This is a genomic window from Streptomyces sp. NPDC021212 (genome assembly GCF_044332925.1).
GTDB lineage: Bacteria > Actinomycetota > Actinomycetes > Streptomycetales > Streptomycetaceae > Streptomyces.
Genome location: NZ_JBIRPZ010000002.1, coordinates 576,402 through 634,072 on the forward strand (window position 1 = coordinate 576,402; position 57,671 = coordinate 634,072).

The 57,671-nt window shown below is 72.0% G+C and carries 38 protein-coding genes and 1 pseudogene (1 of these 39 only partly in view); 27 read left to right on the top strand and 12 right to left on the bottom strand.

From position 1 onward, the window contains the following. Positions 1–895 precede the first annotated feature (895 nt). The 3 genes from ACH4SI_RS06825 to ACH4SI_RS06835 are packed head-to-tail and all read left to right on the top strand — an operon-like array spanning position 896 to position 5,487. A complete protein-coding gene (locus tag ACH4SI_RS06825; protein ID WP_398293374.1) occupies positions 896–2,365 on the top strand; it encodes an aldehyde dehydrogenase family protein in 1,470 nt (489 codons plus the stop codon). Then, the gene (locus ACH4SI_RS06830) at positions 2,362–3,918 is read left to right on the top strand and encodes an APC family permease (RefSeq protein WP_398293376.1); all 1,557 of its coding nucleotides are present in this window, start codon (positions 2,362–2,364) and stop codon (positions 3,916–3,918) included. The genes ACH4SI_RS06825 and ACH4SI_RS06830 overlap by 4 nt, the downstream gene beginning before the upstream one ends. A gap of 18 nt (positions 3,919–3,936) precedes the next feature. Beyond that, positions 3,937–5,487, top strand: coding sequence for a GMC family oxidoreductase (locus ACH4SI_RS06835; RefSeq protein ID WP_398293378.1), 1,551 nt, complete (start codon positions 3,937–3,939; stop codon positions 5,485–5,487). Between the two features lie 117 nt (positions 5,488–5,604). Here ACH4SI_RS06835 and ACH4SI_RS06840 read toward each other — a convergent pair whose 3' ends face one another. After that, the gene (locus ACH4SI_RS06840; protein ID WP_398293380.1) at positions 5,605–6,396 is read right to left on the bottom strand and encodes an IclR family transcriptional regulator; all 792 of its coding nucleotides are present in this window, start codon (positions 6,394–6,396) and stop codon (positions 5,605–5,607) included. A gap of 114 nt (positions 6,397–6,510) precedes the next feature. Here ACH4SI_RS06840 and ACH4SI_RS06845 point away from each other — a divergent pair, with 114 nt between their 5' ends. The 5 genes from ACH4SI_RS06845 (at position 6,511) to ACH4SI_RS06865 (ending at position 11,184) form a co-directional block, all read left to right on the top strand. After that, the gene (locus ACH4SI_RS06845; RefSeq protein WP_398293382.1) at positions 6,511–6,645 is read left to right on the top strand and encodes a hypothetical protein; all 135 of its coding nucleotides are present in this window, start codon (positions 6,511–6,513) and stop codon (positions 6,643–6,645) included. Then, a complete protein-coding gene (locus ACH4SI_RS06850) occupies positions 6,642–7,955 on the top strand; it encodes a glucarate dehydratase family protein (protein ID WP_398293384.1) in 1,314 nt (437 codons plus the stop codon). The genes ACH4SI_RS06845 and ACH4SI_RS06850 overlap by 4 nt, the downstream gene beginning before the upstream one ends. Before the next feature lie 179 nt (positions 7,956–8,134). Further along, on the top strand, positions 8,135–10,066 hold the full coding sequence (locus tag ACH4SI_RS06855) for a GDSL-type esterase/lipase family protein (protein ID WP_398293386.1): 1,932 nt from the start codon (positions 8,135–8,137) through the stop codon (positions 10,064–10,066). Positions 10,067–10,135: 69 nt separating this feature from the next. Next, a complete protein-coding gene (locus ACH4SI_RS06860; RefSeq protein ID WP_398293388.1) occupies positions 10,136–10,936 on the top strand; it encodes an alpha/beta fold hydrolase in 801 nt (266 codons plus the stop codon). Positions 10,937–10,980: 44 nt separating this feature from the next. Beyond that, a complete protein-coding gene (locus ACH4SI_RS06865; RefSeq protein WP_398293390.1) occupies positions 10,981–11,184 on the top strand; it encodes a hypothetical protein in 204 nt (67 codons plus the stop codon). A gap of 15 nt (positions 11,185–11,199) precedes the next feature. Here ACH4SI_RS06865 and ACH4SI_RS06870 read toward each other — a convergent pair. Beyond that, positions 11,200–11,295: pseudogene (locus ACH4SI_RS06870) on the bottom strand (DinB family protein); the annotation flags it as partial. Between ACH4SI_RS06870 and ACH4SI_RS06875 the strand changes: the two are divergent. Continuing rightward, positions 11,293–11,733: a polysaccharide lyase family 7 protein gene (locus ACH4SI_RS06875; RefSeq protein ID WP_398293392.1), complete on the top strand. Its 441-nt coding sequence runs from the start codon at positions 11,293–11,295 to the stop codon at positions 11,731–11,733. The pseudogene ACH4SI_RS06870 and the gene ACH4SI_RS06875 overlap by 3 nt on opposite strands. A gap of 74 nt (positions 11,734–11,807) precedes the next feature. Continuing rightward, positions 11,808–12,770, top strand: a complete 963-nt coding sequence (locus ACH4SI_RS06880; RefSeq protein ID WP_398293394.1) for an LLM class F420-dependent oxidoreductase — start codon at positions 11,808–11,810, stop codon at positions 12,768–12,770. Here ACH4SI_RS06880 and ACH4SI_RS06885 read toward each other — a convergent pair. After that, positions 12,757–13,665, bottom strand: coding sequence for a LysR family transcriptional regulator (locus ACH4SI_RS06885; RefSeq protein ID WP_398293396.1), 909 nt, complete (start codon positions 13,663–13,665; stop codon positions 12,757–12,759). The two genes, ACH4SI_RS06880 and ACH4SI_RS06885, sit on opposite strands and share 14 nt — an antisense overlap. 477 nt (positions 13,666–14,142) lie before the next feature. Here ACH4SI_RS06885 and sfnG point away from each other — a divergent pair, with 477 nt between their 5' ends. The 6 genes from sfnG (at position 14,143) to ACH4SI_RS06915 (ending at position 20,317) form a co-directional block, all read left to right on the top strand. Continuing rightward, complete coding sequence (gene sfnG, locus ACH4SI_RS06890) at positions 14,143–15,276, top strand: dimethylsulfone monooxygenase SfnG (protein WP_398293398.1); 1,134 nt, start codon at positions 14,143–14,145, stop codon at positions 15,274–15,276. A gap of 31 nt (positions 15,277–15,307) precedes the next feature. Next, entirely contained in the window at positions 15,308–16,525 is a 1,218-nt protein-coding gene (locus ACH4SI_RS06895; protein WP_398293400.1) for an acyl-CoA dehydrogenase family protein, read from the top strand. Between the two features lie 53 nt (positions 16,526–16,578). Next, complete coding sequence (gene ssuE, locus ACH4SI_RS06900) at positions 16,579–17,133, top strand: NADPH-dependent FMN reductase (RefSeq protein ID WP_398293402.1); 555 nt, start codon at positions 16,579–16,581, stop codon at positions 17,131–17,133. Positions 17,134–17,141: 8 nt separating this feature from the next. After that, positions 17,142–18,353, top strand: a complete 1,212-nt coding sequence (locus tag ACH4SI_RS06905; RefSeq protein ID WP_398293404.1) for an SfnB family sulfur acquisition oxidoreductase — start codon at positions 17,142–17,144, stop codon at positions 18,351–18,353. A 33-nt stretch (positions 18,354–18,386) separates the two neighbouring features. After that, entirely contained in the window at positions 18,387–19,547 is a 1,161-nt protein-coding gene (locus tag ACH4SI_RS06910; RefSeq protein WP_398293406.1) for an LLM class flavin-dependent oxidoreductase, read from the top strand. Between the two features lie 122 nt (positions 19,548–19,669). Then, a complete protein-coding gene (locus tag ACH4SI_RS06915) occupies positions 19,670–20,317 on the top strand; it encodes a hypothetical protein (RefSeq protein WP_398293408.1) in 648 nt (215 codons plus the stop codon). A 57-nt stretch (positions 20,318–20,374) separates the two neighbouring features. On the opposite strand, the gene ACH4SI_RS06920 is transcribed toward ACH4SI_RS06915, so the two are convergent. From ACH4SI_RS06920 to fabD, 6 genes are all read right to left on the bottom strand, one after another. Next, complete coding sequence (locus ACH4SI_RS06920; protein ID WP_398293410.1) at positions 20,375–21,856, bottom strand: UbiD family decarboxylase; 1,482 nt, start codon at positions 21,854–21,856, stop codon at positions 20,375–20,377. Next, complete coding sequence (locus ACH4SI_RS06925) at positions 21,853–22,494, bottom strand: non-oxidative hydroxyarylic acid decarboxylases subunit B (protein ID WP_398293412.1); 642 nt, start codon at positions 22,492–22,494, stop codon at positions 21,853–21,855. The genes ACH4SI_RS06920 and ACH4SI_RS06925 overlap by 4 nt, the downstream gene beginning before the upstream one ends. After that, positions 22,494–41,234, bottom strand: a complete 18,741-nt coding sequence (locus ACH4SI_RS06930; RefSeq protein ID WP_398293414.1) for an SDR family NAD(P)-dependent oxidoreductase — start codon at positions 41,232–41,234, stop codon at positions 22,494–22,496. The genes ACH4SI_RS06925 and ACH4SI_RS06930 overlap by 1 nt, the downstream gene beginning before the upstream one ends. After that, positions 41,231–43,222: an asparagine synthase (glutamine-hydrolyzing) gene (gene asnB, locus ACH4SI_RS06935; RefSeq protein ID WP_398293417.1), complete on the bottom strand. Its 1,992-nt coding sequence runs from the start codon at positions 43,220–43,222 to the stop codon at positions 41,231–41,233. Before asnB ends, ACH4SI_RS06930 begins: the two co-directional genes overlap by 4 nt. A gap of 64 nt (positions 43,223–43,286) precedes the next feature. Continuing rightward, positions 43,287–43,544 (bottom strand): phosphopantetheine-binding protein, encoded by a 258-nt coding sequence (locus ACH4SI_RS06940; RefSeq protein WP_398293419.1) that lies wholly within the window; start codon positions 43,542–43,544, stop codon positions 43,287–43,289. Between the two features lie 16 nt (positions 43,545–43,560). Then, the gene (gene fabD, locus ACH4SI_RS06945) at positions 43,561–44,442 is read right to left on the bottom strand and encodes an ACP S-malonyltransferase (RefSeq protein ID WP_398293421.1); all 882 of its coding nucleotides are present in this window, start codon (positions 44,440–44,442) and stop codon (positions 43,561–43,563) included. A gap of 315 nt (positions 44,443–44,757) precedes the next feature. Here fabD and ACH4SI_RS06950 point away from each other — a divergent pair, with 315 nt between their 5' ends. From ACH4SI_RS06950 to ACH4SI_RS06965, 4 genes are all read left to right on the top strand, one after another. Then, the gene (locus tag ACH4SI_RS06950) at positions 44,758–45,543 is read left to right on the top strand and encodes a thioesterase II family protein (protein ID WP_398293424.1); all 786 of its coding nucleotides are present in this window, start codon (positions 44,758–44,760) and stop codon (positions 45,541–45,543) included. A gap of 94 nt (positions 45,544–45,637) precedes the next feature. Further along, positions 45,638–46,402 carry a hypothetical protein gene (locus ACH4SI_RS06955; protein WP_398293426.1) on the top strand — a complete coding sequence of 255 codons (765 nt, stop codon included), beginning with the start codon at positions 45,638–45,640 and terminating at the stop codon, positions 46,400–46,402. Positions 46,403–46,470: 68 nt separating this feature from the next. Continuing rightward, positions 46,471–47,172, top strand: coding sequence for a response regulator transcription factor (locus tag ACH4SI_RS06960; protein WP_398293428.1), 702 nt, complete (start codon positions 46,471–46,473; stop codon positions 47,170–47,172). Continuing rightward, positions 47,169–48,509: a sensor histidine kinase gene (locus tag ACH4SI_RS06965; RefSeq protein ID WP_398293430.1), complete on the top strand. Its 1,341-nt coding sequence runs from the start codon at positions 47,169–47,171 to the stop codon at positions 48,507–48,509. Before ACH4SI_RS06960 ends, ACH4SI_RS06965 begins: the two co-directional genes overlap by 4 nt. A gap of 367 nt (positions 48,510–48,876) precedes the next feature. Here ACH4SI_RS06965 and ACH4SI_RS06970 read toward each other — a convergent pair whose 3' ends face one another. From ACH4SI_RS06970 to ACH4SI_RS06980, 3 genes are read right to left on the bottom strand one after another with little or no spacing between them, the layout of a single operon-like run. Continuing rightward, a complete protein-coding gene (locus tag ACH4SI_RS06970; RefSeq protein WP_398293941.1) occupies positions 48,877–49,779 on the bottom strand; it encodes a LysR family transcriptional regulator in 903 nt (300 codons plus the stop codon). Then, positions 49,739–51,289: an MFS transporter gene (locus tag ACH4SI_RS06975; protein ID WP_398293432.1), complete on the bottom strand. Its 1,551-nt coding sequence runs from the start codon at positions 51,287–51,289 to the stop codon at positions 49,739–49,741. Before ACH4SI_RS06975 ends, ACH4SI_RS06970 begins: the two co-directional genes overlap by 41 nt. After that, complete coding sequence (locus tag ACH4SI_RS06980) at positions 51,286–51,891, bottom strand: flavodoxin family protein (RefSeq protein ID WP_398293434.1); 606 nt, start codon at positions 51,889–51,891, stop codon at positions 51,286–51,288. The genes ACH4SI_RS06975 and ACH4SI_RS06980 overlap by 4 nt, the downstream gene beginning before the upstream one ends. A 218-nt stretch (positions 51,892–52,109) precedes the next feature. Between ACH4SI_RS06980 and ACH4SI_RS06985 the strand changes: the two genes are divergently transcribed. The 7 genes in view from ACH4SI_RS06985 to ACH4SI_RS07015 are tightly spaced (at most 39 nt apart) and all read left to right on the top strand, a layout consistent with a single transcriptional unit that may run on beyond the window. Next, positions 52,110–52,940: a 2-amino-3,7-dideoxy-D-threo-hept-6-ulosonate synthase gene (locus ACH4SI_RS06985; RefSeq protein ID WP_398293436.1), complete on the top strand. Its 831-nt coding sequence runs from the start codon at positions 52,110–52,112 to the stop codon at positions 52,938–52,940. Continuing rightward, a complete protein-coding gene (locus ACH4SI_RS06990) occupies positions 52,937–53,977 on the top strand; it encodes a 3-dehydroquinate synthase II (RefSeq protein ID WP_398293438.1) in 1,041 nt (346 codons plus the stop codon). The genes ACH4SI_RS06985 and ACH4SI_RS06990 overlap by 4 nt, the downstream gene beginning before the upstream one ends. Further along, on the top strand, positions 53,977–55,368 hold the full coding sequence (locus tag ACH4SI_RS06995) for a class I adenylate-forming enzyme family protein (protein WP_398293440.1): 1,392 nt from the start codon (positions 53,977–53,979) through the stop codon (positions 55,366–55,368). The genes ACH4SI_RS06990 and ACH4SI_RS06995 overlap by 1 nt, the downstream gene beginning before the upstream one ends. A 39-nt stretch (positions 55,369–55,407) precedes the next feature. Then, entirely contained in the window at positions 55,408–55,680 is a 273-nt protein-coding gene (locus tag ACH4SI_RS07000) for an acyl carrier protein (protein WP_398293442.1), read from the top strand. Continuing rightward, positions 55,677–55,931 carry a phosphopantetheine-binding protein gene (locus ACH4SI_RS07005; protein WP_398293444.1) on the top strand — a complete coding sequence of 85 codons (255 nt, stop codon included), beginning with the start codon at positions 55,677–55,679 and terminating at the stop codon, positions 55,929–55,931. Before ACH4SI_RS07000 ends, ACH4SI_RS07005 begins: the two co-directional genes overlap by 4 nt. Beyond that, positions 55,928–57,655 carry a beta-ketoacyl synthase N-terminal-like domain-containing protein gene (locus ACH4SI_RS07010; RefSeq protein ID WP_398293446.1) on the top strand — a complete coding sequence of 576 codons (1,728 nt, stop codon included), beginning with the start codon at positions 55,928–55,930 and terminating at the stop codon, positions 57,653–57,655. Before ACH4SI_RS07005 ends, ACH4SI_RS07010 begins: the two co-directional genes overlap by 4 nt. A gap of 8 nt (positions 57,656–57,663) precedes the next feature. Then, on the top strand, positions 57,664–57,671 hold the 5' end (the start) of the coding sequence (locus ACH4SI_RS07015; protein WP_398293448.1) for a hypothetical protein. Its footprint extends 556 nt past the window's final position; 8 of the gene's 564 nt are visible here — the first part of the coding sequence; it begins with the start codon at positions 57,664–57,666; its stop codon lies off the right edge, out of view.

Here is a 57,671-nt window from a genome sequence, read left to right on the forward strand (position 1 = left end):
CGCAGGTGGCCGACCGCCGGGCGCAGGTGGCCGGGGCAGCGGGTGGATGGGCTCGTACCCCCGGGCGGAGCACCGAACACGTCCCCGCGCCGACCGACGGCGTGGGTGGCCGGGCTCAGGCCGCCGGGCGCGGGTAGCCGGGCATCCCCACCGGGCACGGGTGGCCGGGCGCAGGCCGCCGAGCGCAGGTGGCCGGGCACAAGCCACCGGGCGCAGGTGGCCGACCGCCGGGCGCAGGTGGCCGGGGCAGCGGGTGGATGGGCTCGTACCCCCGGGCGGAGCACCGAACACGTCCCCGCGCCGACCGCCGACGTGGGTGGCCGGGCACAGGCCGCCGGGCCCAGGTGGCCGGGCACAAGCCACCGGGCTCAGGTGGCCAAGCACAAGCCACCAGGCACGGGCCGCCGGGCACAAGCCACCGGGCTCAGGTGGCCGACCACAGGCCGCCGGGCACAAGCCACCCGGCACGAGCCACCGGGGGCAGGTGGCCGGGCACAAGCCACCGGGCACGGGTAGCCGGGTGCCGGGCGGTCCGGCGTTGCCCCGTCGGGCGCCGGGCGGTCCGGTACGCCCCGGGGGCGCAGGGCGGGATGACCACTGGCGGGGGTCGGACTCGGGCTGGTCGATGACCTCCCAGGGGTCCGCTGCCAGGGGCGGTCCTGGTTCATCGCGTCCACCAGCCGCCGCACGGCTCGCGCCACGACCTCGCGCAGCAGCCGCCACGCGGTGGGCTCGGGCGATCTCCCAGGCCGGCGGCGGGCCGATGGGCGCCCGGCGAGGATCGCCGCGAGCGAGGCCATCCACCGCCGGTGGGAGGTCACCGTGCGGGGCCGACCGGCGGCGCTTACGCTCGGTGTGTGGGTCGGCCGGGCAACCCCGAAACAAGGGGGGAAACATGCCGGAACTGTTCATCGGCGGACAGTGGACCGCCGCCCTCGACGGACAGACGCGGGAGATCCGCTGCCCGGCGGACGGGTCCCTGGTGGCCGCGGTGGACGAGGCCGGGCCGAAGGACGTGGCCGTGGCGGTCGCGGCGGCGCGGGACGCGTTCGACCGCGGGCCGTGGCCGGGCACTCCGGCCGCGGAGCGGGGGCGGCTGCTGCTGCGCGTCGCGGACCTGCTGGAGCGCGACAAGACCGACCTCGCCCGCGCCGAGTCCCTGGACACGGGGAAGCGGCTGGTGGAGAGCGAATACGACCTCGACGACATCGCGGGGTGTTTCCGCTACTTCGGCCATCTGGCCGCCGCCGGTGGCGCGGACCGGGTGCTGGACACGGGCAGTCCGGAGATCGACAGCAGGGTGGTGCACGAACCGGTCGGGGTGTGCGCCCTGATCACACCGTGGAACTATCCGCTGTTGCAGACGGCCTGGAAGGTGGCGCCCGCGCTGGCCGCCGGGAACACGTTCGTCCTCAAGCCCAGCGAGCTGACCCCGCACACCGCGATCGGGCTGCTGCGGCTGCTCTCCGAGGCGGGGGTGCCGCCGGGCGCGGCGAATCTCGTCCTGGGGGCCGGGTCGACGACGGGCGCGCCGCTGGTCACGGACGAGCGGGTGGACATGGTGTCCTTCACGGGCGGCGTGGTGACCGGGCGGTGGATCATGGCGGCGGCCGCGCCCACGGTCAAGAAGCTCGCCTTGGAGCTGGGCGGCAAGAACCCCAACATCGTCTTCACCGACTCCGATTTCGACACGGCGGTGGACTACGCGCTGACGGCCGTGTTCCTGCACTCCGGGCAGGTGTGTTCGGCGGGCGCCCGGCTGCTGGTCCAGGAGCAGTTGCACGACGCGTTCGTGGACGAGGTGGTGGCCCGCGCCCGGGCGATCCGGCTCGGTGGCCCGTTCGACGAGAACGCCCGTACCGGCCCGCTCATCTCGGCCGCGCACCGCGACAAGGTGGCCAGTTACGTGGCGGCGGGGATCGACGAGGGCGCGGTGCTGCGCTGTGGCGGGGCGCCGCCCGACGAGCCGTCTCTCGCGGGTGGTCACTACTACCTGCCGACGGTGCTGGACGACTGCACCCCGGACATGAGGGTGGTGCAGGAGGAGTCGTTCGGCCCGGTGCTCACGGTGGAGCGGTTCCGGGACGAGGAGGAGGCGCTGGCGCTCGCCAATGACACGGTGTACGGGCTGGCGGGGGCGGTGTGGACGCAGGACGCGGAGAAGGCGCACCGGGTGGCGTCGCGGCTGCGCGCCGGAACGGTCTGGATCAACGACTTCCATCCGTACGTCCCGCAGGCCGAGTGGGGCGGGATGAAGCAGTCGGGCATCGGCCGTGAGCTGGGCCCCGCGGGGCTGCGCGAGTATCAGGAGGCCAAGCACATCTGGCGCAACACCGCGCCCCGCGCCCAGCGGTGGTTCGGATGACGGCTGCGGGTCCCACCGAACCACCGGGTCCCCACCCCGGCCCCCGGAGGGACACGTCACACGACGACGATTCGCTCGCGGAACTCGGCTACCGGCCGGAACTCAAGCGCACGCTCGGCAACTTCCACACCTTCGCCGCCGGGATCAGCTACATCTCCATCCTCACCGGCACGTTCCAGCTGTTCTACTTCGGTGTGACCCACGGCGGCCCGGCGTACTGGTGGTCGTGGCCGATGGTGTTCCTCGGCCAGCTGATGGTGGCGCTGTGTTTCTGCGAGCTGGCGGGGCGCTATCCGGTGGCGGGGTCGGTCTACAACTGGTCCAAACTGCTGGGCGGTCCGCACGTCGGCTGGCTGGGCGGCTGGATGATGATGACCGCCTCGATGGTGTCGCTGGCGGCGGTCGCGCTCGCGTACCAGGTCACGCTGCCGCAGATCTCCTCGTTGTTCCAGCTCGTCGGCGACGGCAGCAGCGGCACCGAGCGGGCGGCCAACGCGGTCGTGCTCGGCTCGATCCTGGTCCTGTTCACCACCCTGGTGAACGGGTTCGGGGTGAAGCTGATGGCCCGTATCAACTCGGCCGGTGTGGCCATCGAGCTGATCGCCGCCATCGTCCTGATCCTGCTGCTGGCCGCGCACCTCACCCGCGGCCCGTCCGTCGTGCTGGACACCTTCGGCCGGGGCGAGGGCCGGCCGCTGGGCTACTTCGGCGCGTTTCTGACCGCCTCGCTGGCCTCCGCGTACGTCATGTACGGCTTCGACACGGCGTCGTCGCTCGGCGAGGAGTCCGTGGATCCGGGCCGCAACGCGCCGCGCGCGATTCTGCGGGCGCTCGTCGCCTCGTTCCTCATCGGCGGGTTCATCCTGCTGTTCGCCCTGATGGCGGTGACGAATCTGCACGCGAAACAGCTGGCGGAGGACGGCCTGCAGTACGTGGTGCTGTCCACCCTCGGGCACACCATGGGCCTGATCATGCTGTGGTGCGTGGTGGTCGCCATCACGGTGTGCGCGCTGGCCGTGCACACCGCCAGCATCCGGCTGATGTTCGCCATGGCGCGGGACAACAACCTGCCCGGCGGCTCCCACCTCGCCCATGTCCATCCGCGCTTCCAGACCCCGGTGCTCCCGGCGATCCTCATCGGTCTGGTGGCGGTGGCGATCCTGGTCATCAACATCAACCAGCCGCAGATCTTCTCCATCGTCACCAGCATCGCGATCATCATGATCTACATGGCGTATCTGCTGGTCACCATGCCCATGCTGGTGCGGCGGCTGAGGGGGCGGTGGCGGCCCGCCACGGGCCGTTTCTCGCTGGGGCGCTTCGGTCTGCCGGTCAATGTGGTGGCGGTGCTGTGGGGCCTCGCGATGTCCGTCAACCTCGCCTGGCCGCGCGCCGAGGTCTACAACGCGACCGGCCCGCAGCACTGGTATCTGCGCTGGGGCGCGGTCCTGTTCATCGGCGTGGTCGCGCTCGGCGGCTTCGCCTACTACTGGTTCGTGCAGCGCAGACACACCGGCGTACTCGCCGAGCACGCCGCCGCCACCGCGCCGTGATCCCGTGAGGAGAGGCCCGTGGACGAGTTCGACTACGTGGTGGTGGGTGGCGGCACGGCCGGGTCGGTCGTCGCGGCGCGGCTGAGCGAGGACCCGTCGGTGACGGTGTGCCTCCTGGAGGCGGGCCCCTCGGATGTCGGCGACGACAACGTGCTGCGGCTGGACCGGTGGATGGCGCTGCTGGAGTCCGGATACGACTGGGACTACCCCGTCGAGCCGCAGAAGAAGGGCAACAGCTTCCTCCGGCATGCCCGCGCCCGGGTGCTCGGCGGCTGCTCCTCCCACAACTCCTGCATCGCGTTCTGGGCGCCCACCGAGGATCTGGACGAGTGGGCCGCGGGCGGCTGTACGGGGTGGAGCGCCGAGGAGACGTTCCCGCTGTTCCGGCGGCTGGAGAACAACGACGCGCCCGGGGACCACCACGGCCGCGGCGGCCCGGTCACCCTGCGCACCGTACCGCCCCACGACCCGTGCGGCCGGGCGCTGCTGGCGGCGTGCGAGGAGGCGGGCATACCCCTCACGCCGTTCAACACCGGTGAGACGGTGGTGCGCGGCGCCCACTGGTTCCAGATCAACGCCCGCGAGGACGGCACCCGTTGCTCCGCCTCCGTCGCCTACCTCCACCCGGTCATGTCCGGCCGGCCCAATCTGTCCGTACGCACCGGGCTCCAGGCCAAGCGGCTCCTGCTGGACGCGGACCGGCGCTGCATCGGCGTCGACTACCTCGCCCCCGACCTCATCCACACCCACACCGTGCACGCGCGGCGCGAGGTCATCGTCTCCTGCGGCGCCATCGACACCCCGAAGCTGCTGATGCTGTCGGGCATCGGGCCCGCGGACCATCTGCGCGGGACGGGCGTAGAGGTGATCGTGGACTCCCCCGGCGTCGGCGAGAACCTCCAGGACCACCCCGAGGGCGTCATCATGTGGAACGCCGAACAGCCCATGGTCCGCAGCTCCACCCAGTGGTGGGAGATCGGCATCTTCGCCGCCACCGAGCCCGATCTCGACCGGCCCGACCTGATGTTCCACTACGGCTCGGTGCCGTTCGACATGAACACCTACCGCCACGGCTATCCGACGTCCGAGAACGCCTTCTGCCTCACCCCCAACGTCACCCGCGCCCGCTCCACCGGCACCGTACGGCTGCGCACCCGCGACTTCCGCGACAAGCCGAGGGTCGACCCCCGCTACTTCACCCACGACCACGACATCCGCGTGATGATCCACGGCCTCCGACTGGCCCGCAACATCGTCGCCCGCCCCGCCCTGGCCCTCTGGGCAGGCGCCGAGCTCGCCCCCGGCCCCGACGCGGACACCGACGACGAGCTGTTCGCCTACATCCGCGACACGCACAACACCGTCTACCACCCGTCCTGCACGGTGAAGATGGGCGCCCCCGACGACCGGTCCGCCCCGCTCGACCCGCGGCTGCGGGTCAAGGGAGTGGCCGGGCTGCGGGTGGCCGACGGCTCGGCGATGCCGCACCTGGTGGCCGTCAATCCGTGCATCACGACGATGATGATCGGCGAGAAATGCGCCGACATGATCAAGCACCCCCACCCCTGAAGCCCCGCGCCACGGCCCGGGGCCGGAAGGGCCCGGGAGTCGAGGCCCCGACGGCCGGGGGTCCGGGGGCCTGCCCCCGGGTTCGGGAAGGGGCGGGGTGGGGAACAACACCCCCCGCTACCGCCACTGCGTGGCCGACCCTCCCGCCCGCGGCGCCACCGCTTCGATCTTCGCCCGAATCTCCCGCATCACCGCCACAATCCGCTCCTCCCGGCCCTCCCTCAGCCGCGCCGTCGGCACCGAGCAGCTGATCGCGTCCACCGCCGGGGCGTCGTACCGGAGGGCGAAGCCGAAACCCACGATGCCGGTGACGCCCTCCTCGCGGTCCACCGCGTAGCCGCGCTCCCGGGTGCGGACCAGGTCCGCGACCAGGGACGCCCGGTCCCGGTGGGTACGCGGGGTCAGCGGCTCCAAAGGCCCATCCGGAAGCGGGAGTTCGCTGTCGAGACGCTCCGCGAGGAGCGCCTTGCCGAGGGCTCCGGCGTACGAGGGGAGGCGGCGGCCCACCCGGCTGAAGGGCCGGAGGTATTCGTGCGACTCCCGAGTGGCGAGGTAGACGACGTCGCCGCCGTCCAGCCGGGCCAAGTGGATGGTCTCGCCGAGCGCGTCGGACGCCTCGTCCAGGTAGGGCCGCGCCGCCCGCACCCGCGGATCGCTGTCGAGATAGCTGGTCCCCGTCAGCAGGGCCCGGATGCCGATGCCGTACAGCGAGCCGGTGACGTCGGTGCGCACCCACCCACGGTCGATCAGGGTCTGCAGCAGCGCGTACATGCTGCTGCGCGGCACCTCCAGCTCCTCGGCCAGCTCCCGGAGCCGGGCGGGCTGGTCGCCGCGGGCCGCGAGCACTTCGAGGAGCTGCACGGTGCGGCCCGCCGATTTCACTTCGCGTACGCCACCGGTTTCCGTCATGGGCCGCATCGTAATCCGGGCCACGGGACCGGAGCCCCGGCTATTGACGCCCCGCGTGCACATTCCTAATCTCTATCTTCCTACGTAGACGCCATCTACATAGAGAGACGAGCAATGGCGGCCCCCACGGGTCGATGCGGCGACGACGGCCCGGTGCGCGCGCCGCTCACCGACCCCGGCCCGGACGACCTGGCCGACCTCGAAGCCCTTCTGACCACCGGACTCGACCTCGTGGGAGCCGCACAATGACGCAGACGACGCCGCAAGCCGAAGCCCTCGCCATCGCCGAGGTGCGGCTGACGCCCATCCTCGTCGCCGACCCGCCGCTGCTGAACACCCAGGGCGTCCACCAGCCGTACACCCCCCGGCTGATCATCGAGGTGGTCACCGAGGGCGGGACGACCGGCATCGGCGAGACGTACGGCGACACCAAGTACCTCGACCTGGCCCGCCCGCTGGCCGAGAAGCTGCCCGGCCTCGGCGTCACCGACCTGAACGGGCTCTTCACCCTGGCGGGCGAGGTCGCGGTGGACTCCTCCCGGGTCGAGAACGCCGTGGACGTCGGCGGCCTGCGCGGCGTCCAGACGGCGGACAAGCTGCGCCTGTCGATCGTCTCCGGCTTCGAGGTGGCCTGCCTGGACGCCTGGGGCAAGGCGACCGGGCTGCCGGTGTACGCGCTGCTCGGCGGCAAGGTCCGCGACCGCGTCGAGTACAGCGCGTACCTCTTCTACCGCTGGGCCGAGCACCCGGACGGCGTCGCCCGTGAGCCCGACGACTGGGACGCGGCCACAGGCCCGGCCGGGGTCGTCGCGCAGGCCGAGCGCTTCGCCCGCGACTACGGCTTCACCTCCTTCAAGCTCAAGGGCGGCGTCTTCGAACCCGACCAGGAGATCGCCGCGATCCGCGCCCTGGCCGAGCGCTTCCCCGGCCGGCCGATGCGCCTGGACCCCAACGGCGCATGGTCCGTGCCCACGTCCCTGCACGTGGCGGAGGAGCTGCGGGACGTCCTGGAGTACCTGGAGGACCCGACCAGCGGTACGCCCGGGATGGCCGAGGTCGCCGGGGCCGCCGGTGTCCCGCTGGCCACCAACATGTGCGTGACCACCTTCGCGGAGATCCGGGAGGCGTTCACCAAGGGCGCGGTGCAGGTCGTCCTCTCCGACCACCACTACTGGGGCGGGCTGCGCAACACCCGCGAGCTGGCCGCCATCTGCCGCACCTTCGGCGTCGGCCTGTCCATGCACTCCAACACCCATCTGGGCATCAGCCTGGCCGCCATGACGCATGTCGCGGCCACCGTGCCCAACCTGGACTACGCCTGCGACAGCCACTACCCGTGGCAGACCGAGGACGTGATCACCGAGCGCCTCACCTTCCGCGACGGCCGGCTCGACGTCAGCGACGCCCCCGGGCTCGGCGTCGAACTCGACCGTGACCGGCTCGCCGTACTGCACCAGCGCTGGCTGGACGACGACGGCACGATGCGGGACCGCGACGATGCCGCCGCGATGCGTGTCGCCGACCCCGAGTGGGTGACCCCGGCCATTCCGCGCTGGTAGTCCGCCCGCTCAGTTGTCAGCCCGGTCCGGGCCGGCGAGGGGGCGACCCGCACCCTTGACGTTGAACCGATTCATCGCTTCCATCGTGACCGCACGCCACACCTGGGAGCGCTCCCAGGCCACCCCCGCCCTCCCCCCGCGAGAGGACCCCTCGGATGCGCAGATTCCTCGCATTTGTCATGACCACATCGTTATTCCTGCTGGGGCTGAGCCTGAGCACCGCCCACGCCACCCCCACCAAGGCCCTGGGGGACGGCTCGGTGACCGACCCGAACATCGTCTACACCGGCCGCTGGGACATCAGCTCCGCCACCGCCGCCGTCCCCAACTGGACCGGCGGCTACCTCCAGACCGCGTTCACCGGCACGACGGTGAAGGTCAAGGCCCGGGACGCGGTGAACTTCTACGCCGGCGTGGACGGCGGCGCCGACGTCTTCTACGCGGGCGTCAAGGGCACCGTCAACCTCACCCCGACGCCACTCCCCCAGGGCACGCACACCCTCCGCGTCTCCTACCGCTCCGGCGACACCGTCTTCCAGGACCTGGTCCTCGATTCGGGCGCGGGCACCACCACCCCGCGCGTGCCGGGCAAGCTCATCGAGTTCGTCGGCGACTCCATCACCGCCGGCGCCCTCACCGACCGGCTCGCGCTCGACTCGTACGGCTGGAAGACCGGCGAACAACTCGGCATGCGCCACACCCAGATCGCCCGCTCGGGCTACTGCCTGGTCGGCAAGAGCGGCTGCGTGGGCCTGGCCGGCCAGTTCTTCAAGACGGCCTCCACCGGTGACCAGAGCTGGGACTTCTCCCGCTACCAGGCGAACGCCGTCGTCATCAACCTCGGCACCAACGACATCGGGCACGGCGTCACCGGGCCCGAGTTCCAGTCGGCGTACACCACCCTCCTCCGCGACATCCGCGCGAAGTACCCGCACGCGGCCCTCTTCGCCGTCCAGACCCTCAAGAAGCGCTACGTGACGGAGACCAAGGCCGCCGTGAGCGCGCGCAACGCCGCGGGCGACGCCAAGGTGAGTTACGTCGACACCAGCGGCTGGCTGACCGACGGCATCGACTACGAGGACGGCAACGGCCACCCCAACGAGGCGGGCCACACCAAGTTCGCGAACCGCCTGGCCCCGATCATCTCCGCGAAACTCGGCTCCGCGACGCTGAAGGCCGCCGCCCCCGGCCGGCCTGGCGACCCCAACATCAAGTTCAGCGGCCGCTGGGACACCACGACGTCCACCACCGCGTACACCCCGTACTGGGCGGGTGCCTACTTCCGCACCGGCTTCACAGGCCGCACCGTCAAGCTCGAGCAACGCAACGCGATCGACCTGTGGGCCAGCATCGACGGCGGCCCCGCCACCTTCTACGACGAGGCCAAGGGCACGGTGAACCTCACCCCCACCCCGCTGGCCGCCGGAAACCACACCCTCCAGGTCAACTACCAGGTCATCGCGGGCAGTTACCACGGTGACGCGGTCTTCCAGGGCCTGACCCTCGACAGCGGCGCCACCACCTTCGCCCCGGCCACCCCGAAGAAGCTGATCGAGTTCGTCGGCGACTCCATCACCGTCGGCACCACCACCTCCCAGAACGCCCGCACCGCCTACGGCTGGCTCATCGGCGAACGCCTCGGCGCCGACCACACCCAGATCGCCCAGGGCGGCGCCGCGCTGGTCGACACCGCCGACGACCGGATGAGCCTGGAGCAGCAGTTCACCAAGCTCAACCCCAACGCCGCCACGCCCGCCTGGGACTTCTCCCGCTACCAGGCGAACGCCGTCGTCATCAACCTCGGCACCAACGACGTGGGGCGCGGCGTGAGTTCGGCGCAGTTCCAGGCGTCGTACACCAGCCTCCTCCGCAAGGTCCGCACCGCCTACCCGAATGCCTGGATCTTCGCCCTGCGCACCTTCAGCGGCCGCTTCGGCACCGAGACCAAGGCCGCCGTCACCGCCTCCGGCGACGCCAGGGCCTCCTACATCGACACCACCGGCTGGCTGGCCGCCGGCGACCTCTCCGACTCCGTCCACCCCAACGACCAGGGCCACCGCACCATCACCGACCGCCTGGCGCCCCTCATCTCCGCCAAGCTCGGCGCCTGACCGATGAGTTTCCCGCGTCCCCATGGTCTATCTTCTCGACATCGAGTGAACTTCCGGAAAGGTACGGTTATGGGCTACGCGGATCTGGGCAGGCTGTCCCTGTACGTCGAGGAACACGGGTCGGGACCGGGTGAACCGCTGGTGCTGCTCCACGGCGGCTTCGGGGCGGGCGAGATGTTCGCCCCGGTCCTGCCCGCCCTGTCCGAGCGGCGGCGCGTGTTCGCGGTGGACCTCCAGGGACACGGGCGCACGGCGGACATCGACCGTCCGCTGCGCCCGGAGCTGATGGCGGACGACATCGCCGCCCTGATCCGGCACCTCGGCCTGGCCCGGGCGGATGTCCTGGGCTACTCGGTCGGGGCGGATGTCGCCCTGCGCACGGCGATCCAGCACCCGGACCAGGTGCGCCGCCTGGTCGTGGTCTCCACCGCGGCCCGCCGGGAGGGCTGGTTCCCCGAGGTCGTGGCGCAGATGGACCAGATGAGCGCGGCCGCCGCCGAGCCGATGATGCAGTCCCCCGTCTACGAGCTGTACGCGCGGCTCGCGCCCCGGGCGCAGGACTGGCCGACGCTCGTGGCCAAGGTCGCCGAGCTGAAGCGGCAGGACTACGACTGGACGTCCGAGATCGCGAAGATCACCGCCCCGGTTCTGCTGGTCTTCGGCGACGCCGACGCCGTCCAGCCCGCGCACATGGTGGAGTTCTTCGCGCTGCTCGGCGGCGCCCGGCAGGACCCCGGCTGGGACGGCTCCGCCCGCCCCGCATCCCGCCTCGCCATCCTCCCGGGCGCCACGCACTACGACATCCTCACCTCGCCCCTGCTGCCCGCCGCGGTCCTCCCGTTCCTCGACACGCCCGACACCACGGCCTGAGGGCGGGCTGAGAAGATGGCGCGGACTACAACAGAAAGAGGGTGATGAGCATGATCGTGCTCGCCCTGGCGGTCGTTCTGGTCCTCGTCGCCGGAGGGTGTGTCTGCGTCGCGTGGGCAGCGCGTGGCGGGCCGCGTTGGGCACGGGCGGTGTCCACCGTGACCTTGGCGCTGGGTGAGGCGGTGCGCAGCGGGTCGGGGCGCAGCGGCCGGAGTTCGGGCAGCAGCACCACGGGGGACGACGGCTGAGCGCGCGCTACCGGCTCACGATACGGCCCGCAGCAGGCGGAGTTGGCCGATCTCGGCGGCATTCTTCATGAGTTCGGCGTTCACCCAGGCGACCATGTGGGCGACGGTGTGCCGCCCTATCCCGGGCGCGACTCGGGCCCCCGCAGTGAGCCGCGGTTCAAGAACGACTACACCTCCGGACAGGCGCAGTTCGAGTGCGACATGACGGTGAAGTCGTCCGCGCACCGGGTCTGCGTCATGCAGGTCTTCGGCGCGGCCACGCAGGCGACGGCGTTCATGGCCCTGGCCATGAACAACAACAGCCTCACCTACTACGACAAGACCGACCAGGTCATCTACCGCCCGATCTACGACACCACGCTGCGGCTGAACGTCGTGCACGACACCACCGCGGGCTCGGTGCACGTCTACGTCAACCGGGAGTTCCAGGCGACCTTCAAGGACCACGGCGCGGGGACGCACTACTTCAAGTGCGGTCTGTACGGCCGTGAGGGGATGTCCGCGCGTTCCGACTGCTATCTGCGGAACATCCACATTTACCGCAAGTAACACCAGGTGGCGCGGGCGGCAACGAGGTCCCGGAGAGCCAGTTTGAAAGCAGGGCAAACCGGTACTCGGGAGCCATGCGATGGGGTTACACGATGATGACCGAGCAAGCCGGACCGCGTCAGCTCGTGGAGGACGTGGTCCGGGCCGAGCAGGTCGGTTTCGACTTCTCGGTGACGTCCGACCACTACTTTCCGTGGCTCGATTCCCAGGGGCACTCCCCCTACGCCTGGAGTGTGCTCGGGGCGGCCGCGCAGGCCACGTCGCGGATCCCGCTGACGACGTTCGTGACCTGCCCGAGTGTCCGCTACCACCCGGCGGTGGTCGCGCAGAAGGCCGCGACGATGCAGCTGCTGTCCGAGGGGCGGTTCCGGCTGGGGCTGGGGTCCGGCGAGAATCTGAACGAACACGTGGTGGGCACCCGCTGGCCGTCGGCCGACATCCGGCAGGAGATGCTGGAGGAGGCCGTGGAGATCATCCGCGCGCTGTTCCGGGGCGGCTACGTCAACCACCGGGGCACCCACTTCGACGTCGAGTCCGCCAAGCTGTGGGATCTGCCCGACGAGGCGCCGCCCATAGGGCTGGCCGCGTCCGGCGAGGCGTCCTGCAGGCTTGCCGGGCACCTGGCGGACATGCTGATCGCCACCGAGCCGAAGCCCGACCTGGTGGATGCGTTCGAGCGGCACGGTGGCGGCGGGAAGCCGCGCATAGGCCAGTTGCCGATCGCGTACGACCCCGACCGGGACGCGGCGATCACCCGGGCCCATGACCAGTTCCGCTGGTTCGGCGGCGGCTGGAAGGTCAACTCCGAGCTGCCGGGTCCGGCCTCCTTCGAGGGCGCCACGCAGTACGTGCGGCCCGAGGACGTGGCCGCGTCCCTCCCCTGCGGCAATGACGTCGGGGAGTTCGTCGAGAAGCTCCGTCCGTTCGCCGACGCGGGCTTCACGGACGTGGCCCTGGTCCAGATCGGCGGGGACCATCAGGGGCCCTTCTTCGACTGGGCCGAGAAGCGGTTGCTGCCCGCGCTCAGAGAGCTGTAGCCCGGGCACCCCGCACGAAGAGACGGTGGAGGTCCCGGACGGCGCGCGGGACGGAGGCGGCGCGGCGGCGCTGGAGGACCAGCAGGACGTCGGTGTCGGCGCCCACGAGCGGGCGGTGGGTGATGAGCCCGCCGCGCTCCAGCGGATCGCCGACGACGCTGAAGTCGGGCAGCACGGTGGCGCCGAGCCCCTCGGCGACCATCAGCTTGCCCATCTCGGCGCCGTCCGTGGAGTACGAGAAGGAGGGGCTGCGGCCGTCGAGCAGACGGTGGATGTAGCGGTGCATGACGTAGCCGGACCGCATGACGATCAGCGGCTCGGACTCGTCCAGCAGGTCCGTCGCACTGACCTCCGACCGGGCCGCGAGCCCGCTGTCGGGGCGTACGCAGACGACGGGGCGGCCGCGCAGCAGCTCGGTGGTCTGGAAGTCCGGCGGCAGGTCGTCGCCCTCGAGGTAGTTGACCAGGCCCAGGTCGAGGCTGCCCTCCAGCAGCGCCCGGTGGATGTCGGTCTGCTGGGCGCCGACCACCTCCACCTGGGTCACCGGATGGCTCGCGCGGAACGCGCGGATGACCGGGATCAGCAGCGGGACCGTCGCGGTGTTGACCGTGCCGAGCCGGATCATGCGGCTCACCCGGTGCTGGTCGCCGGCCGCGTCCCGCAGCCGGTCCACCGCCTCGATGACGCCGACGATGTGCGGCAGCAGCTCCCGTCCCTCGTCACTGATCTTCGCCCCGGAGCGCTTGCGCTCCAGTAGTTCCACACCGAGTTCCCGCTCGAGATTGCGGACGGTCTCGCTGAGCGCGGGCTGGGACAGATGCAGTTCCTCGGCCGCCCGGCGCAGGGAGCCGAGCCGGGTGACCGCGGCGAGGTATTCCAGCTGTTCGATCCGCACGGCAGCCACAATGGCCGCTTCCGGGAGACGGGTGCAAGGGATTCCCTATGACGGCCTCATGAATACCGACTGACGCTCCACCCCGCATCCCGGGTAGCCTGAGAGCAATGTGCTGGGATTTTCCGCAGACAGAGATTCCCGCAGGACAGCACATGTCCGATATATGGAATCCGGCCCCGGTCTTCTTGACCGGGTGTACGCCCCACTGGTTGGATCGGTGACATGAAGCGACAGGACCTCACGCGGCGACGCCACGTCGACCTTGCGCGTGTCTCCAGCGCGTCCTGTTGCTGTCGGGCCTGAGCGAACACGCCGCCCCCTCCCCTTCTTCAGCACCCCTGACCTGACCACGCACGGTCCAGGGCTGTTTCCTTCCGGCCGCTGCCGCCATTCCGCGTAGCTCCTCTCCGCGCCCGTCGCGCGGCGGCCGTATTCACGTGCGCCTGAAAGCGCGTATTCACGTTCCGGGAGTTCCCCATGCCCGTACATCCCCCTGCCGAATTCCGTAACGACCCGCTGCGTTTCGCCTATTGGGTGCCCAATGTCAGCGGCGGTCTGGTCACCAGCAAGATCGATCAGCGCACCGACTGGGGCTACGACTACAACCGCGAGCTGGCCGTCCTCGCGGAGAACAACGGCTTCGACTACGCCCTCAGCCAGGTGCGGTACATGGCCAGCTACGGCGCCGAGTACCAGCACGAGTCGACCAGCTTCAGCCTCGCGCTGCTGCTCGCCACCGAGCGGCTGAAGGTCATCGCCGCCGTCCATCCCGGGCTGTGGCACCCGGGCGTCCTGGCCAAGCTGGGCGCCACCGCCGATCAGCTGTCGGGCGGGCGGTTCGCGGTGAACGTCGTCAGCGGCTGGTTCAAGGGCGAGTTCACCGCGCTCGGCGAACCGTGGCTGGAGCACGACGAGCGCTACCGCCGCGCCGAGGAGTTCATCAGCGCGCTGCGCACGATCTGGACCGAGGACCACGCCGAGCTGGCCGGCGACTTCTACCGGATCCGCGACTTCTCGCTCAAGCCGAAGCCGGTCAACACCCCCGTCCGCCCGCATCCGGAGATCTTCCAGGGCGGCAACTCCACCGCGGCCCGCGCCATGGCCGGGCGGGTCTCCGACTGGTACTTCAGCAACGGCAAGGACTTCGACGGCGTCACCGAGCAGATCCGGGACGTGCGCGCCTCCGCCGCCACCGTGGGCCGCCCGGCTCCGCGCTTCGGCCTCAACGCGTTCCTCATCGCCCGCGACACCGAGGCGGAGGCCCGCGACACGCTGCGCGAGATCGTCGCCAAGGCCGACTCCGACGCGGTGCACGGCTTCCGCGACGCGGTGCAGCAGGCGGGGCAGTCCACCGCCGACGGCAAGGGCATGTGGCAGGACTCCTCGTTCGAGGACCTGGTGCAGTACAACGACGGCTTCCGTACGGGGCTGATCGGCACCCCCGAGCAGATCGCCGAGCGCATCGTCGCGTACAAGCGGCTCGGCGTCGACCTGCTCCTCCTCGGCTTCCTGCACTACCACGAGGAGGTCGAGTACTTCGGCAAGCGCGTGCTGCCGCTGGTGCGCGAGCTGGAGGCACAGCTGCCGGACACCGAGCCCGCGCTCGCCTGACCCCCGTACGCACGCCCGGAAGGGAACACCCATGAGCACCGCCACCCGCACCGACTGGCAGACCCTCCCCCGCCCCGCCGACGCCGACGGCTGGATCCGGCGCGCCGCCGAGGTCGCCGGTGTCCTGGCCACCGACGCGGCCGCCCGAGACAAGGCCGGCGCCACCCCGTACGCCGAGGTCCAGCTGCTGAAGGACGCGGGCCTGGTCACCCTCCTCGGCCCCGCCGCGCACGGGGGCGGCGGCCAGGACTGGACGACCGCGTACCGCGTGGTCCGCGAGATCTCCAAGGCCGACGGCTCGATCGGCCAGCTGCTCGGCTACCACTATCTGTGGAACTGGGCCGCCCGGCTGGTCGGCACCCGCGAACAGTGGGAGCAGGTCGAGGCCGACGCCGCCCGCAACCAGTGGTTCTTCGGCGGCGCCGTCAACCCGCGCGACAACGACGTGGTCGTCCGGGACCAGGGCGACACCCTCACCTTCACCGGCCACAAGTCCTTCTCCACCGGCAGCAAGGTCTCCGACGTCACCGTGCTGGAGGGCGTCTTCGAGGGCACCGACCGCCATGTGTTCGCCATCGTCCCGTCCGACAGCGAGGGGCTGACCTTCCACGACGACTGGGACAACATCGGCCAGCGGCTCACCGAGAGCGGCAGCGTCACGCTCGACGGCGTGACGGTCCCCTGGGCGGCCGCCGCGGGCTATGTGGACAAGGAGTTCCAGCCCCGCGTCTACAACACGCTCAACGTGCCGACAATCCAGCTGGTCTTTGTCAGCTTCTACCTGGGCATCGCGGCCGGTGCCCTGGAGACCGCCGCCGTCTACACCCGCGAAAAGTCCCGCTCCTGGCTGCACGGCGGATTCGACGCGGCGGTCGACGAACCCCATGTCATCGACACCTACGGCGATCTCACCGCCAAGCTGTGGGCGGCCGAGGCGCTCGCGGACACGGTGGCGGCCGAAGGGCAGCGGCTGCACGAGGACCCGGACGCGGTCACCGAGCAGGCCCGCGGCGAGTTCGAGGTCAGGGTGGCCGCGGTGAAGGCGCGGGCCACCGATGTCGCCCTGGAGGTGACCAGCCGCATCTTCGAGGTCACCGGGGCCCGCTCGACCGCCTCCGCCGAGGGCCTGGACCGCTTCTGGCGCAACGTACGCACCCACACCCTGCACGACCCGGTGGCCTACAAGCGCCGCGAGGTGGGCCGCCACGTACTGACCGCCGAACTCCCCCAGCCCACCTGGTACTCCTGACGGCCCGCCGCGCCCGCGCCACACCGCCCGCCACCTTCTTGAAAGGGACCACCATGGCCACCATCCTGTCCATCTCCGGCTCCCCCTCCGCCACCTCCCGCACCGGCCGGCTGCTGCGCCACCTCGACGCCCGGCTCACCGACCAGGGCCATGAGGTGACCCCGCTCGACGTCCGCACCATCCCCGCCACCGCGCTGCTCGGCGCCGACTTCGCGCATCCGGACATCGTCCGGGCCAGGACGCTGGTCGAGCAGGCGGACGGGATCGTCGTCGGCACCCCCGTCTACAAGGCCGCCTACTCCGGGCTGCTGAAGTCCCTGCTGGATCTGCTGCCGCAGTACGCGCTGGCGGGCAAGACGGTGCTGCCGCTGGCCACCGGCGGCACCACGGCGCACGTGCTGGCAATCGACTACGCGCTGCGGCCGGTGCTGTCCTCGATGGGCGCCGCGCACATCGTGCAGGGCTGGTTCACGCTCGACAAGGACATCACCGCCACCCCGGACGGCGGGGTGACCGTGGCGCCGGGCGCGGCCGAGGCGCTGGAGCAGGTCGTGGACCAGTTCTCCGTGGCACTGGGTCATCGGCCCGTGCTCGCGGCGGCGAGCTGAAGGCCGCCATGACGTCCCATCCGGAAGCCTCTTCCGAGTCCGCCCACCGCATCGCCGACGACGCGGAGGCGCTGGAGGTGGCCGCGAAGCTCGCCGAGGAGTTCCGTACGGGCGCGGCGGGGCGCGACGCGGATCGCGCCCTGCCCCGCGCCGAGCTGGACCGGCTGTCCGCGTCCGGGCTGCTGGCGATCACCGTCCCGGCAGGGCACGGTGGCGCGGACGTCTCGGCGGTCACCCTCGCCGAGGTGTTCCGGCTGCTGGCCGCCGCCGACGCCAGCCTCGCCCAGATTCCGCAGAGTCACTTCGTCTACATCAATGTGCTGCGCCGTCAGGGCACGCAGGAGCAGCAGGCGTTCTTCTTCGCGGAGGTGCTGGCGGGCAGGCGGTTCGGCAACGCCCAGTCGGAGGCGGGGACGAAGCACATCCAGGACATCCGCACCCGCCTGGAGCCACGTCCCGACGGCTCGTACGAGCTGACGGGCGTCAAGCACTACTCCACCGGCGCCCTGTTCGCCGACTGGATCCCGGTGCTGGCGCGCGGCGACAACGAGGAGCTGTACGTGGCGTACGTGCCACGGCAGGCGCCGGGCGTGACGGTCGTGGACGACTGGGACGGCATGGGTCAGCGTACGACCGCCAGCGGCACGGTACGGCTGGACGGCGTGGCCGTGCCCGCCGACCGGGTGGTGCCGCATCACCTTACCTTCCGCGGTCCTCAACTGCACGGCGCCGTCGCCCAGTTGCTGCACGCTGCCATCGACGTGGGGATCGCCTCGGGCGCGCTCGCGGAGGCGGTGGCGTTCGTCCGCACCAAGAGCCGTCCGTGGTTCGAGAGCGGCTTCGAGACGGCCGCCGAGGATCCGCTGCTCATCCAGCGCTTCGGCGAGCTGGCCGTCCAGGTGCGGGCGGCCGAGGCGCTGCTGTCCGCCGCCGCGCGGGCGGTGGACGCCGCCCGCGCGGATCTCACCGACGACACCGCGGCCGAGGCGTCGATCGCGGTGGCCACCGCGAAGGTGTCGGCGGCCGCCGCGGCGGTGGAGGCGGGGAGCGCGCTCTTCGAGGTGTCCGGCACCCGCTCGGCGCTGAACTCCCTCAACCTCCACCGCCACTGGCGGGACGCCCGTACCCACACCCTGCACGACCCGCCCCGCTGGAAGGTCCAGCACATCGGCCGCTACGTGCTGAACGGCACCCGGCCGCCCCGGCACGGCCTTCTGTAACACCCCGGAACACTCCCGATCGGAGCCGCATCCATGTCCCTCACCTTTCACTGGTTCCTGCCCACCAACGGCGACAGCCGCCATGTCGTCGGCGGTGGCCACGGCACGCCCGTCACCGCGGCCGGTGGCGACCGTCCGCCGTCCGTCGGCTACCTCACCCAGATCGCCCGCGCCGCCGAGGACCTGGGCTTCGTCGGGGCGCTGACGCCGACCGGGGCCTGGTGCGAGGACGCGTGGCTGACGACCGCGATGGTCAGCCAGAACACCGAGCGGCTGAAGTTCCTGGTGGCGTTCCGGCCGGGGTTCGTGTCCCCCACCCTCGCCGCGCAGATGGCCTCGACGTACCAGCGGCAGACCGGCGGGCGGCTGCTGCTGAACGTGGTCACCGGCGGCGAGAGCCATGAGCAGCGGGCGTACGGCGACTTCCTCGACAAGCAGGCGCGCTACGAGCGCACGGGTGAGTTCCTGGAGATCGTGCGCGGCCTGTGGGACGGAAAGACGGTGGATCTGGCGGGCGAACACCTCCAGGTGGCGGACGCCTCCCTGGCCCGGCTGCCCGACCCGGTGCCGGAGGTGTACTTCGGCGGCTCCTCCCCCATCGCCGGTGAGGTGGCGGCCCGCTACGTGGATGTGTACCTCACCTGGGGCGAGCCGCCCGCCCAGGTCGCGGAGAAGATCGCCTGGATCCGGGGGCTCGCGGCCAAGGAGGGCCGCACGATCCGCTTCGGCATCCGGCTGCACGTCATCACCCGCGACACCAGCGAGCAGGCGTGGGCGGAGGCGCGGCGGCTGCTGGACGGCTTCGACCCGGAGACGGTGAGGTCCGTCCAGGAGGGGCTGGCGCGCAGCGAGTCCGAGGGGCAGAAGCGCATGCTCGCGCTGCACGGCGGTGGCCGGGACGGGCTGGAGATCCACCCCAATCTGTGGGCGGGCATCGGTCTGGTGCGCGGCGGCGCCGGTACGGCCCTGGTCGGCAGCCACGAGGAGGTGGCGGAGCGGATCGCCGAGTACCACCGGATCGGGATCGACGAGTTCGTGCTCTCGGGGTATCCGCATCTGGAGGAGGCGTACTGGTTCGGCGAGGGCGTGCTGCCCCGTCTCCAGCAGCAGGGGCTGTGGACCCATCCGTCGCGCCCCGCCACGGCTCCGCAGCCCGCCGCGCAGGTGCCCTTCGCATCGTCCGGGAGCCGATGACGGCTCCTCGCCTCGCTGCCCGGACCACGGTCCGGGCAGCCCCGCGTCGCCGGGGCCACCGGAAGGCCCCGTCTCACGCCTTCGCGGTGGCCTTGTCCGCGCCCGCTGCCATCATGAGGCCCATGAGCCACATCATCACCATGACCACCGCCGAACAGAGCCGCGTCGTGTCCTATCTGCGCGGCGAACTCGACGCGAACCAGCAGCGCATGCTCCGCGATCACATACGCGAGGCCGCCCACCACAACCAGCTCAATATCGAACGCCAAGGCATCGATTGGGGCCTCACCATTCCGGAGGCGCTGGACCACCTCCTCGCGGGCCACGCCAAGGCGGACGGCGAGCACGTGGGCATCGCGTACTACACGGCGCTCCAGCACATCATCGACTGGAGCGGGTCCGACCCCATCGACTTCGGCGTGTACTCCAAGCCCTCCACGTTCTTCGGGCGCATGAGCGACGAACTGCGGCGCCTGGGCGTCCCCGCCGACCTGCTGCCGCTGGACTTCCTGTTCGCCGGACCGCCCGACGAGATCCCCTTCCACATTCCGTCGCCCACGGACGGATACCCGGCGATCGGCCGCCTGCCACTGGCCAAGGCCAAGCCGCTCGCCGACGCCTACGCCGCAGTCCTGGACCGCATGGACGACGCCTTCACCTACGAGGCCCAAAGGCTCATCGACAAGATGTCGAACGAGCACGACGAATGGCAGACCTCCCTGAAGTACGGGCACACCATGGACACGCTGTTCTTCGCCCTTCAGGGCTGAGCGGCCCCCGCCACCGACGGGGGCCGCTCCCTGCTCACCGGCCGCACGGACAGCCGCTCAGCCGAGGTCCCCCAACGGGCGGGCGGCCGCGAGGAGTTCGCGGGTGCGCTGCTGTACCGCCTGCGGGTAGTTCTCGGCGAACGAGGCGATGTTCAGATCGTCCTCGCGGAGGCAGTCGAACAGGACGGTCGGGCCGCGTCCGGTCTCCCGTTCCTCGTCGGTGTAGCACACCATCAGATGCATGATGGCGGTGTCGGGGAGGACATGGATGCCGGTGGTGGGGTGGGAGCGGGTGGCGAAGCCCCACAGGACGTCGCGCAGGTCGGTCGGGTCGATGTCGTGGTCGAGGACCATGATCCGGGTGACCCACCAGCCGCCGTGCGGAAAGGCGTCACACGCCTCGCCGATGGCCCGGCACAGCTGCTCGGAGGAGGTGAAGCCGGTGCGCTCGCGCCAGTCGCGGTCGACGGTGACGGCCAGGACGTGGACGGCGGTCTCCGGGATCATCCAGGCCGCGGCGACCGGCAGACCGGCCTCGCGCAGATAGTGGGTCCAGCGGGCGGAGTGGGTCAGCCCGATGAGGGTGTGGTCCTCGTCGACCGGCTTGCCCGCGCACACCACCGGCATGATCGGGTCGTCGCGGTGGGTGATGGCGGTGACGGTGTACGCGGGCAGTTCCACCTGCCAGTCGGGGATGTAGCCCGCGAACTCGCCCATCGGGCCTTCCGGTATCAGCTCGTCGTGGTTGATGTACCCCTCGATGACGATCTCGGCGGTGGCGGGCACCTCCAGGTCGACGGTCCGGCAGCGGACCAGCTCCACCGGCCGGCCGTAGTAGGCGCCCAGATAGGCGGCCTCGTCGACCTCCTCCGGCAGGGACATGGTGGACACGAACGGGACGGCGGGCTCGGCGCCGAGGACCAGCGCGAACGGGGTGCGCTCGCCGCGCTCGCGCCACATGTCGTCGATGACGCCGATGTGCTGCGGCGAACCGGTGAAGGTGGCCATGCGGTGCGCGTCGTGCAGCATGGCCCGCGCGACACCCCAGTTGGTCCAGCGGCGGTCGGGGCTGCGCAGCACGAAGGTGCCGATGGTGTTCACGTACCGTCCGCCGTCGCCGCGGTGCAGCAGCGGGAACGGGAAGCGGGTCAGGTCGGCGTCCGCGCCGAGGAGGACGTTCTCCTGGCAGGGCCCCGACGCCACCGTGACGGGCGGTACGGGGGTGGCGGCCTGGGCGGCGACCAGCCCGTCCAGCAGTTCCAGCGGCCGGGTGGCCGGGTCGAGCCCGAGGGAGAGCGCGACCCGGGCGTACGGGGAACTGGGGACGCTGCTGTACGCGGCGGGCGCCGTGAGCACCCGGAAGCCGGGCGTGAAACCCCGGATGCGGGACAGCAGATGGGCCGGGGCGCGGTGCTCGGTGGCGTAGCGGGCGATCGCGCCGATTTCCAGCTCGGCGTCCACCTCGTCGTCGACGACCCGCAGATCGTCGAGCTTGGCCAGGGCGCCCAGATAGTCACGCAGACTCGACAGGGGGTTCATGTCCGTTCCTCACCTCGGGGTCGGGGGCGGGCGTGTTGCCGGGCGTCGCGCATCCCGTTCCAGCGCACGGCCTTGGGCGTGTCGATGCCGAACTGGTCGAGCACACGGGTCACGGTGTGGTCGACGATGTCGTCGGCCGTTTCCGGATGCTGGTAGAAGGCGGGCATCGGCGGAAGGATCACCGAGCCCATGCGGGACAGCGCGAGCATGTTCTCCAGGTGGATGTCGCTCAGCGGCGTTTCCCTGGGCACCAGCACCAGCTTGCGGCGCTCCTTCAGGGTGACGTCGGCGGCGCGGGCCACCAGGCCGTCGGCGAAGCCCATGCGGATCGCCGCGAGGGTCTTCATGCTGCACGGGACGATGACCATGCCGTCCGTGCGGAAGGAGCCCGAGGAGATGGCCGCGCCCTGGTCCTCCGGGTTGTGGGTGACGTCGGCGAGCGCGCCCACCTCGCGAACGCTCATCGAGGTCTCGTACTCGATGGTGGAGCGCGCCCAGCGGCTGATCACCAGATGGGTTTCCACCCCGCCGTGCTCGCGCAGCCGCTCCAGCAGCCGCACCCCCAGCACGGCCCCGGTGGCGCCGGTGATGCCCACCACGATCCTGGCGGGTGCGGGGTCGTCCATCGGCAGCGCCATCACGCCTCCTGGCCGCGTCGGTCGCCTCGGAGCACGAGGGCGTCCACGCGGTCGCGGTAGGTGTCGAGGAAGTGGGCGGACAGCTCGTCCACCGATTCGGCGTCGAAGAGGAGGGTCGGCGAGACGTCGTCGAAGTCCTCGCGCAGCGCGTTGGCGAGTTGCAGGACGAGGATCGAGTCCATGCCGTACTGGATGAGCGACACCGACGGATCGATCTTCTCCGCCGGGATCTTGAGCGTGGCCGCGGCCTTCTCCTTCAGGTACGCCACCATCGTCGCGGCGCGGGCCTCGTCGGAGGGGCCGGCGGTCTCCTGAAGTGGCGCGGGCTCATCGGACACGGGCTCGTTGGGCACGGGAGCGGGGGCGGGGCGGGCGTCGCGCACGGGCACCGGCCTGCGGGCGATGCCGTCGCTCTCGGCGACGATGATCTGCTGCCCGAGCGCCCGGGCCTGCGGCAGTACGCGGACCACCGACGGGAACCCCTCGCCGTGGAGGACGTCCCGCCAGGTCTCGGGCGTCAGCGCGGGCGAGCCGGGGATGCGCAGCGACGCGTCCTCGAACAGCCACCAGCCCTCCAGCAGCCCGAAGGTGAGGTGGCTGAACACATCGAACGAGCACAGCTCGTTGAGCAGCAGCCAACCGCCGTCCCGCAGCGCGGACTTGGCGTTGCGCAGGGTGGTGCGGGTGTCCCGGGTGGCGTGCAGGACGTTGGCGGCGACGACGAGGTCGTACGTGCCGACCTCGATGCCCTGCCCGGCGAGCGGCTGTTCGGCGTCGAGGCGCGCGGTGTCCAGATACGGGACGTCCGGCCCGTACTCGCTCTGCGCGTGGTTCAGGAACGCCTTCGACAGGTCGGTGTAGGTGTACGTCTCGATGTGGTCCTGGTACGGGCGCAGCGCCGCGAACAGCCCCACGCTCGTACCGCCGGTACCGGCGCCGATCTCCAGGATGCGCAGGCGCGCGCCGGGGTCGCGGCGCAGCCGCTCGGACACGACGCCGACGGCGGCGTCCGCCATGGCGCGGTTGAAGGTGTCCGCGACGCGGTTGTTCTTGTAGCAGCCCTCGACGAGTTCGAGGGAGCCGCGCGGGAACATGATGTCGGTCGGCCGGGTGCGGCCGGTCAGGATGTCGGGCAGGGCGCCGAGCGTGGCGTCGACGAGCCGCATCTCGGCCCGCTTGTCGGGGTCGGCGGACCACTCGGCGCAGCGCTCCTTCCACTCCTGGTTGAGCGCGTCGAGCGGCGGGGCCACGTCGGGCATCGTCCGCAGCGCGTGGTCCAGCCAGGTGGTGTAGCGGTCGAGGATGCCACCGCGTTCGCGGAGCGCGGTGAGGTCGGCGGGGTCGGTGGCGTTGTCGTACGTCTCGCCGTTCCGTACGACGCCCATGGCCTCCAGGTGGCCGCGGGTCATGCGGCCGAGGAGGGCGTCGCGCTCGGCGCGCCAGTCGGCCACCGTGCGCAGGATCTCCTGGCTGTCGGCGAGGCCGGAGCGGGCCATCAGGGCGTCGGCGGGGATGCGGGTGGCCGGGTCGCGTTCGTAGACGGTGAGGCGGGTGGCCGGGTCGACGGGCCGGAGCGCGGCCGGTTCGGTGAGCTTGACGAAGCTGAGCTGCCGCTGCGGGCCGCCGAGCAGGGTGTCGAGCGCGGCCATGCCCTCCGGCGGTTCGATGGACAGCAGCCCCCAGCGGGCCATGCGCTCGCGGTGGAAGTCGGAGGCGACGCTGCCGATGCTGCCCCACCAGCCCCAGTTCATCACCTTCACCGGGCCCGGCCACTGCCCGGACAGGGCGTGGGCGTAGGCGTCGGCGAAGGTGCAGCCGGACGCGTAGTTGCTCTGCCCGGCCGCGGTCGTGAACGACTGGATCGAGGAGAAGAAGAGGGCGAAGTCGAGGCCGTCGTCGGCGAACACCTCCGCCATGGCCGCGCTCGCGTCGACCTTGGCGGCCAGGCTCGCGCGGAACGTGTCCTCGTCCATGTTGGCCAGGCTCTGGTCGCGGAGCACCAGGGCCGCCTGCACGACGCCGTCGATGCGCCCGTACCGGTCGATGACCTCGGCGCGGGCACGGGCCAGGGCCGTGGGGTCCGTGGCGTCGGCGGCGAGGTAATGGACCTCGCCCCGGCCGCGGATGCCACTGAGCTTGGCGTCGATCTCCGCGTCGCGCTCACGGCGTCCGATCCACACCACCCGCGCGCCGTAGCGCTCGACCACATGCTCGGTCCAGGCCGCGCCCAGGCCGCCCGCGCCGCCGATCACGACGTACACGCCGCCGTCGCGGTAGCGCTGCCCGGTGGCGGTGGCCGCCGCGTCGCACGGGGCCAGCCTGCGGCCCAGCCACTGGCCCGCGCGGCGCACCCAGGTGTCGCCGTGGGAATGCGCGGGCAGCGCGGTGAGGTCCGCGGGCCACGCGGTGTCGCCGTCCAGGTCGAGCCGGCGGACGGTCCAGTTCGGGTACTCCTGCCCCAGCGATCCGAAGAGGCCGTGCAGCCCGGCGTGGACGGGCCGGATCTCATCGGTGGCGTGGGTCGGGACGGCGCGCCGGGTGACCAGGGTCAGGCCGAGCGGCCGGGCGTCGTGCCGCGTCCGCAGCAGCGCCTTGACCATGCGGAAGGCCGCGAGGACACCGTCCCGTTGGGCGGCGACGAGACCGGCCGCGTCGGTGGCTTCCAGCGCGGTGTCGGGCGCGATCCACACGAGGTGGCCGAGCGGACCCGCGGCCTGGAGCGCGCTGCCGACCTCGTCGATCGACGCGTCCGGCGCGAGGCTCCACACGGTGGTGTGCGGGCTCCGCGCGCTGATCGCCGCCCGCTGCTCGTCGGTGCCGCCGACGACCAGGACGCGGTCCGCGGCGGACGGTACGGGCGTGCCGAAGGCGGTATCCGCGAGCGGCTCCCACACGGGCGCGTACAGCGACGGCACCGGCTCGGGCACGCGGCGCGAGGTGTAGCCGGTCATGGCCACGCACACCGCGCCGGTGTCGTCCACGAGGTCGATGTCGAGCCTGCTGAGGGCCGTCACCGGCTCCGCGTCGTCCGCGACGCGGACGACGGCCCACATCGCCGGGGTGCACGGGGCGAAAAGTTCGAGCCGGTCGAGCGCGAAGGGGATCGCGGTGTCCCGGGGACCCTCGCCGTCGGCCAGATGCAGCGCCATCGACGCCTGGATGGCCGAGTCCATCATGGCCGGGTGCAGCACATACGGCCCGTCGGCCGCCTCCGGGAGAGCGAGCCGGGCGACGACGACCCCGGCGCCGACGTACGCCTCCTCGATGGCGCGCAGCGACGCGCCGTGCACGATGCCCATGCCCCGCAGCGCGTCGGCCACACGTACCGGGGACACCGTGGTCGGGCAGTCCGCGCGCAGGGAGGCGAGGTCGAGGGGCGCCGGGCGCGGTGTGTCCGACCGCGCGATGCGGCCTTCGCTGTGCACGGGTGATGCGGGGGTCCGGGAAGTGACTTCGAAGGAGACACCGCCGTCCCGGACCGGCTTCACCCGGACCTCGACGTCCAGCGGCTCGCCCTCGACGGCGAGCGCCTGCACCCAGGTGACGTTGCGCATCCGCAGCGGGGTGGTGGCGGTCGCGCCGAGCGCGTGGGCCGCGGTCTCCCGCGCCATTTCGAGGTGGGCCACCCCGGGCAGGATCCGGCGGCCGTGGACCGTGTGGTCGCGCAGATAGGACTCGTCACCGGTCAGCGTGGCGGTGGCGCGGTGGCCGCCGTCCGCGTCGCCCGCCGGCCGGGGGATCATCGGGTGGCGTACGTCGGGGACTTCGGGCGCGACACGTACGGAAGCCGTCGGCCAGTGGCGCTCGCGGGCGAACGGGTATGTCGGCAGCGGCACCCGGCGCCGCGCGGCCTCGGGGATCACCGCGGCGTAGTCGAGCGCCACGCCCTGGACGAACAACTCGGCGAGCAGTTCGAGATCCGTGCGGTACGCGAGCGGTGCGTCGGTGTGCGCCGTACCGCCGGAGCAGCGCCGCAGGGTCTCCTCGCCGAGGCGTGTGCCATCCGCCTTGCTGCCCGGCGCCACCGCCTCTCCGGTGAACGCGCGCGGCCCGCCGAGCCCTTCGTCCAGCACCCGGACCAGCTCCTCGCGGTCGCGGACGACGCAGGCGAAGCGGTGCGCGAAGTGTTCGCGCCCGGCGATGAGCGTGTGCGCGATGTCGCCGCAGTCGAGCCCGGGTTCGCGGCGGAGGTGGGCGGCCAGCCGGGTCAGCTGCTGGGCGAGCTGGTCGCGGGAGTGTGCCGAGAGGACGACGAGATGCGCCGGTCGTGGTGCCGGGACGCGCGCGGGGGCGGGCCCTTCGTCGATGACGAGGTGCGCGTTGGTGCCGCTCGCGCCGAACGAGCTGACGACGGCGCGCCGCGGCACTCCCGGTGCCGTCTCCCAGCGGTGGGTGCGCGTGCTCACGTAGAACGGGCTGCTGTCGAGCGCCACCGCCTCGTTGGCGGTCTCGAAGTGCAGCGACGCGGGGATCTGCCGGTGCTTCAGCGCCAGCAGCACCTTGAACACGCCCGCGACACCCGCCGCGTGCTGGGTGTGGCCGAGGTTGGTCTTCACCGAACCCAGGGCGCAGTAGCCCGACTTGTCGGTGCCCTCGCGGAACGCCCGGGTGAGGGCCTGGAACTCGATCGGATCGCCCAGCTTGGTGCCCGTGCCGTGCGCCTCGACCAGCTGGATGTGCTCCACGTCGATGCCGTACGCGTCGTATACCTCGCGCAGCAGGCTCTCCTGGGACGCGGAGCTGGGCGCCGTGATGCCGTTGGTCGCGCCGTCGTGGTTGACGCCCGACGCGCGGATCACGCCGTGGACGTGGTCCCCGTCGGCGAGGGCGTCGTCCAGCCGCTTGAGCACCAGCGCGCCGACCGCCTCGCCCGGTACGAAACCGTCGGCGCGCTGGTCGAAGGTGTGGCAGCGGCCGGTCGGCGAGAGCATCCCGGCACGCCCGGCAAGGTCGTACAGCCGCGGTGTCGACTGCACGTACACCCCGCCCGCGAGCGCCATCGTGGTCTCGCCCGACGCCAGGTCCTTGCAGGCCAGGTCGATGGCGACGAGGGAGCTGGAGCAGGAGGTGTCCACCGCGATGGCGGGGCCCTTGAGGTTGAGGAAGTAGGAGATCCGGCTGGGGGTGAACGAGGCGGTGTTGCCCCAGAACGCCTGGGCGGGCGCGTCCTTGCCCAGCAGCTCCTGGTAGTCGCCGTCCCAGCAGCCGACGTAGACGCCGCAGCGGACGTCGCTCATCCGGTGGCCCGGGTATCCCGCGTCCTCCAGGGCCTTCCAGGACTCCTCCAGCAGCAGCCGCTGCTGCGGATCCATGAGGGCGGCCTCGACGCCGGAGATGTTGAAGAACAGCGGGTCGAACGCGTCGATCTGGTCGAGGAAACCGCCGCGTGTGCAGCGCTTCGCCCCGCCGTCGTCCGTGCTCCGCAGATCCCAGCGGGTGGCCTCGCCGACGAGGTCATCGCCCGCCGCGAGGTGTTCCCACAGGTCAGCCGGGGAGTCGGAGCCGGCGAACCGGCCGCTCATGCCGACGATGGCGATCGGCGGCCGCGGTGTGGCAGGCGGTGTCACGGGCGCGGCGGAGTGGTGTTCCGCGCGAGTGGTGACGACGGGACGGTGGGCGCCCAGGATGTGGGCGGTGAGGCGGTCCGCCGTGCTGTGGTCGTAGATGACGCTCGTCGGGAGGTCGAGACCCAGGGTTTCGTTGAGTTCATGGACGAGGCGGACGCCGAGGATGGAGTCGAGCCCGTAGTCGGCGAAGGCATGGCCGCCCTCGACCTCGCTCTCCCGCATCGCGAGCGCCTTGCCGAGCTTGTCGCGCACCACGCGGGCCACATGGGCGTCCAGCGGCTCCCGCCGGACGGGTGCGGTGGGTTGCTCGGCGATCCGTGGGGCCTGGCGTACGGCCAGGCGTGCCGTGTCCTCCACCGGATCGAGGTCCCCGATCCAGTACCGGTCCTTGGCGAACGGATACGTGGGCAGCGCGATCCGCCGCGGCGCCGCCGGTGCGTGCAGCGCGTGCCAGTCGGGCTCCACGCCCTCGACCCACAGGGCCGCGAGCTTGGCCGCCTTCCCGGATCGGGCCCAGCGCTGGACCAGGAGTTCCCGGAGGTCGTCGTCGGCGGCGATCTCGGCGAGGGCGCCTTGCGCACGGCCTGCGGTGGCCCGGTACACGCCCGGTATCCGGTCGGCGTCGCCGTCCGCGTCGCCGCCGTCCACGTACGCACGCAAGGCGTCGCGCAGCTCGGGCAGCGTGGCCGCGACCACCGCGAGCCGTTCCTTCATGGCCTCGCGCCCGACCTGGAGGGTGAAGGCGAGATCGGCCGGCGGGACGCCCTGGGTGTCGAGGAACGTGGCGAGGCGCGCGGCCGAGGTGTGCAGCTGCTCCGGCGTACGGGCCGAGAGGACGACGATGTGCTCGGCGCCGTCGGCCACACCCGCCGGTGGCGGCTGCTCGGTGGCGTACTCCTCCAGAATCACGTGCGCGTTGGATCCGCCCGCGCCGAACGACGAGACGGACGCGATGCGCGGTCCGTCCGATTCCCACGCGGTCAGCTCGCGCTGGACGAAGAACGGGGTCCGCTCGAACGCGATGTTGGGGTTCGGCTCCTCGGCGTGGAGGCTCGGCACGAGCTGTCCGTGACGCAGCTGGAGGACGGCCTTCGTCAGCCCGGCGATGCCCGCCGCGGCCTCCAGGTGGCCGATCCCCGACTTCACCGAGCCGAGTGCGCAGTACTGCTTGTCCGCCGTGTCCTGTTCGAAGGCGAGCGTCAGGCCCTTCACCTCGATCGGGTCGCCCAGCTCCGTTCCGGTGCCGTGCGCCTCGACGTAGCCCACCTCGCGGGCGGAAACACCGGCGCGGGTCATCGCGTCCCGGATCAGCTCGGCCTGGGCGCCCGGGTTCGGCACGGTGTAGCCGTTGGAGCGGCCACCGTGGTTGATGCTCGTCCCGCGGATCACCGCGAGCACCCGATCGCCGTCGGCGAGAGCGCGCGAGAGCGGCTTCAGCAGGACGCAGCCGACACCCTCGCCCGGTACGAACCCGTCGCCGCCGCTGCCGAAGCTCCGGCACCGCGCGTCGGACGACAGCATGGTGGAGCCGCACAGTTCAATGTAGTCCTGTGGGTGCAGATAGAGATTGACGCCACCGGCGATGGCCAGCTCGCACGCGCCCTGGTGCAGATGCTCGCACGCCTCGTGGATGGCGGTGAGCGACGCGGAGCACATCGTGTCGAGCGTCAGACTCGGCCCGCGCAGATCGAGAACGTACGAGGTACGGGCGCTGAGGGAGGCGAAGGAAACCACCGGGGCCGCAATATCCCCCGACGGCAGCCGGCCCACGCCGTGGCGTGCGTGGCCCGTCTTCGTGACGCCCGCGAACACACCGACCCGGCGCCGGTGGCGGCGCGCCAGCTCCTCCCGTGCGTATCCGGCGTCCTCCAGCACTTCCCACGACGCCTGGAGGAACAGGCGCTCCTGCGGATCCATGGCGTACGCGTCGCGCGGCGCGATCTGGAAGAGGAGCGGATCGAACGCCGCGAAGTCCTCCAGGAAACCGCCCCACTTGCTGTAGCTGCGGCCGGTGGCGACCGCCGTCGCGCGGTCCGGCTCGTAGAAGCCGTCCAGCGACCAGCGGTCGGCCGGAATCTCGCCGACGCAGTCCCGGCCCGCCTTCAGGTTCTCCCAGAAGGCGGCGAGGTTCTCGGCCTGCGGGTAGCGGCCGCTCATGCCGATGATGGCGATGGGCTCCCGCGCCTCGGGCTGCTGAACGGGCGGCTGTGCGGGCTGCGGTACCGGGTCGGGTGTCACGGTGGTCTCCACGGGAGCTGTGTCCACAGGGGCGGGGTCCTTGAGGCCGGTGTCCTTGGGGCCGGTGTCCTCGGGGGCGGTGTCCTCGGGGGCCGGTGACGCATGCTCCGTCGCGAGGTGTGCGGCGACCGCGCGCAGCGTCGGGTGTTCGTAGAAGAGCGTCTTCGAGACGTCGCCGTACCGGGCGGCAAGCTCCTTGTTCAGCTGCACGACCATGATCGAGTCGAGTCCCGTCGCGCCGATCGGCTCATCGGCGTTCACGGTGTCCCTGGGGACCTTGGTGACGTGTGCGAAGAGGTCGAGGAGGCGGTGCAACGTCTCGCGCCCGGTGCGCTCGGAAGGAGCCTGTGGCCGCTGGGCGGGGGCGGTGTCCGGTGTGCTGAACGTGGGCGAGTGCAGCGCCTTCTCCGGGTCGCCATGGTGCACCCACACCCGCTCCGCGCCGAGCCGCCAGGCGCGGAGCAGGGCGGCGAGCCCGTCGGCCGACTCCATGGGGGTCAGGCCACGGCTGTGCCAGAGGTACGCGCGCGTCGCCTCGTCCACCGCCATCCCGCCGTCCTTCCACAGCGGCCACGCGATCGACAGGGTGCGCCCGGAGCGCTCCCCGGCGGCGACGCGGGCGGTGCGGAGCGTGGCGTAGGCGTCCAGGAAGGCGTTGGCGGTGGCGTAGTCCGCCTGGCCGGGATTGCCGGTGAGGGCGGAGCCGGAGGAGAAGGTGAGGACGAAGTCGAGCGGTTCGCCCGCGGTGGCCCGGTCGAGGTGGACGAGGCCGTCGACCTTGGGCGCGAGGACGTCGTCCCACTCCTCCGCCGTCTTGTTCGTGAGCGTCGCGTCGCGGATGACACCGGCGGAGTGCACGATGCCGTGCACCTCGCCGATGTCCTCGCGGACGTGCGCGACCAGGTGGCGGACCTCTTCCCAGCGCGAGATGTCGGCGCGTTCGTAGCGGGCCACGGCTCCGGCGGCGCGCAGTTCGCCGAGGAGCGTGTCGATACGACCGTCCTTGGGCCGCCTGCCGACCAGGACGAGGGTCGGGCGTTCCACACCATGGGCGATGTGGCGGGCGATGATGGCGCCGATGCCGCTCGTGCCACCCGTGATGAGGTACGTGCCGCCCGCGCGCCACGGGATGCCTGCCGGATACGCGGGTCGGTCCGGGGTGCCCCAGGTCTGGACGGTGCGCAGCCCGTCGTCGTAGCGGATGACATCGGCGTCCGCAGCGCCTGCGTTGTCCGCGACGGCGGTGGCCACGGTGTCGTCCGTGGCGGCGCCGTCCAGGCCGATCACCTGGCCCACGAACCGGGGGCCTTCGAGCGCCGCCGTGCGCAGCAGTCCCGCCAGGGCCAGCTGGGTCACGCCGTCGCCGTCCGTCGAGACCACCACCTGCACGAGGGTGGCGTCGCTCGACGGCTCGGCGGCCAGCTCGCGGACGCTCTCGAAGACCTGCCGCGAGATGTCCGTGAAGCGGCTGTCGAGGCGCTGCTTGGCCGTGGTGACGGTGTGGCAGCGGGCGCCCGGGACGCGTTGCTCGACAGCGGCAGCGGCCCGCGCGGTGGCCGCCGCCCCGCACAGGATGACCAGGTGGCGGCCGTAGGTGTGCCCGCCCGGGGGCGCGGGCCGCGGGATCCACCGGGGGACGAGCAGGGTCGTCCCGATGACGGGCAGCAGGCTCTGCGCCTCGGTACTGGCGTGTGTATCGGCGGGGGTGTCGGTGCCGGGGATCCAGTAGCGCTCGCGGGCGAAGGGGTACGTGGGCAGGTGGGCGCGGCGCGGGGTGTCCGCCCCGTACAGCGTGCGCCACTCGACGGTGCCGCCCGTGATCCAGCGGGCGAGCAGCTGCCCGAGGTCACCGTCCGGCGCGCTGCCGCGTTCGCCGGTCTCCACGAACGCCCGCAGCCGGTCGGCGAGTTCCTCCCGCGAGGCCACCACCCAGCCGACGCGCCGCTCCATCGCCTCGCGCCCGGTTTGCAGCGTCCAGGCGATCGAGGGCAGGGCGTCCGACCGGCCCGGGTCGCCGATGTGCGCGAGGAGCCGGCTCGCGACCTGCCGGAGCTGTTCGTCGGTACGCGCCGAGAGCGGGACGATGACGCTCGCGCCCTCCGACGGCCCGCCGTCGCCGCGTTCGACGGCCCGGGGCACGTATTCCTCGACCACCACATGGCAATTGGAGCCGCCGAAGCCGAAGCTGCTGACGCCCGCCCGGCGCGGCGTCACCGCGCCACGCCCGCCGTCGTCGCGGAGGCGCGGCCACGGCTCGTTCTCGCGCACGATGTGGAAGGGGCCCTCGTCGAGCTGGATGAACGGGTTGATCTCCGCGCAGTGGCGGGTTGCCGGGAGCACCCCGTGGCGCAGGGCCAGGATCACCTTCAGCAGCCCGGCGATGCCCGCGGCGGCCTCCAGATGGCCGATGTTCGACTTCACGGACCCCAGTCCGCAGGTGGCCGCATTCCCGCCGCCCAATCGCCGGAACGCGGACTGCAGCGCCCGTACCTCGACGGGATCGCCGAGCGCGGTCCCGGTGCCGTGCGTCTCGATGTAGCCGATGGTGTCCGGGTCGAGGCCGCCCAGCGCGGCCGTCACCAGCTCGGTCTGGGCGTCGGCGTTGGGCGCGGTGAGCGAGTTGGCCCGGCCGCCGTGGTTCTCGGCGCTGCCGCGCAGCACCGCGAGGATCGCGTCACCGTCCCGTTCCGCGGCGGCCAGGGGCTTGAGGACGATGGCTCCGACGCCCTCGCCGCGTACGTAGCCGTCCGCGTCCCGGGCGAAGGTCTTGCACCGGCCGTCCGGGCTGAGCATGCCCGCGCGCTGCGCGCTCACGAACGTGTCGACGCTGAGCAGCAGGTTCACCCCGCCCGCGATCGCCACGTCGCACGCGCCGGTGCGCAGGGCGTCGAGGGCGCGGTGGACGGCGATGAGCGAACTGGAGCAGGCGGTGTCGACCGGCTGGCTCGGACCGCGGATGTCGAGCACGTACGACACGCGGTTGACGAGCATCGAGTGCGCGTTGCCGGTGGAGGTGAAGGCGTCCGGCTCCACGCCGTACGTGGTGAGCAGCGTGGCGTAGTCCGTACCCGACACGCCCAGGAAGAGCCCGGTGTTACGGGGGAGGTCCGCGCGGGTGTACGCGCTGTCCTCCAGCGCGCCCCACACCGTTTCGAGGGCCAGCCGGTGCTGTGGGTCCATCAGCTCGGCCTCGCGCGGATAGATCCGGAAGAAGCCCGCGTCGAACGCGTCCACGTCGTCGAGGACGCCCGCGTGGCGCGGGAAGTCGGCCTCGTCCACGACGCGTGCGTAGGTGGCGTCGTAGCGGTGGACCGGGAACGCCGCGACCGAGTCCTTGCCCTCGAGGAGATTCGCCCAGTACGTGTCGAGGTCGGGCGCGCCGGGGAAGCGTCCCGCCGCGCCGATGACGGCGACGGGCATGGGCGTGTCGTCCTCGCCACGGTCCGGGACGGGGCTCGGGCTCGCCGCCTCGCGTCGGGGCGCCTGTACGGGGACGGCACGCGGGGGGCGCGGCGTCCGCGCTTCGTGCGCCGCGCGGACCGGCTCCTCGTACTCGGCGGCGAGGTGGCGGGCCAGCGCGTCGAAGGTGCGTACGTCGAAGAAGACGGCCGGGCTGACGTCGATGCCGAACCGCTCGTGGATGCGCTTCGAGAAGGTGACCAGCGAGATCGAGTCGAAGCCGAAGGCGTCGAAGCCCGTGTGGACGTCCAGCTCGTCCGCGTCGAACTTGAGGATGCCCGAGGCGATGGCGCGCAGTTCGTCCACCACGAAGGAGGCGATCCCGCCGTCGCGCGGTGCGTCGTCCTGTCGGGGCGACTCGTCCGGGCGCAGGGGTGTTTCACGGTCCCCGTAGCGCACGCCCGTCAGCTCCACCGCGACCTCGCCGCCCGCCCCCAGCAGCGTGATGTTCCCGGCCAGGGATCCGGCGTCGGCGGCCAGGTCGAGCACGGCGTACGCCACCTCCGGGGCACCGGTGCGGAGGCGGACGTCGGCGGCGTGCCGCCAGGTCCGCCGCTCCCAGTGCGGCATCCCCGCGCCCTTCGCCGCGAGGTGCGCGCCCTGGTCGAGGGCGGCGAGCACGTGCGGGGGCAGGGTGACGCCGGGCTTGGTGTGATCCCGCTGAAGCTCGGGGGCGGCGACCGTGAGCACGAGCCGTCCGTCCCCCAGCCAGGCCGCGCTGCCGATCCCGCACAGCTCGGGCTCGTAGCCGAGCCCGCCCTCGGCGAGTTCGGCCAGCGTCTGCGGCTGGTCGAGGGTGCGTACGGCGTCGAAGCTGAGGGATGCGCGGGGCGTCGCCGGGCTGGGCGTACCGTCCGGGACGAGGCCGAACTCGATGACGCGTGTACGCGTCCCCGACGCGTCCTCGGCGAACACCGCGCCCTGGGCCATCTCGGGGCGCGTCGTGTCCAGCGCCGTGTCCAGCGTGGTGATCAGGCGCTCGGTGGCGGTCCACTCGACGGGGCCGATGACGCGGAGGTCGCGTACCCGCGCATCGGTGGCGAATCCGGAGATCCGCGCGGCGGCGAGCGCCACGTCCAGGGCGAACGCCGGGACGATGTCCCGTTCCCTGCCCCGCTGGAAGCCGTAGTCGAGCAGGTCGTCAAGGTGGACGTCCAGGGTGTAGCGCAGCCCGTCGACATCGGATTCGTTGCGGCCCAGGAACGGGTGCAGCTTGTCGCGGAGGGCGAGCGGGGCGAGCACGCTCGGCGCACCGGGTTCCGGGGTCACCCAGCACGACACGCGGTCGAAGGGGTAGGCGGGGAGCGAGACACGCCGCAGCCGGCGCGGGTCGCCGAGCCGCGCCCAGTCGACGCTCTTGCCGCCCGCCCAGACCGTACCGAGGTCGCGCGCGGCCGCCGCTCGCGGGTCGTCGCTGCTCAGCGCGGCGGTGAGGTCGCGGTCGCCCGCCAAGTAGCGGTCGATGGCCTCGATGGCGCCACGCGTGTCGGCCGCGAAGAAGGCCCACCGCCGCGGGAGTTCGTTCTTGCCCACGCGCAGCGTGAAGGCGATCGACGGCAGATCGGACTCGTCCGCCTCGGTCAGATACGCGCGGAAACGGGCGAGGGAGGTGTTGAGAGCGGCGTCGGTCATCGCCGAGAAGACGAACAACTCGTCGCGTCCGTCGCGGACATCGGGCGCGTCGCCGGGCCGTCCCGCGTACTCCTCCAGGATGATGTGCGAGTTCATGCCGCCCGCGCCGATCGAGGTGATTCCGGCGCGCCGGGGCTGGGGGACGACACGCCCGTCGGCCGCCGTGAGCGTCACCGGGTCCCATGGGGCGAGTGCCCGCTGCACGCGGAAGGGTGTCCCGCCGAAGTCGATGTCGGGGTTGAGTTCGTCGCTGTGCAGCGAGGGCACCAGCTTGCCCTTCTGGAGCTGGAGGATCACCTTCGCGAAGCCGATCATCCCGGCCGCGTGCAGCAGATGCCCCAGGTTCGACTTGACCGAGCCGAGGGCGCAGAACTGGGTGTCCTCGGTGTGTTTGCCGAACGCGTCGGTCAGCGCCTTGACCTCGATCGGGTCGCCGAGCGACGTACCCGATCCGTGCCCCTCGACGTAGCTGATCGTCCGCGGGTCCACGCCCGCGTCGTCGATCGCCTTCTCGATCGCCCGCGCCTGCGCGTGGGGGCTGGGCACGGTGAAGCCGTTGCGTACGCCCGCGTTGGTGAGCGCGGTGCCCTTGATGACCGCGTACACATGGTCGCCGTCGCGCTCGGCCTCGACCAGCGGCTTGAGGACGACGGCCCCCACGCCCTCCCCCAGGATCGTCCCGTCCGCGCCGAGCCCGAAGCTGCGGATCACATCGGAGGTCGCGGTGGTGAAGTGCTCCTGAGAGGAGGAGATGAGGTTGTACGGGTGGAGGAGCAGGTTCACCCCGCCGGCCACGACCATCTTGCACTCGCGGGCGCGCAGCATCTGCACGGCCTGGTGGACGCAGGCCGAGGACCCGGAGCACATGGTGTCCAGGAAGATCGACGGCCCGGTGAGCCCGTAGAAGTACGAGAGCATGTTGGGCAGCGTGCCGGTGTAGCTGCCGCTGGCCGCGGAGCCCCGGGTCAGGCTGTTCTGGAAACCGTAGAGGCCGTAGTGGTTGCTCATCGCCCCGACGAGCACGCCGACATCGCCGTCGTACTGCCGCTGGATGGTCTCGCGCGAATACCCCGCGTCCTCCAGGGCCTCGACCCCGGTCTGGAGGAACAGCCGGACCTCCGGCGACATGTGCTCGGCGTCGCGCTTGGAGACACGGAAGTAGCGCGGGTCGAAGGCGTCGATGCCGCGCAGGAACGTACCCGTGCGGATGGAGCTCTTGCCGAGGACGGTTCGGTCGCGGCTGTAGATCGCGTCGTGGTCCCAGCGGTCGCGCGGGACCTCTTCGAAGGCGTGGCGGCCCTCTTCGAGCAGCGACCACAGCTCGTCCATGGTGTCGGCGCCGGGGTAGGTGCCGGAGATGCCGATGACGGCGATGTCGTGGTAGTCGTCGCCTTCGCCTTCCCGGCGCGGGCGGGGCTGCGGGACCGGGGCCGGAGCCTCGGTGACGGCTTGGGTGGGGGCTTGGGCTTCGACGTGAACTTCCTCGCCCAGGATCGCGTCCAGCGTCGCGCGGTGCGATGCCAGGAAGTAGCCCGCGACGCCTTCGATGGTGACGTACTCGAAGAAGATCGTCTTCGGTAACGGTCCGAAGAGTTCTTCGAGGCGCGCGGTGGTCTCCAGGATCGCGAGCGAGTCGATGCCGTACTCGACCAGGTTGACGGTGGTGTCCATCGCGTCGGGATCGTGGTGCAGCACCTCGCCGAGGATCCGCTTCAGCAACTCCTCGGTCGGCGCCGTCAGGTCACCGCCTCTCGTTTCCACGGCCGTTGCGGGCGCGGCGGGCCGCTTCTCATCGCGCCGCGCGAGCGAGAGCGTGGGGTCCGCGCCGTACGCGACGACGACATGCCCGGGCGCGTCGCCCAGCACGCGGCCGAACACGCGCAGCCCGTCCTCCGTCGGCAGGGGTTCCCAGCCGCGCTGCTTGCGCATCGCTTCGCGGGTCACGGCGTCGGCCGTCATCCCGCCGTCCGCCCACAGCGGCCAGCTGACGGCGACGGTCCGCCCGGTCCGCTCCCCGATGTCCACCAGCGCCTGCCGATGGTGTGCGAAGGCGTCCAGGAAGGCGTTCGCCGCCGCGTAGTCGGCCTGTCCGGAGTTGCCGTACACCCCGGCGACGGACGAGAAGACGGCGAAGAAGTCGAGCGCGAGGTCGCGCGTGGCGGCGTCGAGGTTCACCGCGCCGCGCACCTTCGGCTCCAGTACGGCCGGCAGCTCGGCCGCGTCCTTGGTGAGGAGGTACCCGTCGCGCAACACGCCCGCGGCGTGCACGATCCCGTCGAGCGAGCCGTGGTCCCGGGTGATGGCGCGGACGGCCTGCTCCACGTCCTCCCTGCGGCCGACGTCGACGGCCCGGTAGTGCGCGTCCACGCCCGCTGCCCGCAGCTCACGGACAACCGCATCGCTCGCGGCCCCGGCCGCCGACCGGCCGCTCAGCACGACGGTGACCCGGCCGGAGCGCGCGAGGTACCGCGCGAAGTGCCGTCCGAGTCCGCCGAGTCCGCCCGTCAGCCAGTACACCCCGCCGTCCTTGAGCGGCGGGGCCTGCGGCCCCTCGCCCAGATCGACGTCCACGGGCCGCCACTCCTGGCGGGTGCCGTCGTGGGCGTACCGCACCTCGCCGGCGCCCCCGGGCTCCGCCCCTTCGGCGGCCACGATGGCGGCGACACGCTCGGGTGCGGCCGTGTCGAGCCCGGCGATCCGCACGACACGCCCCGAGACCAGAGGGTTCTCGGTGGCGGCGGTCTGGAGGAGACCGGCGAGCGGGGCGTGGAAGTGGCGCGGTACGCCGTCGTCGACGAGGACGAGAACACGCTGCGCGCGCCGGGGCCGCGACCGCATCAGCTCCTGAACGCGGCCGAAGACGAGGCCCACCACGGCGTCGATGCCGTCGGCGAGGCGATCGCGCGCGATGTCGGGCAGACGCGTGAGCGAGCCACCCGCCACGTCTGCGGCCGGGCCGCCCCCGGCGATGAATCCGTGCACGACCGGCCCGTCCACGAGGGCCCCACCCCCGGCCGGGGCATGCCCGGCGGGGCCGCCTTCGCCCGTCCCCGCCGCTGCCGCGAGCGGGGCGTCCACCCATCGGCAGGTGGCCGCGATGACGCGGCCCTCGGTGCCGGGCTCGCCAGACGTGGGGGTACCGGAGGCGCCGGGGGCCACCGTTTGTGCCGTGTCCTCCCCGGCACGCGACGCCGTGTCGCCCGCGGCGGCGGGGGCCCGGCGCTGGACCAGGCCGCGCAGTCGTACGGCCACTGCGCCCTCCGCGTCGCACAGGTCGATGTCGAACGTGTCCAGGGCCCCGCCGCCGGCGCGGCGGCGGACCCAGACCCAGGTTTCGTCCGGGCAGGGGCCGTGGACCTCCAGGGCCTCCAGGGCGAACGGGAGCGCCGGGCCCTGGGGCCGCACGCCGGCGCCGCCCCCCTCGGGCAGCAACAGCACCGAGCCCTGTAGCGCCGCGTCCAGGACGCTCGGCGGCAGGACGACGTCCGTCGACGCGGCCGACCGGGCGATACGGGCGACGAGTTCGTCCGTCCCGACGTAGATCTCGGCCAGCCCGCGCATCGCGGCGCCGTACTCCAGACCCTGGTCATGGAACGCGGCATAGACGTCGTCAGGCGTGCGCCGCGTGGGACACGCCGTACGCCGCGCCGCCAGATCGACCGGCTCCGGCGTGTCGAGTGACGCGCCCACCTCGGCCGTGCCACGGCTGTGGATCACGCACGACGGGTCGTGCACCGACGCGCCCGTGTAGAGCTGGTATCCGAAGGAGCGCCCGTTGCCGGGGGCGAGGCCCATATGGACGTCGAGCGCGGGGCCGTCCGCCACGACGGGGCGCAGGAAGGTGACATCGCGCAGCCGCAGGCCGGTCGCCCCGTGGCCCGCCGCGTGCGCCACCGCCGCTCGGGCCATCTCCAGATGGGCGGCGGCGGGCAGCACTCGGGCTCCCCGCACCTGGTGCGCGGCGAGGAAGGGCTCGTCGCCGGTCAACGTCGAGCTGTAGCGCCGCTCACTCGCATCGGAAGACGGCCGGAGCGAACCGGCACGGCCCCTGAACCAGTGGCGCTCGCGCGCGAACGGGTACGTGGGAAGCCGTACCCGGCGCCGCTCCCCGTATCCGCCGAGCGCGGCCACGTCGACCGTCTCCGTCTCGCCCTCGACCCAACGCGTCGCGGCGCGCAGGAGCTCGGGCGTGTCGCGGGCGTCCCCGTGCACCGCCGACTCGGCGAGCGCGCCGTCCACGAACGCGGCGAGCGACGTACCGAGTTCGGACAGGCTCGCGACGACGAACGCGACACGCGCGGGCATCGGCTCGCGCCCGATCCGCAGCGTGTACGCGATGTCGGCGAGTCGCCGCGCCGCGCCGTCACCGGTGTGCGGAGTGCGCAGATGGTTCAGCAGCTCCCGGGCGACCTCGCGCAGCTGGTCGGGCGTCCCGGCCGAGAGCGGCACGACGTCCGGGCCCGCCGCGTCCTCGACGGAAGCCTCACCGCGTACGTACTCCTCCAGGACCACATGGGCGTTCGTACCGCCGAAGCCGAACGAGCTGACGCCCGCCCGCAGCGGCCCGCCCTGGCCGTCCGGATCGCCCCACGGCTGGGTGTCGCGCACGATGAAGAAGGGGCTGCCTTCCAGCTTGATGAGCTTGTTCTGCGCCTCGAAACCGGCGGTCGCGGGCAGCGTCCGACCCGCCAGGGAGGCGATCACCTTGGCCATTCCGGCGACGCCCGCGGCGCCTTCCAGATGCCCGATGTTGGTCTTGACCGACCCGACACCGCAGGTCGCCGGACTCGCCTCGGTGCCCTGCGCCGCGTGCAGGTTCTGGAACGCCCGCTTGAGCGCGATGATCTCGATCGGGTCGCCGACAGGGGTGCCCGGACCGTGCGCCTCGATGTAGGTGACGGTCTCCGGGCGGATGCCGGCGCGGGTGTAGAGGCCCTCGATGAGCTGAGCCTGGGCAACCGGGTTCGTCACCGTGAGGGAGCTGGTCCGGCCGCCATGGTTGGTCGCGATGCCCTTGATCACGGCGTGGACGGGGTCCCCGTCCTCGACGGCCCGGGCGAGCGGTTTCAGCAGCAGGACGGCGCCGCCCTCGCCGCGCACATAGCCGTCGGCGTGTTGGTCGAAGGCGCGGCTGCGTCCGGTGCGCGAGAGCATCCCGGCCTGGCTGAAGGCGACGAAGTGCTTGGGCGACCAGCACAGGTTGACGCCCCCGGCGAGGGCGAGACCGCATTCGCCGCGCTGGAGCGCGGACACGGCCTCGTACACGGACACCAGCGAGCTGGAGCAGGCGGTGTCGTTGGTGATGCTCGGGCCCTGGAAGTCGAAGAAGTAGGAGACCCGGTTGGAGATGATGGAATAGGCGGTGCCGGTCGGGAAATAGGCATCTGTTTTCGCGCGGTCGCGTTCCATCAGCTCCGCGTAGTCCGCGTGGCACACGCCCATGAAGACGCCGGTGCTGGTCCCGGCGAACTCGCTCGCCCGGTACCCGGCGTCCTCGATGGCCTTCCAGGCGAGTTCGAGCGCGAACCGCTGCTGCGGGTCCATGCTCTCCGCCTCGCGCGGGGAGATGCGGAAGAACGCGGCGTCGAAGCAGTCGGCGTCGTCGATGAAGCCGCCCCAGACGCTGCTGGTCTTTTCGGCACCGCGTCTCGGGTCGCCGAACCAGCGCTCCTTCGACCACCGCTCGGGCGGCACTTCGGAGATGAGCGAGCGGCCCGCGGTCAGATGCCCGAACAGCTCGTCGAGGGTGTCGGCTCCGGGAAGCCGCAGCGCGAGGCCGATAACGGCGATGTCATCGGCGGCAGAAGGCAGCGGGCCGGAAGAAGACATGGCGGCGGGATTCATCGCGTTCCTCCGACGGACAGCCGGGACAGACGGTGGTCGACGGCGGTCCGTATCTCCATGCGCGCCTCGGACGCCGCGCTCATACGGCCCTCCCGGCCCCGCACGTACTGGTGATGGAGGACGGCGGTGGAGAGCAGATAGACGAACGCCTGATCCTCTTTGGTGCTGATCTCGGGATCGGGGGTGGACATGACCTTGTTGACGAGCTTGCGCGCGAAAACCGGGTCGACGCAGTCGAGATGGCCGAGTTCGGTGTCCGAGAGCAGCAGTTCCATGTAGTCGGGGCGCCGGTCCTTGAACGCGGCGGCACCCGGAGCCCGATACGGCTGTTTGGGCCGGGTGAGGCTGGATTGCGGAAGTTCGCCGTGGAACGCCTTCTTGAGGATGGCCTTCTCCTGGAATCCGTCGTCGTAACCGAGGTTCACGGACGCGGCCGCCCGCACCACGGCCGGGTCGAGAAACGGGCAGCGGTTCTCCACGCTGTGCGCGAGGCTCATCCGCTCGCCCTGGGTGGACAGCAGATAGCCGGCGAGGAGCGTCTTGTATTCGAGCCACTGCGCCTTCTGGGTCGGCGACAGCGCGGCATAGCCGGGGGCGGCCCCGACGAGGTCGAGTACATCCCCGAACGGCTCGTCACGGTCCTTGAGCAGCCGCACCGCGAACCGTCCGTTCTGGTAGCGGAGTTCATGCGAGAAGAGCCCCGGCAGCCGCTCGGCGGAGAACTGGCTGAAGAGACCGGTGAGATGCTTCCGGTGAGCGGGTCCGAAATGGCCGAGTTCGGGGTGGAGGCCGCCGAGCCTGGCCGCCTTCTCCTCGTCCGACAGCTCGTTCCACGAGGCACGCAGCAGGGTCTCGCGGAACAGCGAATAGCCGAGGAACGCCTCGTCGGCCCCCTCGCCGCTCAGAATCACCTTGATTCCGGCGTCCCGCACATGCCGCGACAGCAGATACATCGGCACGAACGCGGTGCGGAAGGCGGGGACTTCGGCGTGATAGACCGCCGCGGGAAAGTTCTCCGCGATGTCGGCGCTCGATATGGCCAGCGAGGAGTGGAGCGTGCCGAGGTGCGCGGCGACGCTGCGCTGGCTGCTCGACTCGTCGAAGGTCTTGTCCTCGAACTCGACCGAGAAGGTGCGCACCTGCTGCCCGGAGAGATCGGTGGCGAGCTTGGTGACGATGGACGAGTCGAGCCCGCCGCTCAGATAGACGCCGACCTCGACGTCGCTGCGCAGCCGCAGCTCGACGCTCTTGCGCAGCTCCTCGCGGACGAAGGCGGCCGCGTCCTCCTCGGTTCCGGTGAACGGCGGCGCGTCGACGCGGAGCTGTTCGTACGTGCTCAGGGTGCGCCGCTCCCCGCGCACGGTGAGGAGGCCGCCCATGGGAATCTGCCGGATGTCCCGGAACGGGGTGCGGTCGGGCAGCGGCGTCCAGACGGCGAAGATCGACGCCAGCTCCCGGGGGTCCAGCTCGAAGCGGAAGCCGGGGAACGCGCGGAACGCCTTCATCTCGGAGGCGAAGAGGAACGCGCCGGGGCGGTCGGCGTAGAAGAGCGGGCGCTTGCCGTACCGGTCGCGGGCGAGGAAGAGTTCGCCCGTGGCCGCGTCCCGGATCGCCAGGCCGAAGGCGCCGTTGAAGCGGGTGAGGCAGGCCGGTCCCCACTGGATCCACGCCTGCAGCACGACCTCGGTGTCGGAGTGGGTACGGAACGTCCGGCCGAGTCTGCGTAACTCGTCGCGTAACTCGATGTGGTTGTACAGCTCGCCGTTGAAACAGATCCAGTACCGCCCGGCGCGGTCCGCCATCGGCTGTGAGCCCCCGGCGATGTCGATGATCGACAGACGTACGGCCCCCATCGCGATGCCGTCGTCGAGGTAGTACCCCGCCTCGTCCGGACCGCGGTGGCGGATGAGTGACAGCATCGAGGTGATGACCTGGGGCGTGGCATCACCCTGGAGTTCAGCGCTAAGGAAACCGGCAAGTCCGCACATGGCAGTCCTCTTATTACGGGGTGTCGGGCTCGGCGAGTGACCGGGGTTACCGGGGTCTGCCGGGTCAGCGGGAGTTCGGCTCGGCGAGCTTGCGGGCCACGAAGTCGTCGATCGAGGAGAGGGAGACGAAGACATCGGTGAGGATGTCGGCCTCGTCCATCTGGAACGCGAACTCGTCCTCGAGGAAGTTCATGAGCTGGATGTAGCCGAAGGAGTCGATGACCCCGGCCTTGAAGAGGTCGGTGTCGGCGGTCATGTCGCCCCCGAACTCGACGAGAAAGCGCTCCTCTATGTACTGCTGGATCTTCTCTGTCCTGCTCATCGAAGGCCCTTACTTCTCACTGGGGAACGGGAACGGGAACGGGGGCGGGGACTGCGGACGTACGGATCTTCTCCACCATGCGGAGGAGGGACTTTCCGCCCACTTCTTCGCAGGCGAACCGCGGGTCACGCGCGAGCAGATGACGGACGCTGTCCGTCCAGCGCACCGGTTCGACGAGCTGCCGGCTCAGCGTCGCCACGATCGCGCCCTTTTCGTAGGGGCGTCCGGTGACGTTCGCCACCACGTCGACCGTGGGCTCGGCGAAGGTGAACTCCTTGAGATACCGCTCGAACTCCGCGCGGGCCGGCTCCATGTACCGGGAGTGGAACGGCGCGCTGACCCGCAGCGGCGCGAACCGGATACCGCGTTCCTTGAACGAGGCGTGGGCGGCGCGCAGCGCCCCTTCAGGACCGGCGACGACGATCTGCGCATCGGTGTTGAAGCCCGCGATGTCCAGGCCCTCGACGCCGTCCTGCGCGAGGATGTCGAGCAGGCGTGGCGCCGGCGTGTCCATCACGGCCGTCATTCCGCCGCCGTGGGCCGCCGCCATCAACTCGGCGCGCTTCTTGACGAGCCTGAGCCCGGTCTCGAAGTCGAACACCCCGGCGGCCAGCAGGGCGTTGTATTCGCCGAGGCTGTGCCCGAGATAGCAGTCGGCGGGCCGGTCCTCGCGCCGTAATCGCTCGAACGTCTGTAACGCGTTGACGGCGTAGAGGACGGGCTGGGTGTATTCCGTGCGGGACAGCGCATCGTCGGGGTTGTCCCGGCACAGCGCGACGAGGTCGTAGCCCAGTACGTCGCAGGCGAATTGGGTGAGTCCCGGATAGCGCTCGAAGGCATCCTTGCCCATTCCCCGGAATTGCGAACCCTGCCCGGGAAAAAGAATCGCGAAAACCATGGCGCCTTTCAGGTGGACACCAGAAGAAGAGCCGGTTAATCGACCCGGCCCTGAAACAGGATCTAGGAAACGCATGGACGCGTGCAAGGGGCACTCATGTGGCGAACGTTACATTGTCGCATTCTGCCAAACTAGGGATGACCCTAGTACTCCCTGGACAGCGGCGGAAATCAGACTGCCTGACCAATTCGCGTGCTTGACAGCATCTGCGCACCCCGGGATTACTGAATTCCCGCCCCACGGCTCCCGCCACCCACGACTCGGCCATCCCGCAACTCCCGCCCTCCCGCGACTCCGCCACTGGAAGGTCACACCATGAGCGCCCCGATCACCGACCCCTGGCTCCAGCCGCTGCGACCCGCCGATCAGTCTGCGGCAGTGGTTGCGGAGCGCCGGGACCGGCTGGTGTGCTGGCCGCCCGCGGGCGGCTCCGCCACGTTCTTCCACCCCTTCGCCGCCGCGCTCCCGGAGGCCGACGTCTGGGCCGTCCAACCCCCGGGCCGGGCCAACCGCCGCCGCACGCCGCCCGTCACCGTGCCCGAGGAGGCCGCGGACAGCGTCCTCGCCGCGCTCGACAAGCTCCCGCCCACCGACGGCCGGCTCGTCTTCATGGGCCACAGCATGGGCGCGGCCATGACCCACCTCCTGGCCACCCGCGCGCCCGCGCCGCCGGATCTCGTCGTCCTCTCCGCATGGCCGGTTCCCGGCCAGTTCGTGCGGCACCCCCTCGGCAAGCCGACCGCCGAACTCACCACCGACGATCTCTTCGCCTTCCTGCGCTCCCTGGACACCCCGGGGATGGCCGATCTGGACGAGGCCCTGGTGGCCGAATACCTCCTCCCGCCCCTGCGTTCCGACCTCCTCCTCGGCGATGCCCTCGCCGCCATGACCGACCGCACCTGGACCAAGTCCCCGGTCCTCCTCGTCGCCGCCGACGACGACCCGGTCTTCTCCCCCGCCGAGGTCGCCGCCTGGGGCGATGTCGTGGACGTCCGCGCCCACGTCCGCCTCACCGGCGGCCACTTCGCGCTCTCCGCCCACGTCGACACGGTCGCCGAGGCCATCCGGCGGGCGCTGGCACACCCGGTGCCCGGCTCCTGATCGCTGTCCCCGACATCACGTCAGGGGTGTTTCGGGGGCCCGTCAGGGAGCCTCCCGATGAGCCCGGAGGCCGGTGGCGGCCAGGGTCGAGGGCATGAAGAGAATCGTGACCGCACTCCGCCGTGGCCGCCTCGCGACCAGAGCCGGCGCCGGCGCCGTCGCCGCCGCCCTGGCCCTGGCCCTGGCCACGGCCGCCCAGGCCCCGGCCCTCGCACAGCCTGCGCCGGCCCGATTCGCCGCCGCGCCCGTCCCCACCCCGGAGTCGCTCGCCCCCGCCTACGCCGACTGCCCGAAGGACCTGCCCGCGGGCGCCGACCGCGCGAAGTGGCGCTGCGAGGTGTCGGTCGCGTACGGGCACCTCAAGCTCGGCCGGATCGACCTCCCCGACATCAAGCCCATCACCCTCGTCCATGCCGAGGGCCCGCTGCCCGACGGCACGTTCGGCCAGGTCTTCGGCTCCCTGCGCGCCGAGCCGACACCGGTGCCGGGCGCGCCCGGCCTGTCCGTCCGGGCCGGGTACGGGGGTTACGCCGACTTCCTCAACAGCGGCGCCCTGGACCTGAGGTTCCGGCTGGTCTCCCCGCTCCTCAACCGGACGTGCGCCATCGGCACGGACGACGCGCCGGTCGGGCTCCGTCCCACGAGGGACGCGCCGAGCACCTGGCTGTCCCAGGATCCGCCGCTGGTCCGGTTCCCCGCGCACGACGACACCTTCACCACGCCCGCGGCGACCCGCTGCGGTCCTCTCGGCCGGGCGGTCAACCAGCGTTTCGGCCTGCCCGCCGCCACCGGCGAAAGCCTGATCGCGTACACGGCGTACTACACCTTCAGGACGTACGACCGCCTCTCGGCGGCCTGAGCGGACTCGCCGACCGACGGCCGAGATTGTACGCACCGCCCCCGGAGCCGGGCTGCCAAGATGAGCGAATGATCTACCCAGCCGATACACAACGGTCGACTGCGGATCAGACACGGCTGTTACTGGTCGAGGACGACCGGGAGACCGCGGACATGCTGGCCGAATTGTTCGTCTCAGAGGGCTACGACGTCGAGGTGGCATACGACGGCCACCGGGGGCTCCACCTCGGCCTCGGCCGACGTCATCAGGTGATGGTCATCGACCGGATGCTGCCCGGCATCGACGGCCTGGACCTGGTGAAACGATTACGTCGGGTCGGTGTCACCACCCGGGTCCTGGTGCTGACCGCGCTGGGCGAACTGGGCGATCGGGTCACCGGCCTCGACTCCGGAGCGGACGACTACCTCGTCAAGCCCTTCGAAGTGGACGAACTGCTGGCCAGGGTGCGGGCGCTGCACCGGCGCGACCTCGCGGACGCCGAAGTCCTGCCGCTCGGCGACGGGGACGGGCTGCTGGACCTGCGGCGCCACGAGGTCTGTCTGGCCGACGGCAGCCGGGTCGAGCTGTCCCTGCGGGAGTTCGGCCTGCTGCACGCGCTCGCGGACGGCCCCAAGCGGGTGCACGACCGCTCGCACCTGCGCGAGCGCGTGTTCCCCGATACCTCGGCGGAGTCCATCGTCGACACCTATGTCTACTACCTGCGGCGGAAACTGGGCCGTGACGTGGTCCGTACCGTGCGGGGGCGCGGCTACCAGATGGGCACCCTGTGATCTCGCTTCCGGTCCGTATCCCGCGCCGCCCGGCTCGCAGCCCCGAGCAGCGGGGGCTCGCCTCCGCCCAGTGGTCGATCACCCTGCGCATCTCGCTGGTGATGTCGGTGATCATGTTATTGGTCGTGGCCATCGTCTACTCCGTCGTGCTGTTCGCCCAGCGCGCCGACGCCGAACGCGAGACGACGTGGGGCCTCCGGCACAACACCGTCGACAGTCCGCCGGTCTGCATGTGGCTCACCGTGGAGCGGGACGGGGTCGTCCGCAGCACCCGCGGCATCCCGGACGGCCTGCCCGTCCTGTCCAGCCTGACCGCCGTCCGGGCGGGCGCTCCCCCGGTTCTGGAGCGCGTGGAACGCGGCGGCGAGCAGTACACCGTACGCACGGGGCGGCGCGGCGACGAGGTCGTTCAGGCGGCCTACGGGGAGCGGTTCCAGCGCGCCGATCGGAGGCATCTGCTCCTGGCCTTCGCGACGGCCGAGTCGATCGGTCTGCTGCTCGTCGCCGCCGCCAGCGGCATGCTCGCGCGGCGGGCGATGACGCCGCTGTCCGAGGCCCTCGCCCGGCAGCGACGGTTCGTCGCGGACGCCAGTCATGAACTACGCACCCCTCTCACTCAGTTGCACACCCGGGCCCAGCTGCTGGCCCGGCGCTCCGGTTCGGAGCGCCCGCAGCAGCTGACCGATGACCTCCAGCGCCTGGTGACCGGGACGCGGCAGCTCGGCGACGTCATCGACGACCTGCTGCTGTCCGCGCGGCTGTCCCGGTCGCCGGGTGCGTGCGATCCGGTGGACCTCGACGCGCTCGCCGAGGAGGCGGTGGCCGCCGAGGACGCCCGGGCCCAGTCGATGGGGCTGGCCGTACGGCTGGGGCAGGGGCCGGGGCGGCACGTGGTGATGGGCACCGCGCCCGCGCTGCGCCGGGTGATCGCCGCGCTGGTCGACAACGCCATGGGGCACACCCCGCCGGGCGGGGAGGTCGTGGTGTCCGTGGACGCCCCGCGCCCCGGTGTCGTGTCGCTGTCCGTACGCGACACGGGTGTCGGGTTCGCGCCCGAGGAGGCCGATCGCCTCTTCGAGCGGTTCGCCCGGGGGACGTCCGGCCGGGGCAGGCGGTTCGGGCTCGGTCTGGCGCTGGCCCGGGAGGTGGTCGAGAGCCATCGGGGACGGATCACCGCCGAAGGGCGGCCGGGGCACGGCGCGCTGTTCACCGTCGAGCTTCCGGCGGCGCGGACCGACGCGGCGGATGGCACGGCGGGCGACGCGATTCCGCGGCAGCGGTCGATCGCGGCGTGCCTGTCCGTGGTGGCCAAGCCGCCGGGCGGGCCGGGCCGCTGAACGGCGTCCGGCCGCGCGACCGTTCCCGCATCCCGGTCGCCCGGCTCGGGGCCGCGTCCACCGGCCCGCGGACGCGGCGCGGGTACGCCGCACGAGGCACCGGCCTGGGTACCCGGCGTGGGCACGCGGCACGAGGCACCGGCCCGGGTACACGGCACGGGCACCCGGCACGGCTCGGCCGCGACGAACACGGCGCGGGCCCGCCGAGCCCGATCGCTCCCCCGGCCCCGCCACCGCCCACGGCCCCCGACGCCGGGGCGCCCGCTCGCCGCCGGCCCACCGGCCCGGGTACGCCGCGCGGCCGGGCCGCACCGCGCGCAGCGCGGGCCGGTGGCGGCCGCCAGGCGGTCCTCCGCCCGCCCGCCGCTCATGAGGCCCTCGGGCGGCACCAGTCGAGCGCTCCGTCGTCGATGTCCTCGGCGAGCCCGGCCAGCGGCGACCCGGCGGGCCACACCAGCCGGGTACGGCGCCACAGCCGGCCGCCCACCAGCCGCTTCAGCGCGATGCCCGGGCAGCGGTCGCCCGGCGCGGCGAAGACGCCGACCGCGTTCCCGGCGCTGACGATGGCCGCCGCGGTGGTCTGGTCGGCGCCGAAGTACCGGAACCGGGGGGTGAACCCGGCGCGCTCGCAGGCGATCCGCAGGCTCAGGCCCAGGCCGTCGGAACGGTCTCCGGGGGCGACCCAGATCTCCTCGGCCAGCTCCTCCAGGGTGATGCGCTGCCGGTGGGCCAGCCGGTGGCCGGGGGCCAGGCCGATCAGCACGGGTTCGGTGCCGAGGTCGCGTACGGTGAACTCGCGGACCGCGGGCGGCCCGACGTCCGGGAACTCGCTGATGACCGCCAGCGCGACCTTCTCCATCCGCAGCAGCTCCAGCACGGCCTGGGAGGAGGGTTCCAGGTAGGTCAGCTGTTCGTGGTGCGGCAGCCGCTCCCGGATGAGGGCGGCGATCAGCGGCACCCAGGGGTTGTCCACCCCGCCCAGCGCGACGGCCTGCGGCGGTTCGGCCGGCTGGGCGAGCGTACGGGCCGTGGCGATCAGATCGCCGAACTCGTCCAGCAACTCCCGGGCCCGGCCCACCACATGGACGCCCAGCTCGGTCGGTACGACACCCTGCGGGCGGCGACGGAACAGCGGTCCGCCCAACTCCTGTTCGATACGCCTGAGTTGCGTGGAGAGGCCGGATTGCGCGATTTTCAGCGTGGCGGCCGCGCGGCTGATGCTGCCGGATTCAGCCACGGTGAGCACGATCCGCAGATGGCGCAGACCCATATCCACTTCCTGCCTCCCTCGGTGATGGTCGTGGCCGGAAAGAGACGATGACGAGCACAGCACCGGCCAGGGACAGCAGCGCCGTCCAACCTGCGGTGACGTACAGGGCGTGCAGATAGGCCCGGTCCGCGGCGGCGAGGAGGTCGGGCCGGTGCAGCGACGCGGCCACCGCCCGCGTGGCCTCCGCGGAGTCCAGGGCCCGGCCCCGCGCCCCGGGGGCCAGGCCGTCGAGCGCGGGCCGGATCTCCCCGCGGTAGGAGGTGGCGAGCACCGAGCCGAGGACCGCGACCCCGAGGGTGCTGCCCACGGGCCGGGTGGCGGCGTTGATGGCGGCGCCCGCGCCGGTGTACCGCGAGGGCAGGACGGCCATCATCTCCGCCGTCATCGGCGCCACCACCAGCCCGATACCGGCGCCCTGCGCGAACAGCACCACGGCGATCGAGGCCACCGGCGTATCCGCGTCGAAGAACACGTACGCACCGAAGGTGGCGCTCGCGAGGAGGATTCCGGCGACCGCGCACCACCGGACCGTCAGCAGCCGGGCCAGCCCCGGGGAGATCTGGTTGCCGAGCACGATGCCACCAGCGGCGGAGGCCATCACGACCCCGGCGGCCAGCGCCGACAGGCCGTGCACGCCTTGCAGGTAGAAGGCGCAGTAGAAGAGCTGCCCGGCCAGGCCGAAGAAGAGCAGCAGCAGGGTCACACTGCCACCCGCGAAGCGCGGCTCGGTGAACAGGCGCACGTCGAATCCCGGCGCCTCCCGGCGGCTCTGCGCGGTGACGAACACCGCCAGCAGCGCGAGCCCGGCCACCAGCGGCAGCAGCGCGCCCGGGCTCGACCAGCCGGACGGGCGGCCGCCCTGGATGACGCCGTACACCACCAGGCCGAGCCCCAGTACGGAGAGCAGCAGCGCGGCCGGGTCGAGCACCCGGCGCTCGGCGTAGCGCAGTTCGGGCACCAGCAGCGCCACCCCGGCCAGGCATACGGCCACCACCGGCAGGTTGACGAGGAACACCGAGCCCCACCAGAACCGGGTCAGCAGCGCACCGCCCACCACCGGCCCGAGCGCGACGGCCGCGCCGCCCGCGGAGGCCCACACCGCGATGGCCCGGGTGCGATGGGCGGGCACGGTGCCGCGGGTGACGATCGCCAGCGTCGCCGGGGTGATCAGCGCCCCGCCCGCGCCCATGAAGCCGCGGGTGACGATGAGTTCGGTGGCGCCGGGCGAGAACGCGGCCGGCGTGGAGGCGACGGCCAGGAGCAGCAGCCCGGCGGTCAGGGTGCGGCGCGGCCCGTAGCGGTCGGCGAGGGCGCCACCGGCGAAGCTGCCCGCCGCGAACACCAGCGAGTACGAGGCATTGGCCCACGCCAGCTCCGCGGAGTCGGCGCCGAGGCCGCGTACCGGGTCGGCGAGGGTTTCCATGGTCACGTTGAGGACCGTGTTGTCCAGCAGGACCAGTGTCTGCGCCAGGACCGCCACGGCCACGGCCCACCACGGCCGCTGTTTCACGGCGTCAGCGCTCGTCTGCCCGCGACGACGGTCCGGGCGACCTCCGCGACCCGCTGTCCGAGGTGTTCCGCGGTGGCGAGGTCGGACGGGTGCACCGTGCCCGACCGGTCGTCCACCGGGGACTGCGCACCGGCACCCTGGAAGAACCCGAGCCGGTTCAGGTCGGATTCGCCGCCACGGGTGGAGTTCCAGCCGGAGGCCAGGCCGAGGGTGACCCAGAGCATGCCGTGCTGCGCGGCGAGGGTGGCGAAGTAGCCGAGGGTGCCCGCCTTGTCCCCGGCCATGGAGCCGGAGTTGGTGAATCCCGCCGCCACCTTGTCCTGCCAGCGGCGGGCGAGCCAGCGCCGGGCGCTCGCCTCGGCGAAGGTGTGGAAGGCCGCGGAGGCCGTGCCCATGTACGTCGGCGCGCCGAAGACGATGGCGTGGGCGTCGTCGAGCACACCCCAGTCCTCATCGGTGATCCGGTCGACCCGGACGAGGGTGACCTTGGCGTCCGGGGCCCGGCTCGCTCCGGCGCGTACGGCCTCCCCCAGCCGGGCGGTGTGTCCGCGTCCGCCGTGACAGGCGATCGCGATGTGTACCGGGTCGGTCAGGGCGGTCAATCCGGCCTCCTCGAAAACGCTGTTCCGTGGTCCGGTCGTGTCGGTCGTGTCACACGTGGCAGTCCGCGAGCCTGCCACAGCAGTCTCAAAGGTTTCTCAGAGCCACATAACCGCGGAGTGATGGAGATTCGCTATCTGCTCGCCTTCGATCAGGCGTGCCATTCTGGCCCGGCAATCCCGAAGCACCGTCCACCCGTTGGAAGAGGTGTTCCCGGCACATGACCGATGTGGGCAAATCACTCCGGATGCGGAGGCTCTCCGCCGTGGGGGACGGGAGATATCTCTTCGTCCCGCTCGACCACAGTGTGTCCGACGGGCCGGTGGTACCCCAGGCCCGCTGGAACGGGCTGCTCGGCGCGCTGGTGGACGGCGGCGCGGACGCGATCGTCGTCCACAAGGGCCGGGCGCGCGCGATCGCCCCCGGTATCCTGCGCCACTGCGCGCTGGTGGTGCACCTGAGCGCCGGAACCGTGTACCAGGCCGACGCCGACGCCAAGGTGCTCGTCGGCGAGGTGGAAGAGGCCGTACGGCTGGGCGCGGACGCGGTGAGCGTGCACGTGAACCTCGGGTCGGACACCGAACACCGGCAGCTCGCCGACCTCGGGGCCGTCGCGGCCTCGTGCGACGCGTGGAACATGCCACTGCTCGCGATGATCTACCCCAGGGGCCCGCGGATCGCTGACCCGCACGATCCGGCGCTGCTCTCCCACGCCGTCAACATCGCCGCCGACCTCGGCGCCGACCTCGTGAAGACGTCGGTCGCGCTGCCGCTGGACCGGATGGCCGAGGTGGTGGACAGCAGCCCGCTGCCGGTCCTCGCCGCGGGCGGCCCGCCCGACGGCACGGATCTGATCGGCCACGGGACCTCGTTGATGCTCGCCGGCTGCCGTGGTCTCGCGGTCGGCCGCCGGATCTTCTCCTCGCCCTCCCCCGCCTCGCTGGTGAAGAGGCTCGCGGCCGTCGTCCACGCCGGCGACACCGTTGACGCCGCCGACGCCGTGGACACGGCCCCCCATCCCCCGACGACGATTGCGACAGGTGCCGCATGAAGTTCGCCTGGATCGACCTCAGAACCGTTCCGCAGAACAGGCTGGAATCCGTCGTGGACGCCGCCATCCACACCCGGATGCAGGGTGTGCTCTGCGACGACGAAGCCGTCCTCAAGGCGCTGCCCCCGACCATCACCGGCGTCACCACCACCCCGGTGACCGACGAGAAGCAGTTGCACGACCTCGCCGCCGACACCGCGGGCTGGGTCGACGTACGCGACGAACCGTCGCTGCGGCTGGCGTGCACCGCCGCCGTCACGCTGCCCCTCACCGTGGTCCGCTTCGCCGACCCGACGAAGATCCCGCTGGAGATCGTGCTCGCCGCCGCGGACCGTTCCGAGGGCAAGCTGATCACCGTCTGCGCGGACCTGGAGGAGGCCGCCACCGTCCTGGACGTGCTGGAGCGCGGATCGGACGGCATCCTGCTGGCCCCCTCGGACGCGGGCGAGGTGTTCGCGCTGGCGCGGCTGCTGGAGGCCGGTACGGCGCCGCTGAACCTGACCACGCTGACCGTCGAGGGCATCGAGCACCACGGCCTCGGCGACCGGGTGTGCGTGGACACCTGCAGCCACTTCGCCGAGGACGAGGGCATCCTCGTCGGCTCGTACTCGACCGGCTTCATCCTGTGCTGCAGCGAGACCCACCCGCTGCCGTACATGCCGACCCGCCCCTTCCGGGTCAACGCGGGCGCCCTGCACTCCTACGTACTCGGCCCGGACAACCGCACCAACTACCTGAGCGAGCTGCGCGCGGGCCGCACCACGCTGGCCGTCGACGCCGAGGGCCGGACCCGGCCGGTCATGGTCGGCCGCGCCAAGCTGGAGTCCCGGCCGCTGCTGACCATCACCGCGCGCTCCCCCGAGGGCATCGAGGTGAGCCTGACCGTCCAGGACGACTGGCACGTACGGGTGCTCGGGCCCGGCGGACGGGTCCACAACGTCACCGAGTTGCGGCCCGGCGACGAACTGCTCGGCTATCTGGCCACGGACCAGCGCCATGTGGGTTACCCCATCGGCGAGTTCTGCCGGGAGCAGTGATGAGCGGCGATATCGCTATGCGGGCGCTCGTCGAGACGCTGTTCGACGCCCACCCCGGCGACCTGCCCTACCTCGTGCACGGTGACGACCCGCTGAGTCGCGCCGAGGTGCGCGCGGCGGCGGCCACCGAGGCGGAGGTCTTCGCCGAGTACGGCATCGGCGAGGGCACCACGGTGATGCTCCGGATACCGCCGAGCTTCACCCAGATCGAGGTGCTGCTCGCGCTGTGGCGGCTGGGCGCCCAGGTGATGCTGATCGACCACCGGCTCAAGCAGTCCGAAGTGGACGCGCTGCGCGCGCTGTGCCATCCGCAGTTCCTGGTCGGCGCGGGTACGGCGGGCCTCGCACCACTGCGATTCGAGCCCCGGTACGAGGTGGTCACCTCCCGGTTCCCGGACGGCCGGGCCGCGGCGACCGACCACCGGCTGGTGCAGTTCAGCTCGGGCTCCACCGGGCTGCCCAAGGTGATCGGACGGACCCCGGCGTCCCTGGCGGCCGAGATCGATCGGTTCACCCGGATCGAGGGTATGCCGACCCGGGGCGAACGCGTGCTGCTGCTCAGCTCGACCGCCCACAGCTTCGGGCTGATCGCCGGGGTGCTGCACTCGCTCCTCGCGGGCGTGGCGGCCGTGTTCGCCCGCCGGGTGTCGGCCAAGGACATCCTCGCCGCGGCCGGGCGCCACGATGTGCACGCCATATTCGGCACCCCGTTCCACTACGAACTCCTCAGCACGGCACGGGACTTGCCCTCACTCCCCTCGTTGCGCGCCGCGGTCTCCGGCGGCGAGATCATGCCCCCGGAGACGGCCGCACGGTTCGCCGACCGGTTCGGCATCGGAGTCGGCGAATCGTACGGAACCACCGAGACGGGCGTCGTCGCGATGGAGGTCAGCGGCGCGTCGCGCCCCACCGTCGGACGGGCGGCCCCCGGTGTGCGCCTACGGATCCACGAGGGCGAGCTGGACGTCTGGCTGCCGGACGGCTCACCGTACCTGCACGACTCCGGCGGCGGCCGGTACACCGACGGCTGGCTGCGCACCCGCGACCGGGCCGAGCTGGACGCATCCGGCGGTGTGCGGCTGCTGGGCCGCGGCGACTCGCTCGTGGTCATCGGTGGCCTCAAGGTCGATCTGACCGAGGTGGAGGACGTGTTGCGCGGCCACCCGGGGGTCAGCGGGGCCGTGGTCGTCCACGCCGGCGCCACCGAGGCGTACGTGTCCACCGAACCCGACGGCCCCTCGGCCGGGGAGCTGCTGCGCTGGTGCCGCGACCGGCTGGCCGACTACAAGGTGCCGCGTGTCATCCAGGTCCTCCCGGACCTGCCCCGCACCTCCAACGGCAAGCTCATCCGCCACCGCGACGCCCTGCTGGCCCGCTCCCCCGCCCGCTGACCGTTACCCACTACTGCCGGACCAGAAGGGATTCCCACCATGCAGACGGCATTGGAGAAAGAGATCCGCCAGTTCGTGCTCAGCACGATCAGCGAGGACATGAACCACCCCCTCGACGCGGACGAGATCACCGACGACAGCCCCCTGGGGACCGGTGGCATCGACATCGACTCGCTGAGCCTGATCGAGCTGGTCCTGCGGATCGAGCGCCGGTTCGGCGTGAAGTTCCCGGACACCGATATCGAACCGGTCGGCGCGATGAACCTCGGCGACCTGGTCGACGACGTCATCAAGCGGGGCGCCACGACATGACTGCGGACATCACCGTCGACGTGGTGCGGGAGCTGCTGTCCGACCCCAAGATCTTCGCCGCACTGCCGGCCGAACTGGACGACGACGCCGACTTGGCGCTGGACTCGCTGGGCCTGGTGTGGTTCCTGCACCAACTGGAACTGCGTCACGGGCTGGAGATCGAACCGTCCGAGGCGTTCCTCGCCGAGTTCACGTCGGTGCGGCGGATCACCGACTACCTGAACGACCACCACCTGGCGGACCGCCCATGAGCCATGAGGTGCTGCTGACCGGCTTCGGCGTCCGCACGGCCTTCGGCACCGGGGCGGACGCGCTGCGGGAGGGCGTGTTCGAGGGAACCCCCGCGTTCGCCCCGATCACCCGCTTCGACACCGGCCCGTACCGTACGGGGTTGGCCGCGACGTGTGGCGGCGCCGTCCCGCTGCGCGAGGTGCTGGCCGAAGTGGCGGGCGCGGCGGTCGCGATGGCGGGCCTGCGGCCGGGCACGGAGGCGGCGGTCCTGGTAGGCACCGCGGGCGACTTCACCGCCCTGACCCCCTTCTGGCGCACGGCGACGGGGCGGGGTGGCGCGCCCTCCCCCGGCGACTCGTCGCGCCCCGGCCCCGCCGACGGCGCATGGTCGCGCACCGGCGCGGTGTCGCCCGGCCCCTCCGGCGACGCGCCAGCCGCCAACTCCCAGGAAGGACCGGCGTTCCCGGGCTCGCCCGGCCGCGCGGTGTCCCCTGGGTCGCCCGGTGTCACGGCGACCCCCCGGCCCCCCGGCCTGCCCGGCGGCGCGGTGTCCCCCGGCAACGACGCAACCGACCCCCCGGGCGGCACGCCGTTCCCCGGCTCGCCCGGTGGAACAGCGTCTCCCGGCGGTATGGCGCCCGCTGGCGCCCACAGCAGCGCGGCGTCCTCAGGCTCCCGCGGCGGCGCAACGCACCCCGGCTCGCCTGGCAGTGCCGCCTCCCCCGGCGGTACGGCGTCCTCTGGCTCGCCCGGCGGCGCCACGTCACCCTGCTCGCCTGGCAGCACGCCGTTCCCCGGCTGGCCCGGCAGCGCGGCGTCACCCGCCTCCCCCGGCCGCACGCCGCTCCCCAGCCAGCCCGGCGGGGCCGCGTCCTCCGACTCCCCCGGCAGCGCCCCGCAGGGCCATGGCCGAGCCGCCGGGGCCGACCGGGCCGTCGAGACCGTGCCCGCCTGGCAGGCCGAGGCACTCGGCGACGCGCTCGGGGTACACGGCACCCGGTTGGCGTTCACCAACGCCTGCGTCGCCTCCGCCTCGGCCGTGGCGCACGGCTGCCGGCTCATCGCCTCCGGCCGCGCCGACATCGTGATCTGCGCGGGGGCGTACCTGGTCGAGGAGGAGAACCTGGCCAAGTTCGGCTCGGGGTTCGCCCTCTCCCGCGATGGCATGGTGCGGCCGTTCTGCGCCGACCGCAGCGGGCTGCTGCTCGGCGACGGGGCAGCGGCCGTCGTCCTCGAATCGGCCGACAGCGCCCGGCGCAGAGGGGCGCGGGTGCTCGGCGCGCTGACCGGCTGGGGCGTCGCCTCCGACGCCCACCACATCGCGCGCCCCCACCCCGAGGGCACCGGGCTGGTCACCGCCGCCCGGCGGGCGCTGCGGCGGGCGGGCAGCCCGCGCATCGACTACGTCAACGCGCACGGCACGGCGACCAAGTCCAACGACCCCGCCGAGACCCGCGGGCTGCACACCCTCTTCGGCGCGGACGCGCCCCACGTGCCGGTCAGCTCGACCAAGAGCACGACGGGACACCTCCTGGAGGCGTCCGGCGTGGTGGAACTCGTCATCACCCTGCTCGCGCTGCGGGACGGCGTCCTGCCACCCACCGCCGGGTTCACCGAACCGGACCCGCACTGCGACCTCGACTACGTGCCGAACCGGCCACGCAAGGCCGACATCCGCCACGCGCTCACCGTCAACGCCGCGTTCGGCGGCGCCAACAGCGCGCTCGTCCTGGAGCGCGCATGATCGCCGCGATGGCCGG

Excerpts from the sequence above, each read along its gene's own strand:
- ACH4SI_RS06825 (WP_398293374.1), top strand. The coding sequence starts at position 896 with ATGCCGGAACTGTTCATCGGCGGACAGTGGACCGCCGCCCTCGACGGA.
- ACH4SI_RS06830 (WP_398293376.1), top strand. The coding sequence starts at position 2,362 with ATGACGGCTGCGGGTCCCACCGAACCACCGGGTCCCCACCCCGGCCCC.
- ACH4SI_RS06840 (WP_398293380.1), bottom strand. The coding sequence starts at position 6,396 with ATGACGGAAACCGGTGGCGTACGCGAAGTGAAATCGGCGGGCCGCACC.
- ACH4SI_RS06845 (WP_398293382.1), top strand. The coding sequence starts at position 6,511 with ATGGCGGCCCCCACGGGTCGATGCGGCGACGACGGCCCGGTGCGCGCG.
- ACH4SI_RS06850 (WP_398293384.1), top strand. The coding sequence starts at position 6,642 with ATGACGCAGACGACGCCGCAAGCCGAAGCCCTCGCCATCGCCGAGGTG.
- ACH4SI_RS06855 (WP_398293386.1), top strand. The coding sequence starts at position 8,135 with ATGACCACATCGTTATTCCTGCTGGGGCTGAGCCTGAGCACCGCCCAC.
- ACH4SI_RS06860 (WP_398293388.1), top strand. The coding sequence starts at position 10,136 with ATGGGCTACGCGGATCTGGGCAGGCTGTCCCTGTACGTCGAGGAACAC.
- ACH4SI_RS06865 (WP_398293390.1), top strand. The coding sequence starts at position 10,981 with ATGAGCATGATCGTGCTCGCCCTGGCGGTCGTTCTGGTCCTCGTCGCC.
- ACH4SI_RS06880 (WP_398293394.1), top strand. The coding sequence starts at position 11,808 with ATGCGATGGGGTTACACGATGATGACCGAGCAAGCCGGACCGCGTCAG.
- sfnG (WP_398293398.1), top strand. The coding sequence starts at position 14,143 with ATGCCCGTACATCCCCCTGCCGAATTCCGTAACGACCCGCTGCGTTTC.
- ACH4SI_RS06895 (WP_398293400.1), top strand. The coding sequence starts at position 15,308 with ATGAGCACCGCCACCCGCACCGACTGGCAGACCCTCCCCCGCCCCGCC.
- ssuE (WP_398293402.1), top strand. The coding sequence starts at position 16,579 with ATGGCCACCATCCTGTCCATCTCCGGCTCCCCCTCCGCCACCTCCCGC.
- ACH4SI_RS06905 (WP_398293404.1), top strand. The coding sequence starts at position 17,142 with ATGACGTCCCATCCGGAAGCCTCTTCCGAGTCCGCCCACCGCATCGCC.
- ACH4SI_RS06910 (WP_398293406.1), top strand. The coding sequence starts at position 18,387 with ATGTCCCTCACCTTTCACTGGTTCCTGCCCACCAACGGCGACAGCCGC.
- ACH4SI_RS06915 (WP_398293408.1), top strand. The coding sequence starts at position 19,670 with ATGAGCCACATCATCACCATGACCACCGCCGAACAGAGCCGCGTCGTG.
- ACH4SI_RS06920 (WP_398293410.1), bottom strand. The coding sequence starts at position 21,856 with ATGAACCCCCTGTCGAGTCTGCGTGACTATCTGGGCGCCCTGGCCAAG.
- ACH4SI_RS06925 (WP_398293412.1), bottom strand. The coding sequence starts at position 22,494 with ATGGCGCTGCCGATGGACGACCCCGCACCCGCCAGGATCGTGGTGGGC.
- ACH4SI_RS06930 (WP_398293414.1), bottom strand. The coding sequence starts at position 41,234 with ATGAATCCCGCCGCCATGTCTTCTTCCGGCCCGCTGCCTTCTGCCGCC.
- asnB (WP_398293417.1), bottom strand. The coding sequence starts at position 43,222 with ATGTGCGGACTTGCCGGTTTCCTTAGCGCTGAACTCCAGGGTGATGCC.
- ACH4SI_RS06940 (WP_398293419.1), bottom strand. The coding sequence starts at position 43,544 with ATGAGCAGGACAGAGAAGATCCAGCAGTACATAGAGGAGCGCTTTCTC.
- fabD (WP_398293421.1), bottom strand. The coding sequence starts at position 44,442 with ATGGTTTTCGCGATTCTTTTTCCCGGGCAGGGTTCGCAATTCCGGGGA.
- ACH4SI_RS06950 (WP_398293424.1), top strand. The coding sequence starts at position 44,758 with ATGAGCGCCCCGATCACCGACCCCTGGCTCCAGCCGCTGCGACCCGCC.
- ACH4SI_RS06955 (WP_398293426.1), top strand. The coding sequence starts at position 45,638 with ATGAAGAGAATCGTGACCGCACTCCGCCGTGGCCGCCTCGCGACCAGA.
- ACH4SI_RS06960 (WP_398293428.1), top strand. The coding sequence starts at position 46,471 with ATGATCTACCCAGCCGATACACAACGGTCGACTGCGGATCAGACACGG.
- ACH4SI_RS06970 (WP_398293941.1), bottom strand. The coding sequence starts at position 49,779 with ATGGGTCTGCGCCATCTGCGGATCGTGCTCACCGTGGCTGAATCCGGC.
- ACH4SI_RS06985 (WP_398293436.1), top strand. The coding sequence starts at position 52,110 with ATGACCGATGTGGGCAAATCACTCCGGATGCGGAGGCTCTCCGCCGTG.
- ACH4SI_RS06990 (WP_398293438.1), top strand. The coding sequence starts at position 52,937 with ATGAAGTTCGCCTGGATCGACCTCAGAACCGTTCCGCAGAACAGGCTG.
- ACH4SI_RS06995 (WP_398293440.1), top strand. The coding sequence starts at position 53,977 with ATGAGCGGCGATATCGCTATGCGGGCGCTCGTCGAGACGCTGTTCGAC.
- ACH4SI_RS07000 (WP_398293442.1), top strand. The coding sequence starts at position 55,408 with ATGCAGACGGCATTGGAGAAAGAGATCCGCCAGTTCGTGCTCAGCACG.
- ACH4SI_RS07005 (WP_398293444.1), top strand. The coding sequence starts at position 55,677 with ATGACTGCGGACATCACCGTCGACGTGGTGCGGGAGCTGCTGTCCGAC.
- ACH4SI_RS07010 (WP_398293446.1), top strand. The coding sequence starts at position 55,928 with ATGAGCCATGAGGTGCTGCTGACCGGCTTCGGCGTCCGCACGGCCTTC.